General features: G+C 71.5%; 53 protein-coding genes (2 of these 53 running past the window's edge). 28 read left to right on the top strand and 25 right to left on the bottom strand.

Annotated features, from left to right (window positions below; translation table 11 throughout):
• On the bottom strand, positions 1-310 hold the 5' end (the start) of the coding sequence (locus tag ACSP50_RS27550) for an IclR family transcriptional regulator (RefSeq protein ID WP_014692586.1). The gene continues 446 nt to the left of window position 1, outside the view; the window shows 310 of its 756 coding nt (coding positions 1-310); its start codon is at positions 308-310; the stop codon falls past the left edge of the window.
• Between the two features lie 125 nt (positions 311-435).
• On the opposite strand from ACSP50_RS27550, the gene ACSP50_RS27545 reads away from it, so the two are divergent.
• From ACSP50_RS27545 to ACSP50_RS27530, 4 genes are all read left to right on the top strand, one after another.
• Positions 436-1272, top strand: coding sequence for an MIP/aquaporin family protein (locus ACSP50_RS27545; RefSeq protein ID WP_014692585.1), 837 nt, complete (start codon positions 436-438; stop codon positions 1270-1272).
• Positions 1265-2782: a glycerol kinase GlpK gene (gene glpK / locus ACSP50_RS27540; RefSeq protein ID WP_014692584.1), complete on the top strand. Its 1518-nt coding sequence runs from the start codon at positions 1265-1267 to the stop codon at positions 2780-2782. The genes ACSP50_RS27545 and glpK overlap by 8 nt, the downstream gene beginning before the upstream one ends.
• Positions 2782-4473, top strand: coding sequence for a glycerol-3-phosphate dehydrogenase/oxidase (locus ACSP50_RS27535; protein WP_014692583.1), 1692 nt, complete (start codon positions 2782-2784; stop codon positions 4471-4473). The genes glpK and ACSP50_RS27535 overlap by 1 nt, the downstream gene beginning before the upstream one ends.
• A 145-nt stretch (positions 4474-4618) precedes the next feature.
• A complete protein-coding gene (locus ACSP50_RS27530; RefSeq protein ID WP_014692582.1) occupies positions 4619-5260 on the top strand; it encodes a class I SAM-dependent methyltransferase in 642 nt (213 codons plus the stop codon).
• A 54-nt stretch (positions 5261-5314) separates the two neighbouring features.
• Here the strand turns inward: ACSP50_RS27530 and ACSP50_RS27525 are convergent, their stop codons facing one another.
• The 6 genes from ACSP50_RS27525 to ACSP50_RS27490 form a co-directional block, all read right to left on the bottom strand.
• Complete coding sequence (locus ACSP50_RS27525) at positions 5315-5899, bottom strand: TetR/AcrR family transcriptional regulator (RefSeq protein WP_014692581.1); 585 nt, start codon at positions 5897-5899, stop codon at positions 5315-5317.
• Positions 5900-6068: 169 nt separating this feature from the next.
• Complete coding sequence (locus tag ACSP50_RS27520; RefSeq protein ID WP_014692580.1) at positions 6069-6845, bottom strand: SGNH/GDSL hydrolase family protein; 777 nt, start codon at positions 6843-6845, stop codon at positions 6069-6071.
• Positions 6846-6937: 92 nt separating this feature from the next.
• The gene (locus ACSP50_RS27515) at positions 6938-9061 is read right to left on the bottom strand and encodes a carbohydrate-binding module family 20 domain-containing protein (protein ID WP_014692579.1); all 2124 of its coding nucleotides are present in this window, start codon (positions 9059-9061) and stop codon (positions 6938-6940) included.
• Positions 9062-9290: 229 nt separating this feature from the next.
• Positions 9291-9629 (bottom strand): ferredoxin family protein, encoded by a 339-nt coding sequence (locus ACSP50_RS27510; RefSeq protein ID WP_014692578.1) that lies wholly within the window; start codon positions 9627-9629, stop codon positions 9291-9293.
• On the bottom strand, positions 9626-11206 hold the full coding sequence (locus tag ACSP50_RS27505; RefSeq protein ID WP_014692577.1) for an FAD-dependent oxidoreductase: 1581 nt from the start codon (positions 11204-11206) through the stop codon (positions 9626-9628). Before ACSP50_RS27505 ends, ACSP50_RS27510 begins: the two co-directional genes overlap by 4 nt.
• A gap of 2155 nt (positions 11207-13361) precedes the next feature.
• Positions 13362-13919 (bottom strand): copper resistance CopC family protein, encoded by a 558-nt coding sequence (locus tag ACSP50_RS27490; RefSeq protein WP_014692575.1) that lies wholly within the window; start codon positions 13917-13919, stop codon positions 13362-13364.
• Positions 13920-14156: 237 nt separating this feature from the next.
• On the opposite strand from ACSP50_RS27490, the gene ACSP50_RS27485 reads away from it, so the two are divergent.
• Entirely contained in the window at positions 14157-14789 is a 633-nt protein-coding gene (locus tag ACSP50_RS27485; RefSeq protein WP_014692574.1) for a hypothetical protein, read from the top strand.
• Between the two features lie 271 nt (positions 14790-15060).
• Here the strand turns inward: ACSP50_RS27485 and ACSP50_RS27480 are convergent, their stop codons facing one another.
• Together ACSP50_RS27480 and ACSP50_RS27475 are read right to left on the bottom strand one after the other, a co-directional pair.
• On the bottom strand, positions 15061-16122 hold the full coding sequence (locus tag ACSP50_RS27480) for a glycoside hydrolase family 26 protein (RefSeq protein ID WP_014692573.1): 1062 nt from the start codon (positions 16120-16122) through the stop codon (positions 15061-15063).
• Positions 16123-16313: 191 nt separating this feature from the next.
• Positions 16314-16946 carry a DUF4360 domain-containing protein gene (locus tag ACSP50_RS27475; RefSeq protein WP_014692572.1) on the bottom strand — a complete coding sequence of 211 codons (633 nt, stop codon included), beginning with the start codon at positions 16944-16946 and terminating at the stop codon, positions 16314-16316.
• A gap of 212 nt (positions 16947-17158) precedes the next feature.
• Between ACSP50_RS27475 and ACSP50_RS27470 the strand changes: the two genes are divergently transcribed.
• The 5 genes from ACSP50_RS27470 to ACSP50_RS27450 all read left to right on the top strand — a co-directional run bounded on the left by ACSP50_RS27470 (position 17159) and on the right by ACSP50_RS27450 (position 22692).
• On the top strand, positions 17159-17503 hold the full coding sequence (locus ACSP50_RS27470) for a nuclear transport factor 2 family protein (RefSeq protein WP_014692571.1): 345 nt from the start codon (positions 17159-17161) through the stop codon (positions 17501-17503).
• Between the two features lie 83 nt (positions 17504-17586).
• On the top strand, positions 17587-19284 hold the full coding sequence (locus ACSP50_RS27465) for an ABC transporter substrate-binding protein (protein WP_014692570.1): 1698 nt from the start codon (positions 17587-17589) through the stop codon (positions 19282-19284).
• Positions 19281-20165, top strand: a complete 885-nt coding sequence (locus tag ACSP50_RS27460) for an ABC transporter permease (protein WP_014692569.1) — start codon at positions 19281-19283, stop codon at positions 20163-20165. Before ACSP50_RS27465 ends, ACSP50_RS27460 begins: the two co-directional genes overlap by 4 nt.
• Complete coding sequence (locus tag ACSP50_RS27455; RefSeq protein WP_014692568.1) at positions 20162-21151, top strand: ABC transporter permease; 990 nt, start codon at positions 20162-20164, stop codon at positions 21149-21151. Before ACSP50_RS27460 ends, ACSP50_RS27455 begins: the two co-directional genes overlap by 4 nt.
• Positions 21148-22692 carry an ABC transporter ATP-binding protein gene (locus ACSP50_RS27450; RefSeq protein WP_014692567.1) on the top strand — a complete coding sequence of 515 codons (1545 nt, stop codon included), beginning with the start codon at positions 21148-21150 and terminating at the stop codon, positions 22690-22692. The genes ACSP50_RS27455 and ACSP50_RS27450 overlap by 4 nt, the downstream gene beginning before the upstream one ends.
• Here ACSP50_RS27450 and ACSP50_RS27445 read toward each other — a convergent pair.
• Positions 22651-23214 carry an exonuclease gene (locus tag ACSP50_RS27445; protein WP_014692566.1) on the bottom strand — a complete coding sequence of 188 codons (564 nt, stop codon included), beginning with the start codon at positions 23212-23214 and terminating at the stop codon, positions 22651-22653. The two genes, ACSP50_RS27450 and ACSP50_RS27445, sit on opposite strands and share 42 nt — an antisense overlap.
• Before the next feature lie 88 nt (positions 23215-23302).
• On the opposite strand from ACSP50_RS27445, the gene ACSP50_RS27440 reads away from it, so the two are divergent.
• Complete coding sequence (locus ACSP50_RS27440; protein ID WP_014692565.1) at positions 23303-24070, top strand: hypothetical protein; 768 nt, start codon at positions 23303-23305, stop codon at positions 24068-24070.
• Positions 24071-24090: 20 nt separating this feature from the next.
• Positions 24091-25485 (top strand): Fic family protein, encoded by a 1395-nt coding sequence (locus ACSP50_RS42330; protein WP_014692564.1) that lies wholly within the window; start codon positions 24091-24093, stop codon positions 25483-25485.
• Between the two features lie 41 nt (positions 25486-25526).
• Here the strand turns inward: ACSP50_RS42330 and ACSP50_RS27430 are convergent, their stop codons facing one another.
• Entirely contained in the window at positions 25527-26156 is a 630-nt protein-coding gene (locus ACSP50_RS27430) for an HAD family acid phosphatase (RefSeq protein WP_014692563.1), read from the bottom strand.
• Between the two features lie 197 nt (positions 26157-26353).
• On the opposite strand from ACSP50_RS27430, the gene ACSP50_RS27425 reads away from it, so the two are divergent.
• The 3 genes from ACSP50_RS27425 (at position 26354) to ACSP50_RS27415 (ending at position 27912) form a co-directional block, all read left to right on the top strand.
• Complete coding sequence (locus ACSP50_RS27425; protein ID WP_052311729.1) at positions 26354-26719, top strand: hypothetical protein; 366 nt, start codon at positions 26354-26356, stop codon at positions 26717-26719.
• Between the two features lie 99 nt (positions 26720-26818).
• Positions 26819-27397, top strand: a complete 579-nt coding sequence (locus ACSP50_RS27420; protein WP_014692561.1) for an RNA polymerase sigma factor — start codon at positions 26819-26821, stop codon at positions 27395-27397.
• A complete protein-coding gene (locus ACSP50_RS27415; protein ID WP_014692560.1) occupies positions 27394-27912 on the top strand; it encodes a hypothetical protein in 519 nt (172 codons plus the stop codon). The genes ACSP50_RS27420 and ACSP50_RS27415 overlap by 4 nt, the downstream gene beginning before the upstream one ends.
• Before the next feature lie 7 nt (positions 27913-27919).
• Here the strand turns inward: ACSP50_RS27415 and ACSP50_RS27410 are convergent, their stop codons facing one another.
• Positions 27920-29110 carry an EAL domain-containing protein gene (locus ACSP50_RS27410; RefSeq protein WP_014692559.1) on the bottom strand — a complete coding sequence of 397 codons (1191 nt, stop codon included), beginning with the start codon at positions 29108-29110 and terminating at the stop codon, positions 27920-27922.
• Between the two features lie 384 nt (positions 29111-29494).
• Between ACSP50_RS27410 and tuf the strand changes: the two genes are divergently transcribed.
• On the top strand, positions 29495-30685 hold the full coding sequence (gene tuf, locus ACSP50_RS27405) for an elongation factor Tu (protein WP_014692558.1): 1191 nt from the start codon (positions 29495-29497) through the stop codon (positions 30683-30685).
• 35 nt (positions 30686-30720) lie between these two features.
• Here tuf and ACSP50_RS27400 read toward each other — a convergent pair whose 3' ends face one another.
• From ACSP50_RS27400 to ACSP50_RS27390, 3 genes are read right to left on the bottom strand one after another with little or no spacing between them, the layout of a single operon-like run.
• A complete protein-coding gene (locus tag ACSP50_RS27400; protein ID WP_014692557.1) occupies positions 30721-32994 on the bottom strand; it encodes a cation-translocating P-type ATPase in 2274 nt (757 codons plus the stop codon).
• 10 nt (positions 32995-33004) lie between these two features.
• Positions 33005-33856 carry a hypothetical protein gene (locus ACSP50_RS27395; RefSeq protein ID WP_043512288.1) on the bottom strand — a complete coding sequence of 284 codons (852 nt, stop codon included), beginning with the start codon at positions 33854-33856 and terminating at the stop codon, positions 33005-33007.
• Positions 33857-33901: 45 nt separating this feature from the next.
• Positions 33902-34486 carry a TetR family transcriptional regulator gene (locus tag ACSP50_RS27390; protein WP_043512286.1) on the bottom strand — a complete coding sequence of 195 codons (585 nt, stop codon included), beginning with the start codon at positions 34484-34486 and terminating at the stop codon, positions 33902-33904.
• 63 nt (positions 34487-34549) lie between these two features.
• On the opposite strand from ACSP50_RS27390, the gene ACSP50_RS27385 reads away from it, so the two are divergent.
• Both ACSP50_RS27385 and ACSP50_RS27380 read left to right on the top strand, forming a co-directional pair.
• Complete coding sequence (locus tag ACSP50_RS27385; protein ID WP_043515531.1) at positions 34550-35368, top strand: SDR family oxidoreductase; 819 nt, start codon at positions 34550-34552, stop codon at positions 35366-35368.
• Positions 35369-35375: 7 nt separating this feature from the next.
• The gene (locus tag ACSP50_RS27380) at positions 35376-36143 is read left to right on the top strand and encodes an alpha/beta fold hydrolase (protein WP_014692553.1); all 768 of its coding nucleotides are present in this window, start codon (positions 35376-35378) and stop codon (positions 36141-36143) included.
• 74 nt (positions 36144-36217) lie between these two features.
• On the opposite strand, the gene ACSP50_RS27375 is transcribed toward ACSP50_RS27380, so the two are convergent.
• The 7 genes from ACSP50_RS27375 to ACSP50_RS27350 all read right to left on the bottom strand — a co-directional run bounded on the left by ACSP50_RS27375 (position 36218) and on the right by ACSP50_RS27350 (position 41355).
• Positions 36218-36610: a hypothetical protein gene (locus ACSP50_RS27375; RefSeq protein WP_014692552.1), complete on the bottom strand. Its 393-nt coding sequence runs from the start codon at positions 36608-36610 to the stop codon at positions 36218-36220.
• Between the two features lie 60 nt (positions 36611-36670).
• The gene (locus ACSP50_RS44675; RefSeq protein ID WP_014692551.1) at positions 36671-36799 is read right to left on the bottom strand and encodes a hypothetical protein; all 129 of its coding nucleotides are present in this window, start codon (positions 36797-36799) and stop codon (positions 36671-36673) included.
• A gap of 91 nt (positions 36800-36890) precedes the next feature.
• The gene (locus tag ACSP50_RS27370; RefSeq protein ID WP_014692550.1) at positions 36891-37946 is read right to left on the bottom strand and encodes an amidoligase family protein; all 1056 of its coding nucleotides are present in this window, start codon (positions 37944-37946) and stop codon (positions 36891-36893) included.
• Positions 37943-38743, bottom strand: a complete 801-nt coding sequence (locus ACSP50_RS27365) for a hypothetical protein (RefSeq protein WP_014692549.1) — start codon at positions 38741-38743, stop codon at positions 37943-37945. The genes ACSP50_RS27370 and ACSP50_RS27365 overlap by 4 nt, the downstream gene beginning before the upstream one ends.
• A complete protein-coding gene (locus ACSP50_RS27360) occupies positions 38740-39255 on the bottom strand; it encodes a SigE family RNA polymerase sigma factor (protein ID WP_043512284.1) in 516 nt (171 codons plus the stop codon). The genes ACSP50_RS27365 and ACSP50_RS27360 overlap by 4 nt, the downstream gene beginning before the upstream one ends.
• A gap of 144 nt (positions 39256-39399) precedes the next feature.
• Positions 39400-40743 carry a carotenoid oxygenase family protein gene (locus tag ACSP50_RS27355; RefSeq protein WP_014692547.1) on the bottom strand — a complete coding sequence of 448 codons (1344 nt, stop codon included), beginning with the start codon at positions 40741-40743 and terminating at the stop codon, positions 39400-39402.
• A 60-nt stretch (positions 40744-40803) separates the two neighbouring features.
• A complete protein-coding gene (locus ACSP50_RS27350) occupies positions 40804-41355 on the bottom strand; it encodes a hypothetical protein (protein WP_014692546.1) in 552 nt (183 codons plus the stop codon).
• 83 nt (positions 41356-41438) lie between these two features.
• Here ACSP50_RS27350 and ACSP50_RS27345 point away from each other — a divergent pair, with 83 nt between their 5' ends.
• On the top strand, positions 41439-41972 hold the full coding sequence (locus tag ACSP50_RS27345) for a PadR family transcriptional regulator (RefSeq protein WP_014692545.1): 534 nt from the start codon (positions 41439-41441) through the stop codon (positions 41970-41972).
• Positions 41973-42112: 140 nt separating this feature from the next.
• On the opposite strand, the gene ACSP50_RS27340 is transcribed toward ACSP50_RS27345, so the two are convergent.
• Positions 42113-43171 (bottom strand): LacI family DNA-binding transcriptional regulator, encoded by a 1059-nt coding sequence (locus ACSP50_RS27340; RefSeq protein WP_231956726.1) that lies wholly within the window; start codon positions 43169-43171, stop codon positions 42113-42115.
• Between the two features lie 121 nt (positions 43172-43292).
• On the opposite strand from ACSP50_RS27340, the gene ACSP50_RS27335 reads away from it, so the two are divergent.
• The 4 genes from ACSP50_RS27335 to ACSP50_RS27320 are packed head-to-tail and all read left to right on the top strand — an operon-like array spanning position 43293 to position 48443.
• Positions 43293-44159 (top strand): carbohydrate ABC transporter permease, encoded by an 867-nt coding sequence (locus ACSP50_RS27335; protein WP_014692543.1) that lies wholly within the window; start codon positions 43293-43295, stop codon positions 44157-44159.
• The gene (locus ACSP50_RS27330; protein WP_014692542.1) at positions 44159-45067 is read left to right on the top strand and encodes a carbohydrate ABC transporter permease; all 909 of its coding nucleotides are present in this window, start codon (positions 44159-44161) and stop codon (positions 45065-45067) included. The genes ACSP50_RS27335 and ACSP50_RS27330 overlap by 1 nt, the downstream gene beginning before the upstream one ends.
• Positions 45068-45096: 29 nt before the next feature.
• Positions 45097-46443 carry an ABC transporter substrate-binding protein gene (locus tag ACSP50_RS27325; RefSeq protein WP_014692541.1) on the top strand — a complete coding sequence of 449 codons (1347 nt, stop codon included), beginning with the start codon at positions 45097-45099 and terminating at the stop codon, positions 46441-46443.
• On the top strand, positions 46440-48443 hold the full coding sequence (locus ACSP50_RS27320) for a beta-galactosidase (RefSeq protein WP_014692540.1): 2004 nt from the start codon (positions 46440-46442) through the stop codon (positions 48441-48443). The genes ACSP50_RS27325 and ACSP50_RS27320 overlap by 4 nt, the downstream gene beginning before the upstream one ends.
• 232 nt (positions 48444-48675) lie before the next feature.
• On the opposite strand, the gene ACSP50_RS43150 is transcribed toward ACSP50_RS27320, so the two are convergent.
• Positions 48676-49110, bottom strand: a complete 435-nt coding sequence (locus tag ACSP50_RS43150; protein WP_157432802.1) for an AbfB domain-containing protein — start codon at positions 49108-49110, stop codon at positions 48676-48678.
• A gap of 46 nt (positions 49111-49156) precedes the next feature.
• On the opposite strand from ACSP50_RS43150, the gene ACSP50_RS43145 reads away from it, so the two are divergent.
• The 3 genes from ACSP50_RS43145 (at position 49157) to ACSP50_RS27305 (ending at position 51429) form a co-directional block, all read left to right on the top strand.
• Complete coding sequence (locus tag ACSP50_RS43145; RefSeq protein ID WP_157432801.1) at positions 49157-49402, top strand: hypothetical protein; 246 nt, start codon at positions 49157-49159, stop codon at positions 49400-49402.
• A 334-nt stretch (positions 49403-49736) separates the two neighbouring features.
• Positions 49737-50798 carry a hypothetical protein gene (locus ACSP50_RS27310; protein ID WP_014692538.1) on the top strand — a complete coding sequence of 354 codons (1062 nt, stop codon included), beginning with the start codon at positions 49737-49739 and terminating at the stop codon, positions 50796-50798.
• Between the two features lie 22 nt (positions 50799-50820).
• Positions 50821-51429 (top strand): trans-aconitate 2-methyltransferase, encoded by a 609-nt coding sequence (locus ACSP50_RS27305; protein ID WP_014692537.1) that lies wholly within the window; start codon positions 50821-50823, stop codon positions 51427-51429.
• A gap of 55 nt (positions 51430-51484) precedes the next feature.
• Here ACSP50_RS27305 and ACSP50_RS27300 read toward each other — a convergent pair whose 3' ends face one another.
• Positions 51485-52924 (bottom strand): GGDEF domain-containing protein, encoded by a 1440-nt coding sequence (locus tag ACSP50_RS27300; RefSeq protein WP_014692536.1) that lies wholly within the window; start codon positions 52922-52924, stop codon positions 51485-51487.
• Between the two features lie 104 nt (positions 52925-53028).
• On the opposite strand from ACSP50_RS27300, the gene ACSP50_RS27295 reads away from it, so the two are divergent.
• Both ACSP50_RS27295 and ACSP50_RS27290 read left to right on the top strand, forming a co-directional pair.
• On the top strand, positions 53029-54024 hold the full coding sequence (locus ACSP50_RS27295) for a glycoside hydrolase family 6 protein (RefSeq protein WP_014692535.1): 996 nt from the start codon (positions 53029-53031) through the stop codon (positions 54022-54024).
• Positions 54025-54049: 25 nt separating this feature from the next.
• Positions 54050-55866: the 5' portion of a BTAD domain-containing putative transcriptional regulator gene (locus ACSP50_RS27290; RefSeq protein WP_014692534.1), read on the top strand. Its footprint extends 1252 nt past the window's final position; 1817 of the gene's 3069 nt are visible here — the first part of the coding sequence; the start codon lies at positions 54050-54052; its stop codon lies off the right edge, out of view.

Genomic DNA, 55866 nt, shown 5'->3' with positions numbered 1-55866 from the left:
CGATCCGGACCGCCTCCCCGCTGCGCGCCGCGAGCGGATCGGCCCAGTTGATCGATCGGGACCGCAGCTCGTTGATGTCCAGATAGCTGGTGCCCAGGTGCAGCAGGGCCGCGCCGAGCTGGTACTGCCCGGAGGTCCGGTCCTGCTCGACGAAGCCCACCCCCTGCAGCGTCCGCAGGATCCCGTGGGTGGTGCCTTTGGCCAGGTCCAGGGACCGGGCGATCTCGGTGAGCCCGAGCCGGCCCGGCCCGCCGGCGAGCATCCGCAGGATCGCGGCCGCTCGCTCGATGGACTGCACGGGGCCCGGCATGGTTCGCACTCTATGCGGTTGAGCCACGACCCGCCGTAATTGATGTTCGACAATGCCGACCGCTGTTCGTTGCTCCCGGCCACCGGTCTTCCTAGCGTCCAAGGGCATCGGACGAAGGAGGGAGCATGGCCGCACGACTCAAAGTTCCCGGACTGCTCGGTGAGCTTCTCGCGGAGTTCGCCGGCACGTTGATTCTGATCCTGTTCGGCTGCGGGGTGGTGGCCCAGGTGGTGGCCGCCGGCATCGGTGACCACGACAGCATCGCCTGGGCCTGGGGCCTGGGCGTCACCCTCGGCGTGTACGTGGCGGCGCGGATCAGCGGCGCCCATCTCAACCCGGCGGTGACCATCGCGCTCGCCGTCTTCAAGGGCTTCTCCTGGCGCAAGGTGGCCCCGTACGCACTGGCCCAGTTCCTCGGCGCGTTCGTCGCCGCGCTGCTGGTGCGCTGGAACTACACCGAGGTGCTCAACGCCAAGGACCCCGGGCTGACCATCAAGACCCAGGGTGTCTTCTCCACGCTGCCCGGCAACGGCAGCCTGCCGGTCGGGCACTGGGGCGCGTTCCGTGACCAGATCATCGGCACCGCGATCCTGCTGTTCGTCATCCTCGCGCTGACCGACATGGCCAACACCGCGCCCGGTGCGAACCTGGGACCGTTCGTGGTCGGCCTGCTGGTGGTCGCGATCGGGATGGCCTGGGGCACCGACGCCGGATACGCGATCAACCCGGCCCGCGACTTCGGGCCGCGCCTGGCGAGTTTCTTCACCGGGTACTCGACCGCGTTCCGAGATCAGACAGGCTATCTCTACTTCTGGATACCGATCGTCGCCCCGATCATCGGTGGTGTGCTGGGCGCCGGTCTGTACCAGTATCTGATCGGACGATTCCTGCCGACGGACGAGCCCCAGGAGGTGGGCGAGATCCCGACGGCGCGTGAGAGCTTGGAGGCGAACCGTGGCTGACTTCGTCGGGGCCGTGGACCAGGGCACCACCAGCACCCGTTTCATGATCTTCGACCATGGCGGCAACGAGGTGGCCCGCCACCAGCTCGAGCACGAGCAGATCCTGCCGCAGGCCGGCTGGGTCGAGCACAACCCGATCGAGATCTGGGAGCGCACCGTCGCGGTGGTCCGCACCGCGATGCAGAAGGCCAACCTGAGCGCGAGTGACCTGGCCGCGGTCGGGATCACCAACCAGCGGGAGACCGCGGTGATGTGGGACCGGCGGACCGGCCGGCCCTACTACAATGCGATCGTCTGGCAGGACACCCGTACCGACCGGATCGCCTCCGCGCTGGACCGCGACGGCCGCGGCGACGTCATCCGCCGCAAGGCCGGGCTGCCGCCGGCCACCTACTTCTCCGGCGGCAAGATCCAGTGGATCCTGGAGAACGTCGACGGGGTCCGCGAGGCGGCCGAGCGCGGCGACGCGATCTTCGGCAACACCGACAGCTGGCTGCTGTGGAACATGACCGGCGGGGCGGACGGCGGCAACCACGTCACCGACGTGACCAACGCCAGCCGCACCATGCTGATGAACCTGGAGACCCTGCAGTGGGACGACGAGCTGCTGTCGTTCTTCAACATCCCGCGGCAGATGCTGCCGGAGATCCGGCCGTCGTCCGACCCGACCGGGTACGGCGTGGCCCGGGTCGCCGGCCCGCTCGGCGGCGAAGTCCCGATCACCGGCGACCTCGGCGACCAGCAGGCGGCCACCGTCGGGCAGGTGTGTTTCGCGCCCGGCGAGGCCAAGAACACGTACGGCACCGGCAATTTCATGCTGCTGAACACCGGGACGAACCTGGTGCGGTCGGAGCACGGGCTGCTCACCACGGTCTGCTACAAACTGGGTGACGCGGCACCGGTCTACGCACTGGAGGGCTCCATCGCGGTCACCGGATCGGCCGTGCAGTGGCTGCGCGACCAGCTGCACCTGATCACGTCGGCGGACCAGAGCGAGGCGTTGGCCGCGCAGGTCCCGGACAGCGGCGGGGTGTACTTCGTACCCGCGTTCTCCGGTCTGTTCGCTCCCTACTGGCGGTCCGACGCCCGCGGCGCGATCGTCGGGCTGTCCCGGTTCAACACCGACGCGCACATCGCCCGCGCCACCCTCGAGTCGATCTGCTACCAGACCCGGGACGTGGTCGACGCGATGGCCCAGGACTCCGGCGTGACCCTGGACGTGCTCAAGGTCGACGGCGGGATCACCGCCAACAACCTGTGCATGCAGATCCAGGCGGACGTGCTGGGCGTGCCGGTCAGCCGGCCGGTGGTCGCCGAGACCACGGCACTCGGCGCGGCGTACGCGGCCGGGTTGGCGGTCGGCTTCTGGAAGTCCACCGACGAGCTGCGGGAGAACTGGAACGAGTCGCAGCGCTGGCAGCCGACCTGGTCGGCCGAGCGGCGCGACCAGGGTCACGGCCGCTGGAAGAAGGCGGTGCAGCGGACCCTCGACTGGGTGGACGTGGACTGATGACAGTGCTCTCACCTGAGCGTCGGGACGCCGCCCTGGCCGCCCTCGCAGCGGCCGAGGTCGACGTGCTGGTCATCGGTGGGGGAGTGGTCGGGGCGGGTTGCGCCCTCGACGCGGTCACGCGGGGGCTCTCCGTGGGACTCGTCGAGGCGCGCGACTTCGCCTCGGGCACGTCCAGCCGGTCCAGCAAACTGATCCACGGCGGCCTGCGCTATCTGGAGATGCTCGACTTCGGGCTGGTCCACGAGGCGCTGCGGGAACGCGGGCTGATCCTGTCCCGGCTCGCCCCGCACCTGGCCCGCCCGGTCCGGTTCCTGTACCCGCTGCAGCACCGCGGCTGGGAGCGGCTGTACACCGGGGCCGGTGTCGCCCTGTACGACACGATGGCCTGGTCGGGCAGCCTGCCGAACCACCGGCACCTGACCCGGCGCGGTGCGCTGCGGGCCTGCCCGGCGCTGCGCAAGGAGTCGCTGGTCGGGGCGCTGCAGTACTACGACGCGCAGGTCGACGACGCCCGGCACACGATGTTCCTGGCCCGCACCGCGGCGGCGTACGGCGCGCACGTCGCCAACCGGGTCGAGGTCGTCGGATTCCTGCGCGAGGGCGAACGCGTCACCGGGGTGACCGTTCGTGACCTGGAATACGACCGCACCTTCGAGATCCGCGCCCAGCAGGTGATCAACGCGACCGGGGTGTGGACCGACGAGACCCAGTCGCTCGTGGGTGAGCGCGGCCAGTTCCACGTGCGGGCGTCGAAGGGGATCCACCTCGTCGTACCGCGGGACCGGATCCAGTCGACCACCGGGCTCATCCTGCGGACGGCCAGCAGCGTGCTGTTCGTGATCCCGTGGGGGCGGCACTGGATCGTCGGCACCACCGACACCGACTGGGCGCTGGACAAGGCGCACCCGGCGGCGTCCGCGAAGGACATCGACTACCTGCTCACCGAGGTCAACAAGGTGCTGGCCCGGCCGTTGGAACGGGCCGACGTGCAAGGGGTGTACGCCGGATTGCGGCCGCTGCTCTCCGGCGAATCCGAGTCGACGTCGAAGCTGTCCCGGGAACACATGGTGGGCAGCCCGGTGCCGGGGCTGGTCGTGGTGGCCGGCGGAAAATACACGACATACCGTGTCATGGCGAAGGACGCGGTGGATGCCTGCGCCTTCAACCTGAACCGGTCCGTCGCCCGCTGCTGCACCGACCGGATCCCGCTGCTCGGCGCCGAAGGCTATCCGGCACTGTGGAACCGGCGCGGCCTGATCGCCGCCGGATCCGGCTTGCACATCGCCCGTGTCGAACACCTGCTCGGCCGATACGGATCATTGATCCACGACCTGCTCGCGCTGATCGAGGACGACCCGACGCTGGGCCGGCCACTGACCGGTGCGGACGATTACCTGCGAGCCGAAGTCGTCTACGCCGCGGCCGCCGAGGGTGCCCGCCACCTGGTCGACGTCCTCACCCGCCGCACCCGCATCTCGATCGAGACCTTCGACCGGGGCACGTCCTCGGCGGCCGAAGCCGCCGAACTGATGGCCCGCGTGCTCGGCTGGACCCCCGCCCAACGCGACCGCGAGGTGGAGAACTACCGCCTGCGCGTCGAAGCCGAACGCGCCTCCCAGGAACAACAGACCGACGAAACCGCCGACGCCACCCGCCTCGGCGCCCCTGACGTGATCCCCCTTTCCTGAAACCCGATCTCCGCGGTACGGCGTGACGGCCGCCGCTCCGCGTCACATCCGATTTCCGCGGTACGGCGTGACCCGCCGCCCGCCCCGCGTCAGCCCGCGCGCGGCGGGCGGCGGTGCGCGCCCCCGGTCGGTAGATTCCGTCCCCATGGACGCCAGCACCGAGGAACTGCGGGACGCCCACGACGTCCTCTCCGAGTTCTATGCGACGCATCTGGCCGGGGTCCTCGACACCATGCCCGTCGAGCGCGCCATGCTGAACCTGTTCGCCGAACTCACCCTGACCGTCGGCACCGAGGTCGCGGACGTGGGTTGCGGCACCGGCCGCCTCCTGCCCTACCTGGCGGATCGCGGCCTGACCCCGCGCGGGGTGGACCTCTCCCCGAAGATGATCGAGGTGGCCGAGCGCGAGCATCCCGGCTTCCCCTACGCGGTCGCCGACCTGCGCGACCTCCCCTTCGACGACGCGACGCTGGCCGGGGTGGTGTGCTGGTTCTCGCTGATCTTCCTGGCCCCGCCGGCCCGGACGCCGGCCTTCACCGAACTGGCCCGCGTCCTGAAACCCGGCGGCTATCTGGTGACCGCCTTCAAGCACGGCGACGGGACCCGCCGCCGCACCGGCCGCAGCAACAGCCTCGGGGTCGACTTCGACCGCTATTGGCTCTCCCCCGAGGAGATGACGGCGCGTTTCACGCAGGCCGGCCTCTCGCCGGTCTTCCAGGGCCACGTCCCGCCCGAGGAGAACGACCCGCCCTACGGCTACATGCTGGTCCGCAGAATTACCGGCTGACCGGTCGCTCCTCGGCCGGCCGACATCACCGGGCAATGGATCGGGACGTGCGGTCTAGGTGACTTTGATCAAGGCTTGGAGGACGTCGCGGAGCGGGCCGGTGAGATCGGCGGCGGAGGCGGAGGCCAGCGGCTCCAGGTTGGTGGCGCGCAGGAGGGTGGCGCCGATGGCGGTGGAGAGGAGGATCTGGGCTCGCAGGGTGTCGGGGTCGCCGCCCTGCAGGGAAGCGGCCTCGGAGAGCTTTTCGGCGAACATGTGCAGGAAGCGGAGGCGGATCCGGTCGGCTCGCTCCTCGCCGGAGGAGCGCAGGATGAGCAGGAGGGCGTGGCTGGGGCCGGTATTGCTGGACTGGCCGATGATCTGCTCGGCGATGGTTTCCGGGATGCGGGCCGGGTCGACGTCACCGGCGGCGGCGCGCAGCTCGGTGAAGCTGGCGGTGAGGGCGGCCTCGAAGAGGCCCTCCTTCGAGACGAAGTAGCGGCTGATCAGCGCGACGTTGACGCCGGCCTCGTCGGCGATGTGGCGGACGGTGGTTTCCGCGTAGCCGATGGTGGCGAAGCGGCGGCGGGCGGCATCGAGCAGGAGCTGCCGGGTGCGGGCCGCGTCCCGGCGGCGGGGCGGGGTGGAACTGCTGGTCACCTCCGCTAGTGTGACGCAGACCTCCTCGGCGCGATCTTGCGGGGCCGACCCGGCGACGGCCCGGGGCCTGCTCGCCGACGACCCGGAGTCTGCTCGCCGATGGCCCGGCGACGGCCCGGGGCCGACTCGCCGACGACCCGGGGCCGACCCCGAGGCGGCGCGGGAGCGGTCAGCTCATGACTTTGGTGAGGGCCTTGGCGTACGCCTGATGCCCGGCCGCGGTCGGGTGGAAGGACTCGGTCAGGTCGCCGGTGGCCAGGCCGTGGATCCACGGGTGCGCGGTGCAGACCTCGTGCCCGGCGAGGATCGTGCGGCCGTCGACGAAGGTGAAGTTCTTGCGGTGTGCGGTGTGCTGCCGGAGCACCGTGGCCAGGGTGTCCGAGGTGCTGTTCAGCAACTGGCGGCGGGTGGGGTCGAAGACGCACCCGGTGCCGCCGCCGGTGCTGAGCAGGTGGGGGTAGCCGACGACGTACACCCGGGCGTTGGGTGCTTTCTTGCGGATCGCGGTGTAGAGCGTGTCCGCGGCCGTGGGCAGCGCCGACCGGATGATCTTCGTGCTCTGCTGGACCGCGGCGGAGCAGTCGGCATCGCTGCCGAGCAGGCAGGTCTGCAGGGTGGTGGCGAAGCCGGCGTCGTTGCCGCCCGCGGTGACGGTGACCCAGCGGGTGCTCTTCGAGAGGCTGCCGAGCTGGGTGGCCAGGACGGTGGCGGTGGTGGCGCCGCTGCAGGCGCGGAAGGTCAGCTTCGCGGTGGGGTGCGCCTTGGCCCAGAGGTACGGGTAGGCGCCGGTCCTGCTCTGCACGCAGGCCGAACCGGTGTAGTCGCCGGCGCCGATGCCCGCGGCATAGGAGTCGCCGAGCGCGACATAGGACTGCGTCCGGGCGGTGGCCGAGGCCGGTGCGGCGGTCAGGGCGAGCAGGGCGGTGACGATGCTGAGAAACTTCACGAAGCCATCCTCGTACTATCAGGCGATTTTTCCTGATAAACGAGGAAGAGCCCTGGCGCGCGCCGGGGGTGGCGCGGGCCAGGGCCGGAAAACTACTTCCAGGTGTCGCTGATCGTGTACGAGGACGCGGTGCCCGTCGTGTACGAGCGGTTGCTGCCGGACTCCCACGTCACGGTCCCGGACGAGTCCTTCCTGAGGTACTTGTACTGGAAGGTGGTGCGCTGCGGAAGGGCCACCAGCCGGCTCCAGCCGGACGCCCCGGTCGATGTCAGCGGGATCGCGTCGGCCGTGTTCCAGCTGCCCAGCGAGGCGATCGAACCCACCACGTACAGCCCGGTCCCGGTCGCCGACTCGGTGAAGGTGACCGCGGTCGCGCCGGCGTTGGCGACCCCGAAGCTGTTGGTGAAGGTCACCGCCGAGCTGCCGGTGGTCACCGCGCGGTTCGCGTTGCTCTCCCAGGTGACGTTCCCGGCGGCGTCCTTCTTGAGGTACTTGTACTCGAAACTCGACCCGGACGGCACCGCGACCGTCGACGACCAGATCGGGTATCCGCCGGCGGACAGGGCCACCGCCTTCGCGGTGTCCCAGTTGCCGAGCGCGGCGGTGGAGCCCACGACGTACACCGAAGTGCCCGCAGTCGTGGCGGCGTAGACGTTGAACGTGGCCTGGACCGTGCCGGTGGAGCTGGTGGGAGAGGTGGACACCGACGGCGACGTCGACGGCGACGCCGAGGAGCCGGACCTGGCGTTGACGTCGATCGCCACCGCCCCGTTCGCCGGGATGGTCACCGAGGCCCTACCGCCGGAGACGGTGATCGTCGTGCCGGCGATCCGGTCGCGGTACGCGCCGTCGGCCAGCCCGGTGGTGTAGGTCGCGGTCGACGCGCTGCCGGACCGGTTGACGCCGAACCAGCCGAGCGAGCCCCGGCTGAAACCGATCACGTTGCTGGCGGTGTTGGTCCAGTTCGACACGGTGGTCGCCGACCGGGTGGCGTTGTGCCAGGCGACCATGCCCTTGACCCCGGCGCTCTGGGTGGTGCACTGCCAGGCACCGTTGGTGCAGCTGGTCGAGGTCACGTAGCCGTTGGCGTCGGCGGGCGGGGACGCGCCGGTGGCCGAGGTGGAGAAGGCGAAACCGTCGTACACGAACGGCTGGCCGTAGGGGTAGGCCAGCAGGAAGTAGTTGGCCAGCAGATACGTGCTGCCGTCCTGGTAACGCAGGGTCGAGCCGTTGCGCTCCAGGTCGTGGTTGGTCACCATGGCAGCGGTCTGGTCGCTGGTCGCGTCGAGGCTCCACGACGGGATGCCGGACAGGTTGGACAGCGTGCCGTTGGCGAACTGGGTCTTCAGCCCGTAGGCGTAGGAGAAGCCGAGCACGTCGCCGATCCCGGTGTACGCGGACGGGGCGATGGCGCCGCTGCCGCCCGGGATCACCTCCTGGGCGAAGTACGGGCTCCTGCCCTCGGTGGTGTTGTGCAGCAGCGCCTTGATCGCCGACAGGTCGGCGGCGGCCATGTGCTTGGCGGCGTCCACCCGGAAGCCGTCGACCCCCCAGTCGACCAGCTTGTTCAGGTATCCGGCGATCTTCGTGCGGACGCCGGTGTCCTGCGACTTGAGGTCGGAGAGCGACACCAGCTCGCAGTTCTGCACCTCGGCGGCGTTCGAGTAGTCGTCGATCTGGCCGTCGTCGTCGTTGCAGTAGCCGTCGTTCGGGTGGTGGAAGTCGTTGTACGAGTACGGCACGGCCGGGTACGAGTATCCGGTCGCGTTGAACGTCGAGCCGCCGTAGCCGCTGCCCCCCGTGTTGTTCGAGCCGGCCATGTGGTTGATCACCGCATCCACGTAGACGCGTACGCCGGCGTTGTGGCAGGTGGTGACCATGCTGGTGAACTGCGCCTGGGTGCCGAGCCGGCCGGAGACGTCGTACGACACCGGCTGGTACACCTCCCACCACGGGTGGGCGCCGTCGCTGGTCGAGGCGAGGGTGACCGACTCCTGCGGCGGGGCGACCTGGACCGCGCCGTATCCGGCCGGGCCGAGCTGGCTGGTGCAGGCGGCTGCCACGGAGTCGAAGTTCCACTCCCACAGGTTCGCGGTGACGTCGCTGTTGTTGAGCGACACGGCGGCGCTGGCCGTGCCGGCCAGGCTGATCCCGGCCACGCCCGCGCCGGCCAGCGCGAGGCTGGTCACGGCGGCGAGCACCAATCTCTTTGTCATGTGGGGGGCGCTTTCTGCTGGGGACGAGTGGTGAAACCTCTTGCAGGGTGCGGCGCTGGGGCGACCAGCAGCGGGGATGAGGCCGCTAGGGGGAACTCCCCTTGCAAGTTCTTGCAGCTTGTTTCAGGAAGTTACCAAGACATGTCGTCCTTGTGAAGGGATCGAACCTTGTATGTCCAAAAAGAAAAGGCGCCCCCGTTTTCGGGGGCGCCTGAGTGTCTGTCAGTGATCAGGATGGCGGGCCCAGCTCCGGTCCCACTGCCAGACGTGCGCCGGGCTTGCGGCCCCGGCCCCAGCCGATCTCCTTGCGGTAACTGCCGAGCAGCCCCCGCGCGGTCAGGTGCGCCTCGTCGCGCAGCGGCGACCCGGGCTCGGCCGGGGTCCGCAGCGGCGCCACGAACAGCGCGTCGGCCGGGCAGTGCGCCTCACACATGAAGCAGGTCTGGCAGTCGCCGTGCCGGGCGATCACCGGTACACCGTCCGCACCGCGGTCGAACACGTTCGTCGGGCAGACCGCGATGCACACGTCACATGTCACGCAGCGGTCCGCGGAGACCAGCTCGATCACGACGCCACCGCCCGCACGGCGGCCTGCTCGGGCCGTACCCACAGGTCATCGAGACCACCCACGGTCAGGCGGTGGTGCTGGGCCGGGTCGAGGGCCGGGAAGTCCTCGCGCCGCGCCATCCCGCGGCTCTCGGTGCGCGCCAGCGCGCTGGTGTACATCCACCGGGCGTGCGCCACCATCGCGGCGGCCTGCCGGGTGCGGACCGCTTGCGCGCCGCGGGCGCCGGCGCTGCCGCGCAGCGCCGACCAGACGCCGTTCAACTCGTCGAGGGCGGGTCGCAACCGGTCGCCGTGCCGCAGATAATTCTTGTCGTACGGGTGGACCTGCGCGCGCACCACCTCGAGTGCCCCGCTCGCGTCCGCCTGGGGCGGCCCGTCCGCGCCCGCGGACACCAGCCGCCGCCGGTGCGAGCCCGCGCCGAGCCCGGCCGCGAAGCGTGCGGCGCCCCGGCCCGCCCAGGTCCCCGACGACATCGCCCATGCCGAGTTGTGGCTGCCCCCGCCGGTGAACCCGCCGCAGATCAGCTCCCGGGTCGCGGCGTCCCCGGCCGCGTACAGCCCGGGCACCGTGGTGGCGCAGTCGTCGCCGGCGATCCGGATCCCGCCGGTGCCCCGGACCGTGCCCTCCAGCAGCAGCGTCACCGGGAAGCGCTCGGTGAACGGGTCGATGCCGAGCCGGTCGAAGGGGAGGAAGAAGTTCGGCTGCCCGATCCGCATCTGCGCCTGCTGCCCGGCGTCGGCCCGGTCGATGCTGCACAGGACGGTCCCGCCGCGCAGCAGCTCGGCGGCGATCACCGAGCGCCCGCCCTGGCTGCTCGCGCCCGCCAGGTGGCTGCCGTCGGCGCGGTAGAAGGTGGCGAAGTTGTAGTACGCCGTCTTGGTCACCGAGGAGAACGCGGGGGCGATCCCGTACGCGTTGGAGAACTCCATCCCGGACAGCTCGGCCCCGGCCTCGGCGGCGTAGAGCGCGCCGTCCCCGGTGTCCACGTCGCAGCCCAGCGCCCCGCTCAGGAACGCGCACCCGCCGGTCGCCAGCACCACCGCCCCGGCCCGCACCCGGTATGCGGTGTCGTGCTGGCGCCGGTGCCCGCGCACCCCGGCAACCGTGCCGCCCGGGTCGGTGAGCAGCTCCAGCACCGGGCTGTGGTCGAGGATGCGCACCCCGGCCCGGCGAATCCAGGAGCGCATCCGCCGCATGTACTCCGGGCCCTGCACGCCGCGTCGGTACGGCTCGCCGCCGACCTCCGGGAACGGGTAGCGGGCCTCGACCGCCAGCCGGTTCATGTTCTCGAAGGTCTGGTCCAGCACCCGGGCCGCCCAGCGCCGGTCGGCGAGGTGGCCGCCGAGCGCCTCGCGGCTGGCCATCGCCTTCTCGCGCTGGTCCGGGTCGGGCTGCACATACCAGACACCGGTGCCGCCGGACGCGGTCGGCCCGCTGGTCCCGCAGTAACCCTTGTCGAGCAGCAGCACGTCGGCACCGGCCTGAGCCGCGGTGAGAGCGGCCCAGGCGCCGGCCGGTCCACCGCCGGCGACGACGACGTCGGCGGTGAGGTCGAGCGGGGTGGGTTCGGTAGGCATGCGCCCAGCATTGAACCCACTAAGCCTATCTGTCAACTAGGACATTGACGAGTGGGAAAACGGGACCGCCATCCGAGCAGCAGCAGAACCACCGGGTCCCGACCGCCCGCATCGCCACGCCGCCACACCGCCGGCACCGCCCATCGCCGCACCGCTGTACTGCTGCACTGCCGCACCGCCCCACCGCCCCACCGCTGCACCGCTGCACCGCCGGCACCGCCCATCGCCGCACCGCCGCGCCGCTGGCACCGCATCGGATCGCACGCTCGCGTCGTGCGGACACGGTCGGCAATTGTCGTCGCTGTGTCACCGGTGTATGTCGTGCGCACCTCGGGGGCTTCCGCTTTGGTCAAGCAGATATGAAATTATGAAACGCTCTCTGCTAACCCTCCCTTTCGGGTGTGCCGCCGTGTCAAGCCCGTCAATGGACACTGAGAATTCGTGCAGTCGTGGTGATTTACTTTTGAGATCGCTTTTGAAGTCCTTGACCCGAGCCCGGTGACCCGCGTATTTCGGAAACCATCCAATGTCGCCTGAGTGTCACCTCAGCCACTATCGAATCGTAACCAAACTTAATCAATAAGGTCCTGCTCCGAGCGAATCCGCAAGTCGGGCCCTCTGTTGAGAAAGCGAGAACCGCATTTTCCCGCCGAGCCGCACGCCGAAAACCAACCCCACAACACGCCCCTCCCGCACACGATCGCAGAAAAGCCCCACGAGGGCGTGCCACACTCCTCGAAGCCGAAGCCGGAGCCGGAGCCGGAGCCGGAGCCGGAGCCGGAGCCGGAGCCGGAGCCGGAGCCGGAGCCGGAGCCGGAGCCGGAGCCGGAGCCGGAGCCGGAGCCGGAGCCGGAGCCGGAGCCGGAGCCGGAGCCGGAGCCGGAGCCGGAGCCGGAGCCGGAGCCGGAGCCGGAGCCGGAGCCGAAGCCGAAGCCGAAGCCGAAGCCGAAGCCGGCGACCTGCGGGTGTCCATCCGGGCCGGCATCGGTGCTCCCGGAAGTTCGCCAAGCGGCTTCCGCGGGATGCTCGGGACCGGTTGCTCCGGCGGCCGGCGAGTCGGCTGCTTCGAGGCGCCGGGTGTCGGTGCCTTCGAAATGTTGAAGGTCGGCCACGTCGAGATGCTGGACGGCGGCTGCTGCGAGAGGTGGGGCGCTGCGGTCGGCGACACAGTGCTTGCTTGCCGAATGCGGCGGAGCTTTTCGGCATGGCGGCGTTTCAGTCCCCAGGCGCGGCGGCGTTCGTGCTCGCGGCGGAATTCTTCGGCGGCGGGTGAATAATTGCGCCTCTTGGTTCGGTCCCGCAACCGAGATATTTCCGCTCTGCTGAACATCGACAACTGGCCCATGAGTCCATTGTTCAGCACGAGAAGCGGAAACTGTAAGGACTGGATCATGCCAAACTTAAGCAATCCCGGGCGTGTCGCATTGAGGTTGCCGCGAATACGGAATCGTTATCGAACTCTCAGGAACATGGCGGCGGTATCCGGCCGGTGAAGGGGGGGATGGGAGGCCGCGCTGTAGGCGCAGTAATGGTGCGACGGAGGCTGGGGGACGGCTGGCTGGCGACGAGGCGAAAAGGGGCGGTGGGGGGACGCAATGGCTACGAGGTGCGAGCCAGAAGGGAAAGAGGGCTCGGCCGGGCAGTGCGAGGGGGCCGGGCAGTGCGAGGGGGCCGGGCAGTGCGAGGGGGCCGGGCAGTGCGAGGGGGCCGGGCAGTGCGAGCGGGCCGGGCAGCGCGAGCGGGCCGGGCAGCGCGAGCGGGCCGGGCAGCGCGAGCGGGCCGGGTTGCGGCCCGTCCCGTGCAGCGATTCGGTGTGGCTGCGCAGGGCCAGCGGCTGGACCGTTCTGGGGGACGGTGACGAAGGTGCCGCGGCCCGGTGGGCGCCCAGCCGGCCCTCCATGGCGAGTGCGCTGATCGCCCGGCGCCGGCTGGAGCGGGCCGCGCTGTACGCCGTGGCCCGCCTGCGTTCGGCGGGGAGCAGGGCGCTCGGAGAGCAGGTTGAGCAGCTGCGTTTCGACCACGTAGTACTCGGAGACCCGCGTACTCGGAGACCCGCCCGTGTTCGGCAACGCCACCGCGAACAGCTTCGACCGGCACACGGCCGAACCCTGCAGGCCCGGCCGTGTGCCGCTGGAGGTTCGCCGGACGCGCGGGCCTAGGTGGTGCGGCGCCGCCGCAGGAACACGAAGATGCCGGCGCCGAGGAGCACCAGCACCCCGATTCCGGCGGCCAGGCCCAGCCACGGGCCGTTCCCCTTGTCCTGCGAGGGTGCCGCCGGAGCCGCCACGGTCACCGCCGGGACCACGCTGACCGCCGCGATCGGCGCGTCGGAGGCGGCCGCGGAGGGGCTGGCCTGGGCCACGGCCACCGTGAACGTGTACGAACTCTTGATCACGTCACCGTCGTCCGCGGTCAGCTGGTACGCCACGGTGTACTTCCCGTTGCCCAGTGGCGTCCCGAAACTCACCGTAACCGACTTCCCGGTCACCACCGGCTCGGCCACCGCGGCCCCGTCCGGTCCGGTAACGGTCAGTTTGGTGGTCGCCGGGTCGAGTTTCTCCAGGAAGGTCAGCTTCACCTCGGCGGGCGCCGCCGTGACCGTCGCGTTTTTCGCCGGCACCGCCCCCACCAGCGGATTGTGCGCCAACGCCGGCGCCGCCGGCACCAGCACCGCCACGATCGCGGCCAGAACAACCATCAGGCGTTTCGTCATGATGTCAGCGATTCTCTCTCTGCAGGTTGTCGGTTAGTCGCCGCATCCAGCCTCCCGGTTCCCGCCCGTCCCCCTCTCGTGAATCACCGTCACGGTCAAGATCAACTTCGATTGCCGGTACGTGATGGCACCTCTTAGTCGTTTCTTACCCGCACCGCCTGGCCGGTCTTAGACACGTGGGCGACTCTCGTACCAGGCCCCTCAGCCTCCACTGCCAAGCTACGGAGAGTTCCCCCCATGTCCGACGAGAAGCCCACCACCCCGATCCCGGTGACCCCGGCGCACGCCGAACCGGTCGCCGAACCCGTCGCCGAGCCGGTGGCGGAGCCGGTGGCCGCCACCCCGGCCGCTCAGCCGCCCTACGTCTCCACGGTCGCCGGTGGGCAGCCCGCGACCCCGCCCCCGCCCCCGCCGCCCGGCTGGGCCTACGTGCCCGCGGGTGCCCAGCTCCCGCCGCCCCCGCCGGGCTACGCCTACGTCCCGGCCGGCCCGCAGCAGTCGCCGCGCACCCCGTGGCGTGGCCGTCGCGTCCCGCTGCTGACCACCGTTGCCGCCCTGCTCCTGGGCTGCCTGCTCGGCGTCGGCGTCACCGCGGTCGCCGGTTTCGCCTTCGGTCACCACCGGGACGGCGGCGGCCACGGCCAGTTCAACGGCCGGGGCGGCGACGGCCGGGGCGGTTCCGGGCGGGGCGGCGACGGGCGCGGCAACGGCCCCTACGGCAACCGGGGCGGCTTCGAGGGCAACCGCGGCGGTGACTTCGGCCCGGGGCAGCGCGGCAATGGGCGTACGCCCGACAATCAGACCGTGCCGGTCAACCCGCCGTCGGGCGCGCCGCAGTCCGCGACCCCGACGCCGAGCGCGTCCCGCTGACCGCCGGTTGGCGCGGCCGCGGCCGCACCCCGGCAGGGTTCGGCGGCGGACCCGGCCACGCCGGGACCGGAGCCCGGCCGCCTGGCGAAACCACGAAACGCCGCAGACCGCCCGGAAGGATCCGGACGGCCTGCGGCGTCAGAGAAAGGCGTCAGAGAAACGGCGTCAGCGGGAAGACGTCAGAGAAACGGCGTCAGCGAGAAGGCGTCAGCGGAAGACGTCACCGAGGAAGCGCCCGAGAGCAGGCGCCAGAGAGGAGCGTCAGAGAAGGTCAGCGAACCGTGACGTTGAACAGCGGGCTGGCGGCCAGCTTGCGGAACGAGGCGAGCGACGCCGGCGAGCTGTCGATGCTGATGTCACGGTCGCCGTACAGGTCCTTCTTGGTGTCGAAGTAGACGATCGCCTTGATCGCCGGCCGCTTGGCCAGCTCCGGCAGCACGCTGTTGAACACCGCGGACTTGTTCACGACCTTGCCGACCCGGTGGTAGGCGCCCCACTCGGCGACCATCATCGGCTTGCCCGGGTGGTTGCGCACCGCCCAGTCGTAGAAGCCGACGCCGCCCTTGGCCTTACGGTCCAGCAGGTCGGCGAACACGCCGGCGTGGTAGTAGTTCTTCTCCGCGCTGACGTACGAGTCCAGGCCGATCCAGTCGACCACGTCGTTGCCCGGGTAGAGGTCCTTCCACCAGGACTGGGCCATCCACTTCTCGTTGCCCATGTACGCGACGACGCTGACCGCGTTGCTCACGCCGTCGGCGCGCAGCCGCTGGATCACGTGCCGGAACGAGGCGGCGAAGTCCTTGGCGGTCATCCCGGAACCGGCGGTCGGGATCACGTCGTCCTCCGGCTCGTGGTTGAGGACCAGGTAGAACTTCTCCGGGAACTTGGTCTTGATCCGCTGGGCGAACGCGTCGATCCGCTTGTCCTCCTTGCCGGCGGCGACCCCGGCCCAGGTGGTGCCGTACTCGACGCGCCAGTTCATCAGCAGGACCCGCGGGTGCGCCTTGTCCCGGGCCATCGCGATCTCCGCGTCGGTCGGGAACTTCTCGTCACCCTTGTGGTACGTGTGGAAGATCGTCGCGGTGCGGCCGCTCGCCCGCTCCCAGGCGCGGTGCTCCACCTCGCGCGGCTTGCCGGTGAAGCCGCCGGCCGCGGCGCCCCACAGCACGCCGCAGGTCGGGACCAGCTTGGCGCCGGTGACGCACTCCTTGGTGGTGGTCTTGGCGGTGGTCGGCGCGGCCTGGGCCGAGGCCGGCGCGGCCGTCGCGATGCCGAGGCCGGCAGCGAGAGCGGCGAGCGTCAGTACGGTCTTGCGCAGCGTCGAGCGCTTCACAGTGAATCTCCCCCGAGTTGTCCAGCGGTGTTGCCCGCCGGGCATGGGAAGAAGATTCCGGGAACGCGGTTGTCACGACGGTGCCCGTGAAGGTGCCCGCCGGTTGCTGTTCTCCGGGCCGCCGCCGCGGCCCGGAGAATCGCTCAAGGGTCAGTAGTCGGCCGCCTCCGGGTGGTCTTGAGAAATCGCCGTCAGCACTTCTGCCAGGCGACGTGGTAGACGGTGTCCAGGTTGCCGTCGGAGGAGTCCATGCTCAGGAAGCTGGTCGCCTTGCGCGACGACCAGCCGGGGTTGACCCGCAGCTCGACGTTGACGTTCAGGTACCGCTGCTCGCCGCACGGCAGGAAGGAGAACGACCCGACCTCGACCTTGTCGGTCTGCTGCCAGTCGTTGTCCATCCAGCCCTTGAAGTTGTGCGGGATCCGGGTGGAGTGCGACTCGCCCTGGAAGTAGTAGAACGCCGTCTCCGACCCGGTCGCCCCCTCCTCGAGGTGGCCGAATCCGCGGTAGTCGGCCCCGGCCACCGCGTAGGTGTAGCCGGACGGCACGTGCACGTCGAGCGCCAGCTGGCAGTTCTTCCGGTAGTCGGTGGGTTTCGCGTCCGGCCCGGTCTGCGCGGTGAAGTCGCTGTAGGTGACGGTGAACGCGGTGTTGTCCGGGGAGACCTGCACGTTCGCGCTCTTGCCGGAGCAGCCCGACCCGTTCGCCGCCACCACCCCGATGATCATCTTGTCGGTCGGTGGCGGCGCGCCGTGCCACGCGGTGGCCGGGGCCCCGGCCAGGGATGTGGCGAGCAGGACGCCCGCGGTGATCGTGTGCAACATCGATGTCCTCCTGAAATCGGGCAGATACGCCTGAAAATGGAACGTACTTTTCGGCCCGCCCGGAGTCCGGAATTTAGCGTGGCGACCCGCTCCATTTGTCCGATTGGCGCAGGGGGAGCCCGGCCGTCCGGGCAGAAAATGTCCGTTTCCGGGACAGGGGGTTACCGGGGTGGTAATCGACGTGATGTCCGTCTCGGTGCCATCGTCGGGGCATGACAATCAAGGACATCTTCCTGGACGCGTTCGGCCGTTTCGCGGCCGGCGACGTCGACGTGCTGCGTCAGGTGATCCGCGACGACTTCGTCAACCACGACCCGGACACCCCGCGTGACAAGGACGGTTTCATTGACGCCACGATCAACGGCCCGATCGGGTCGTCGACCCTCGACCTCAAGCGGGTGATCGCCGACGACATCTTCGTGGTCGCCCACTACCGGCTGGTCCCGGCCGGCGGCGGGCTCGGCGAGGCGGTGGCGGACGTCTGGCGCTTCGAGGGCGACCTGATCGTCGAGCACTGGGACGTCGCCCAGCCGGTGACCGCTCCCGATCAGGTGTGACGGGGGTGTCGGAATGTGAACGACCTGCGTCGATCGTTGCGCGGATAGTGCACATAGTCTATCGGTAAGATAGGTTCCCGCGCATGCGCAAGATGGTTCCCGTGTCGGCCCTGTCCGTCGCCGTGCTGCTCGCCGGCTGCAACGGCGGAGGTGGTGGTGACCCCACCACCTCCACCGCGGCCTTCGATCCGAAGACCTGTCAGGGCGGCACGCTCACCGTGCTCAACCAGGGTGGGATCAACCACCTGGACCCGGCCCGGCTCTACACCTCCGGCGGCGGCAACCTGCCCTCCCTGCTGTTCCGCACGCTGACCACCCGCAACCGGCAGCCCGGCGAGGCCGGCACCAAGCCCGCCCCCGATCTGGCCACCGACCTGGGCACCCCGTCCGACGGCGCCAAGACCTGGACGTACCACCTGCGCGACGGCGTCCAGTTCGAGGACGGCACGCCGATCACCGCGGCCGACGTGAAGTACGGCATCGAGCGGTCGTTCGCCCCCGAGCTGCCCGGCGGCGCGCCCTACCTGCGTGACTGGCTGCAGGGCGCGGCCGACTACCAGGGGCCGTACAAGCAGCCCGACGGGATCAAGGCGATCGAGACCCCGGACGACAAGACGATCGTCTTCCGGCTGAGCAAGCCCGAGGGCGACTTCCCGTTCCTGGCCACCGCCACCCAGTTCGCCCCGGTGCCCAAGGCCAAGGACACCGGTGCCGAGTACGAGAAGCACCCGGTCTCCTCCGGGCCGTACCAGGTCGAGTCGTACGAGCCGAAGAAGTCCCTGGTCCTGGTCCGCAACCCGCACTGGTCCAGCCAGGTCGACGCGCTGCGCTACGCCTGCCCGGACCGGATCGAGGTGACCTCCGGGCTGGACTCCGCGGTGATCAACCAGCGGATCTCCACCGGGGCCGGCGCCGACGCGAACGCGGTCACCACCGACGCGGTGGTCGGTCCGGAGCAGCTGGCGCAGCTGGGCACCGGGTCGGGGCTGGACAAGCGGGTCACCCGCGGGGAGTTCCCGTCGACCACGTATCTCGCCTTCAACACCAAGAAGGCGCCGTTCGACAACCCCAAGGTGCGCGAGGCGCTGTCGTACGCGGTCAATCGCACCTCGGTGGTCAACGCGCTGGGCGGTTCCGCGGTGGTCGGTCCGTCCACCACCTTCCTGCCCCCGCAGAAGGCGCTCGGCTACCAGCCGTACGACTGGTTCCCGGCCGGCGACACCGGCAACCCGGACAAGGCCAGGCAGGTGCTCGCCGAGGCCGGCCTGAGCAACCTGACCATCGAGCTGGCCCACGAGAACGACGACAGCGAGGGCGTCGGCCCCAAGGTCGCCTCCGCCGTCCAGGAAGCGTTCAAGCAGGCCGGCATCACCGTCAAGCTGACCGCGATCGACACCGCCACCTACCGCGACGTGACCGGCAAGCCGGCCACCCAGCCCGGCCTGTCGCTGCAGACCTGGGGTGCCGACTGGCCGTCCGGCGGCCCGTTCCTGATCCCGATCTTCGACGGCCGGCAGATCATCACCGCGGGCGGCAACTTCAACCTGGCCCAGTACAACGACCCCGCGGTGAACGCCGAGATCGACGCGATCAACGCGCTCACCGACCCGGCCGCCGCGGCCCAGCGCTGGGGCGCCCTGGACGCCAAGCTCGGCAAGCAGGCCCTGGTCCTGCCGCTGACCCACGAGAAGGACGTCTACCTGGTCGGGAAGAACGTCAAGAACGCGTACGCCGACGGGTGGCGCGGGCAGCTGGACATCGCCCGGATCTCGGTCAAGTGATCCGTGCGCTGCTGCGCGACCGCGGCTTCGTCGCGGGTGCGGTGATCGCGGCCGGCATGGTGCTGGTCGCGCTCACCGCACCGCTGCTGGCCGCGCTCGCCGGGCAGGACTACACGACCTACCACGACGCGCTGCTCGACTCGGCGCGCGGCGGCGTGCCGCTCGGCTCGTTCGGCGGGGTCAGCGGTGAGCACTGGCTCGGCGTCGAACCGGGCACCGGCCGTGACCTGTTCGCCCGCCTGGTCTACGGCGCCCAGGTGTCGGTCGGTGTCGCGGTCGGCGCCACCATCCTCGAAGTGCTGCTCGGCGTCGGCGTCGGCATCGCCGCCGGGCTCGGCGGCCGGTGGGCCGACGGTGTGCTGAGCCGGGTGATCGACCTGGTGCTGTCCGTCCCGGCGCTGGTCATGGCGATCTCGCTGCTGGCCATCGTGCCGCAGGACTGGCCCCGGCCGGTGCTGCTGGCCACCGTGATCGCGGTGCTCGGCTGGGGCGGCACCGCCCGGATCAGCCGCGGCGAGACGCTCACCCTGCGCACCCGCGACTTCGTGGCGGCCGCCCAGGTGGCCGGGGCGCCGTGGTGGCGGGTGGCCCGGCGGGAGATCCTGCCCGGGCTGACCGCGCCGGTGCTCACCTACGCCGCCCTGCTGCTGCCCACCAACATGGTGGCCGAGGCCGGGCTGTCCTTCCTGGGGGTCGGGGTCCGCCCGCCGACCCCGTCCTGGGGCCAGATGCTGTCCAGTGCGACCACCTGGTTCCGCGCCGATCCGGCGTACGTCCTACTCCCGGGGTTGCTCTTGTTCCTCACCCTGCTCTCCTTCGTGCTGGTCGCCAACGGCCTGCGACGGGTCTTCGACCCCCGGCAGCGGGAGGTCCTGCGATGATCGGCCACCTCGCGCGCCGGATCGTCGGCGGTGTGCTCGTGCTGCTGGCGCTCTCCGCGCTGGTCTACACGCTGTTCTACCTGGCCCCGTCCGACCCGGCGACGCTGGCCTGCGGCAAGGGCTGCACCCCGGAACGGCTCGCCGACGTGCGCGCCGCGATGGGGCTGGCCGACCCGGTCCTCACCCAGTACCGGCATTTCCTGCAGGGCATCCTGGTGGGCCGGGACTACTCGCTCGGCCCGAGCGTGCGGCACTGCCCGGCACCCTGTCTCGGCTACTCCTTCGAGACCTCGCAGCCGGTCACCGGCCTGCTGCTGGACCGCCTGCCGGTCTCGTTCTCGCTGGCGATCGGCGCCGAGATCCTGTCGCTGATCATCGGGATCGGCGCCGGCCTGCTCTCCGGCGCCCGGCGGTTCCGCTGGCTGGACCGGATCGTCAACGGGCTGATCCTGGCCGGCTACTCGATCCCGGTCTTCCTGGTCGGTCTGCTGCTGCTCCTGCTCTTCTGCGTGCACCTGCAGTGGCTGCCGTTCCCCGGATACGTCCCGATCACCACCGACCCGCTGCTCTGGGCGCAGAACCTGCTGCTCCCGTGGGTGTCGCTCGCGGTGATCCAGACCGCGGCGTACGCCCGGCTGACCCGCTCCGGCCTGCAGGAGAGCCTGGCCGAGGACCACATCCGGACCGCCCGCGCCTACGGCATCCCGGAACGCCGGATCCTCTGGCGCCGGGCCCTGCGCGGGGCACTGCTGCCGCTGGTCACCCTCACCGCGGTCGACGTCGCCGCGATCATGACGAGCGCGGTACTCACCGAGACCATGTTCGGGCTGCCCGGCGTCGGCCAGCTGCTGGTCGGCGCGGTCAACCAGATCGACCTGCCGGTGGTCGTCGGGGTCACGCTGCTCACCGGTGTCATCATCGTGGTCGCCAACACGGCCGCCGACCTGCTCTACGCCGCCGTCGATCCCCGGGTGCAACTGCGATGACACTGCTGACCGTGACCGATCTGAAGGTGTCCTTCGGCGACCGGAAGGCCGTGGACGGCCTCAGTTTCGCCATCCCGGCCGGGGGTTCCCTGGGAATCGTCGGCGAATCCGGATCCGGCAAGAGCACCGCGGCCCTCGCGCTGCTCGGCCTCACCGGCGGCGCCGTCTCCGGCCGCATCGATTTCGGCGGTACGGATCTGGTGGTCGCCGATCCCCGCCCGTTCCGCGGCGCGCGGATCGCGATGGTGTTCCAGGAGCCGCTGACCGCGCTCAACCCGTTCCAGACGGTGGGGTCGCAGATCGCCGAGGTGTACCGGCTGCACACCGGGGCGTCCCGGCGCGAAGCCAGAGCCCGGGCCGTGGAAGTGCTCGGGCAGGTGCACATCCCCGACCCGGCGCGGCGGGCCGGTGCGTACCCGCACGAATTCTCCGGCGGGATGCGGCAGCGCGCGCTGATCGCGATGGCGATCGCCTGCCGTCCGGAACTGATCGTCGCGGACGAGCCGACGACCGCCCTCGACGTGACCGTGCAGGCGCAGATCCTCGACCTGCTCGACGAGGTGCGGGCCACCACCGGGGCGGCCCTGCTGCTGATCAGCCACGACCTCGGGGTGGTGGCCGGCTCCACCGAGCAGGTGGTGGTGATGCGGCACGGGACGGCGGTGGAGACCGGGGCCACGGAAACCGTGCTGCGCACGCCACGGCACGCGTACACCCGGGCGCTGCTCGACGCGGCGCCGCGACCCGGGGGGCGCGTCTACGTACCCGGTGCGCCACTGCTGGAGTTGCGGGACGTCCACAAGCACTTCAAGAAACCGCGACGGCCCGCCATCCGTGCCGTCGACGGCGTCACCGTGACGGTGCATGCCGGCGAGACGCTCGGCGTCGTCGGCGAATCCGGCACCGGCAAGACCACCCTGGCCCGGATGATGGTCGGCCTGGTGCCGCCGACCAGCGGAACCGTCACCTTCGACGGGGTCGACATCGCGCGGCGGCGCGGACGCTCGGTGCAGATGGTGTTCCAGGACCCGCTGTCGTCGCTCAACCCCCGACGGACCGTGGGGGAGAGCATCGCCGACCCGCTGCGGCTGCGGGGCGACCGCGACCCGCGCCGGAGAGTGTGCGAGCTGCTCGAACGCGTCGGGCTGTCGGCATCCGAATACGACCGCTACCCGCACCAGCTTTCCGGGGGCATGCGGCAGCGGGTCGGGATCGCCCGGGCGGTCGCCCCGGCACCCCGGCTGATCGTCTGCGACGAACCGGTGTCGTCGCTCGACGTGACCACCCAGGCGCAGGTGCTCACCCTGCTCGAGGAACTGCGCGCCGAACTCGGGCTGGCCCTGGTGTTCGTCTCGCACGACCTGGCCGTGCTGCGCCGCATCGCCGACCGGATCGCGGTCCTCAAGGACGGGAGGGTGGTCGAGATCGGGCCGACCACGCGGGTGTATGAGCAGCCGGAGCATCCCTACACCGAAGAGCTGCTGGCGGCCGCGCACCGCCTACACGCGGGAGTGGCGGTCGGCGAGCATCGCGCAGAATAGGGCACCCTGCTCGATGGCGTCGTCCAGCGCCACGTGGCTGTGCGGGAAGTCGCCGAACCAGCGGCGCGGCATCGCCCGTTTCACCGTCGCCCGGAAATCCGAGCCGAGCACCGCCATCGCATACGACTTGATGTCCAGCGCGGAATGCGAGAACGGGCTCGTCCCGGTGAACCGGATCAGATACCAGTAGACGAACATGAAGTCGAAGCCGGCCGGATACCCGACGAAGACCGGCCGGCCCGGCAGCGCCTCCAGCCAGCCGCGGTAACGCTCCAGGGCGACAGCCGGATCCTCCGGATCCTGGCGGCACGCCGCCCAGGCGGCCGGCTGGGACGCCCACCACTTCATCGTCGCCGGATGCCCGGCCGCCCCCGGCAGCGTCGCCAGGTTCGCACTGAACGTGCCGACCAGCGAGCCGTCCCGCAGATACGCCGCCGAGCCGAAACTCAGCATCGAATGCGGGCCCGGAATCGGCCCGTCCGTCTCCACGTCCGTGCTGACGTAAACCTCCGCGCGTGCCATGCCGCCAACCTAGAGCCCCGTCTCGCCCCCGGGCCACCGGATTGATGGCGGGGGCTAGGGTGGGCGACCTACAGACGGGAGCGCGATGATGCGAGTGGGACGACTGGCCGTGACCGGCGTGGCCCTGGTGGCCCTCACCGGGCTCACCGCCTGCAACGACAAGGCCGAGGCGCCGGCCGCGCAGCAGGAGTCCGCCCCCGCCGCCGTGGCCGCACCCACCGGCGCCGCCAAGGAGCTCGCCGCGGCGGCGACCAAACTCACCGCCACCAGTGGCAAGGTCCACATGACGATGGCCGGCGGCCTGTCCGGCAACGGCTCCTTCGACACCGCCGAGAAGGTCGTCGACATGAGGATGACGATGCCCGGCCTCGGCGACGTCAGCGTCCGCCAGATCGGCACCGACATGTGGATGAGGTTCGGCGGTGCCGCCGCCAAGACCTTCGCCGGCGGCAAATGGATGCACATCGACGCCGGCAGGATGCCCGCGAGCAGCTCGCTGAGCATGGCGAAGAACGACCCCCGCAACTCGGCGAAGATGCTGGCCGCCAGCACGGACGTGGCGAAGACCGGCCCGCACGCCTACACCGGCACGATCGACATCAGCAAGACGACGACGCTGACCACCGACATGCTCAAGGCCCTGGAGGGCAGGAACACGAAGGTGCCGTTCACCGCCGAGGTCGACGGCGGCGGCTACCTCAGCCGGATGAGCCTCGACATGGATGCGGTCACCCCCGGCGCCGGCAAGATCGTCGCGGAGTATTCCGGGATCGGCACTCCGGTCAGCGTCGCCGCCCCGGCCCCGGCCGAGACGGTCGAAATGCCCGACACGGCCCTCAAGGCCATGGGCGGCTGATCCCGCACCTGGCAGCGTCGATGAGGTTCACCGAGCTCACCTGGGCCGACGTCGACCCCGACCGGCACCCCTTCGACCCGGACACCGTGCTCGACGTGGTGCGCGCGGTGGCCCCGGCGGGCGGCGTGCCCGCCCCCTATCGACATGAGCGCGGCGTGTTCGACGCTGCCGCCGACCGGGCGCGCTGGGACTGGCAGCGGGCGATGGGCGCCGCGCTCGTCGACCACTACGGTCCGTGGGCCCTCGGCTGGAACGCCGAGATCGCCGGCCGCGCCGCCGACGGTGCGCTGGTGCTGCGCTGGAGCGGCGCCCGGGACTCGATCACGACGCCGGAGGAGACGCTGGCCGCCGTCGCCGGCTCGCTGCTGGACTGGCGGACCTTCCTCGAAGAGGTGGCCGAGTTCCTCCCGCGCCACCTGCCCCTGCCGGCCGAGCCCCGAGCGGCCGCCGCCGCCTGGGAAGCCGCCATCACCTCGCTGGTCGCGATGGTGGCCGCCCGGTCCGGCGCCGACGAACACTGGTATCCGGTCTGCGCACAGACCCTCAGGTGGTTCCTCGCCGTCGCCGGGGTGCCGGCCGCCGAGCACGACGCGCTCATCGACGTCGCGATCGGCGGCCGGTACTTCAGCTTCGTCTTCCCGCTGGGCGCGGAGGTGGCCGACGTCGCGGAATCAGTGGCGGCGGCGGTCACCGGCACCACACCGGCCCCGGACGACCTGTGGCCCGAGACGTGGCCGCAGGACTGGCCGAACTGGCGCGGCCGGCACCTGCCCGCCGCCAGCCACGTGCCGCGGGTCCCGGCGCCGGTGGTCGTCGACGCACTCGCCGTCTGGCGGCGGGTCCGGCAGCAGGCCCGCTGGGAACGCGCCGACCGGGTCACCGGGCCGGCGCGCGCCGCCCGCGACGGCATCGCCGAGCACTTCGCCAAACGGGGATCCGGCGCCGCCCACCTCCTCGCCGCCCTGGAGCTGGTACGTGCCGACGCGGCGGGGGGCGGCCCCCTGACCTTCGCGCGCCTGGAGACCTGGCAGCGCGAGGTGCTCGGCGTCGCCGCCGCCCGGTTCCGCGCGGTGTCCGCCTGGGCGAGAGCCGGAGCCGAACACTACCCGTACCGCGACGACCTGCCGGACTCCTTCGCGGCCTGCCTCGCGGAGGCCACCGACCCGGCCGTGCCCCTACCGGCCCGGGCCGCCCGGGTCTACCTCGACATCGTGCACTTCCACCCGTTCGCCGACGGCAACGCCCGCTCGGCGGCGCTCGCGGTGTACTTCGTCCTCGCCCGCGAGGGCGTGGTGCTGTCCCGCGCGGCACCGCTGCTGATGACCCGCTGGCCGGCCTCCGTTCCCGGCAACGCCGAGGGGCTGGCGGCCGTCATCGCCCTGCTCATCAGACAGACCGGTCGGCTTCAGAGGTGACCGGTCGACCGGGCCGTGGTGAGCCGGCGTGCCGCTTCGCCTCAGGAGAGCTGGCCGTTGTAGTCGGGCAGCTTGAAGGTGCGGTCGGCATGGCCGCCCTGCAGGTCGCTGACGTTGTTGCCGACGTTGGCCACGATGCGGTAGCCGCGGTTCTCGATCGCGATCCGGGCGTTCGTCTTGAGCGTCGCATCCGGGTCGAAGTCGAACCATGGGCGCAGGTAGATGTCGGTGACCGGGTATCCGGCGGTCCGCAGGTTCTGCCGGGTCTGCCAGGCCAGGAGCTGGGGGCGGGCGGTGACGAAGAAGACGGCGGCGCCCGCGGCTTCGGCCTGCCGGGCGAGGGCGAGGACCGGTGCGGTCGCCGGCGAGATCAGGCCCGGGTGGTAGGTGGTCTCCAGCGCGGTGTTGTCGATGTCGAGCACGATCGCGGCCCGGATCGCCGGGTCGGGCAGGCGGGTGTCGAGGTACTCCTGGGCGGTGCCGGTCACGGCGGTGACGTCGGAGATCCAGGTGCCGTACGGCGGCAGGGCCTGCGCGGCGGCGGCGGACGCCGGCGTGCCGGAGGCCGCGGCCGGGGTGGCCGGGGCGGCCTGGGCGGCGGCGGGCAGGGCGAGAGCGAGGGACGCGCAGGCGAGTAGCGACGCCAGTCCGGGGCCGGGGTTTCGTCTCATGGGGATCAACCTAGAGCGTTCGCTGCATTGAACACCATAGATGACTTTCGGTCGGTCGAAAGATGCCGGCGAACGCCGGTAACAACTTCGGCTCGGCCGAACATCTGCTGGGTGTAGGCCGAGCGAAAGAGAGATCCATGAACCCCGAGCCGAACTCAGCGCGTCCGAAGCACCCCCACTCGCGCCACCGGCGGCGCATGTTCGCCGTCGTAGCCGGAATCGCCGTGGCGGTCGGTGTGGGCGGCGGCGTCGCGATGGCCAGCGGTGTGCCGTTTGCGAAGAGCGACACCAGCGGTGGCATGTGTGCCCGGACCCTGTCCGCGCAGGCGGATCTGTCCGAGCCCACGGGTGGCTTCGACCCGAAGCATCCGTCCAGGGCCTGCGCGCAGGGCTGGCATCAGATGTGGGGCGACGGGACGCCGGTGCCGGCCCGCTTCGTGGCCTGCTACCACCCCGGTGCGAACGCCGGTGGCTCGGTGATCTACCCGGCCGACCGGTTCGCCGACGCCGCTGCCGCCTGTGCCTCGATCGGCAGCACAGCGATCCCGGGCGTCAAGGCCTGACCGGACCGCGCACGTGCCACCCCCGGCGCAGGTCGGCCCGGGGGTGGCCCGGCCACCGTGACGAGCTTGACGCGACAGCGAGAGAAGGCGAGGCGACGGATGCCCGTACTCCAGGACCGGCCGGGGCACGATCGGCAGTCGGCCGAACGGCGGCTCGAGGAATTGTTCCGGCTTCACGCCGACGCGGTCCTCACCTTTCTGCGGCACCGCACCGACCACGAAACGGCGCAGGACGTCCTCACCGAGACGTTCACCATCGCCTGGCGCAAGCTCGGCGAGATACCCGAGGATCCGCGCGGTTGGCTGTACGGCGTCGCCCGCCGCGTCCTGGCCAACCACGTCCGGTCGCAGGGGCGCACGGCCGCGGTGGTCGAGCGGATGCGCCATGAGTCCCGGTTGTCGGGCCCGGACGAGTCCGGCATCGAGGATGCCCTGCACCGCCACGACGTGCTGGCCGCGTTGGCCGTCCTGCCGGAAGCCGACCGTGAGGTGCTGCTGCTGGCCGGCTGGTACGACCTGACCGGTGCTCAGGCCGCCCGGGCCCTCGACTGCACCAGGGCGGCGTACGCCCTGCGACTCCATCGGGCCCGCCGGCGACTGCGCGGTGTCCTCAGCGGATCGGCGACCGCCCGCGGCACCACCTCAGCCGCACGTCCGGCACGGGAGGCGAACGTATGAACGACGAACTGCGCGAGGTGCGGCGGACCCGGCCCGCACCCGTCGAGGGCTGGGCGGACTCCGCCGAAGGCCGCGAGCTCTTCGACACCGTCCTGACGCACACCCGGGCCGAGCCCGTGCCCCGGACATCCCGGCGCCACCGCCGCCGGGCGTTGACCATCGGCGCCGCCCTGCTGCTGGCGGTGGGTGCCGGTGGCGGTGTCGCGGTGGCCACCGGGGTGCCGTTCTCCCCGGGTGACACCAGCGGTGGCATGTGTGCCCGGACCCTGTCCGCGCAGGCTGATCTGTCCCCGCCGAAGGGCGCCTTCGACCCCGGTGACCCGGCCAAGGCGTGCGCGGACAGCTGGCATCAGATGTGGGGCGACGGCACGCCGAAGCCGGCCCGCTTCGTGGCCTGCCGCCACCCCGGCAAGGATGCCGGTGGCTCCGTCGTCTACCCGGCCGGCCGGTTCGCCGACGCCACCTCCGCCTGCGCCTCGATCGGCGCCGAACCGATCCCGGCCGCGAACCGCTGAGCCCTTCTCAGGAGGGGCAGGCGGCCGGGGCGAGGTCGTACGCGTCGCGGAGGTCCTCGGCCGGGACGGCCTTGTCGAACAGCCAGCCCTGGCCGAGGTCCGCGCCCAGCCCGGCCAGGGCGGCGGCGTCGGCCGCGGTCTCGATCCCCTCGGCCACGACCGTCGCGCCGACCGCGCCGGCCAGGTCGGCCAGGGCGCGGACGACCACCGAGAGCACGTGGTCGCCGGCGACGCCGCTGACGATGCTGCGGTCCAGCTTGATGACGTCGGGAGCGGTGGCGACGATGTGCCGCAGCGACGAGAAGCCGGCGCCGACGTCGTCGATGGCCAGGCGCATGCCGCGGGCGCGCAGCGGGGCCAGCACCGCCCGCAGCCGTGCGTAGTCGTCGACCGGGTCGTGCTCGGAGAGCTCCAGGACGATCCGGTCGAGCGGCAACCGGCTCAGGAAGGCCACGCCGTCGTCGGTGAAGAGCGTGGCCGGCGAGATGTTCATCGCGACATATCCGGCAACGTCGGGTAGGTGATCCGCGGCCCGCCGCAGCGCCGCGAGTTCGAGGTTCTCCCGCTCGCCGATCAGGGCGGCGTCGGCGAAGACCTCGTCCGGCGGCTGCTGCCACTCCCGGGGGAACCGGCTGAGCGCCTCGGCTCCGCTCCGGCGCCCGGTGGCCAGGTCGACGATCGGCTGCAGGAGCACCACCGGGCCGCCGCGGGCCAGCACCGGGCGCAGCCGGCGCTCTATCGCGGCGTTGCGCTGCCGTTTCCGGACGTCCGGTTCGATGATCATCGCCGCGGCGTGGGCCAGTACCCGCATGAGCACCCGGTCGCGGTCGTCCAGCAGCGGGTCGGGAGTCAGGCCGGCGCCGCAGAACGTGCCGTACACGGTGCCGTCGCTGAGTTCCACCGGGACCGAGATGTAGCTGCGGATGCCCACCTTGAGTGCGGGCGTCCCGGCGGCCGCCGGGATCGCGGCGAGGTCCGGGATCACCGGAGGCAGCGTGCCGTCCTCGATCGCCTGGCAGAGCGAGGTGGCCCGGACCTGGGTCATGCCGTCGTGCAGCGGCAGGTCCGACTCGACGACCTCGAGGTGCTGCACCGGCCCCTCCATGCGGCTCAGGAACGCCACACTCATCCCGAGCGCTTCCCGCGCGGTCCGCAGGAGGTCCGCGACCTGGTGGGCGGTTTCGGAGCGTTCCGGCATCGTTGTCCCTCCCGGGGCTGCGCTTGGGTCCGACAACCTGTTCGACACCGGACGCCGGCGGCTGAGCGAATCCATCGACCTCGGTGCTCGCCGATGAAGGGGGGCTACGCCGCCACGGCATCGAGTCGCCCGGAAAACCGGTGGAGGGAGCCGGCCGGTGGGCGCTACCGTGCTGTCCATGGTCACGCCCGGTCTGCAGCTGCCCCTCGCGGTGGCTCCCGTGTGCGTGTTTCCCGGCGCTGATACGCGAGTCTGACCCTTCCCCACCGGCAGCAGAACCCCGGGGAAGGGTGGCTGTTCCCTGCCCGGGTTCTGACGTGCCCCGCCTGGCGACGGGTCGCGTGTCACCGCAATGCCTTGCATCCAGTGAGGACTGAGACAACCATGGCGAAGAGCCATTTCGTACGCAACAAGCCGCACGTGAACATCGGCACGATGGGGCACGTCGACCACGGCAAGACGACCCTGACCGCCGCGATCACCAAGGTTCTCGCCGACCGCGACCCGGTGGCCAACCGGTACGTCGCGTTCGAGGGGATCGACCGGGCGCCGGAGGAGGCGGCCCGCGGCATCACCATCACCATCGCGCACGTCGAGTATGAGACCCCCACCCGGCACTACGCGCACGTCGACATGCCGGGCCACGCCGACTACGTGAAGAACATGATCACCGGTGCGGCGCAGGTGGACGGGGCGATCCTGGTCGTCTCGGCGCAGGACGGGTCGATGCCGCAGACCCGCGAGCACGTGCTGCTCGCCCAGCGGGTCGGGGTGCCGCACCTGGTGGTCGCGCTGAACAAGAGTGACATGGCCGACGACCCGGAGCTGCTCGACCTGGTCGAGCTGGAGGTCCGCGAGCTGCTGTCCGCCTACGGCTTCCCCGGGGACGAGGTGCCGGTGGTCCGGGTCAGCGCGCTCAAGGCCCTCGAGGGCGACCCGCGCTGGGTGGCGTCGATCTCCGAACTGCTCGACGCGGTCGACGCGTACGTGCCGGTCCCGGCGCGCGAGACCGGCGAGCCGTTCCTGATGCCGATCGAGAACGTGCTGTCCATCTCCGGTCGCGGCACGGTCGTCACCGGCAAGGTGGAGCGCGGCGAGCTGCGTGTCGGTGAGCCGGTCGAGGTCGTCGGCCTCGGCCCGACGCTTTCCAGCGTCGCCACCGGGCTGGAGACCTTCGGCAAGGTGCTGGAGTCGGCTCAGGCCGGTGACAACGCCGCCGTGCTGCTGCGCGGGGTGAAACGCGACCAGGTCCAGCGGGGCCGGGTGGTGGCCGCGCCCGGCACGGTCCAGCCGCACCGGGTCTTCCAGGCCCGGATGTACGTGGTGACCGCCGCCGAGGGCGGGCGGCACACGCCGTTCGCCGCCGACTATCGCCCGCAGTTCTACTTCCACACCACGGACGTGTCGGGTGGTCTCGACCTGGGAGGCCGCGACCTGGTCAGGCCCGGCGACACCCTGGACGCGGTCACCGTGACGCTGGGCAAGCCGGTCGCCCTGGAGCCCGGCCTGGGCTTCGCGGTCCGCGAGGGCAACCGCACGGTCGCGGCCGGCACGGTCACCGCGGTCCTCGACTGATCCATCCGGAGGTGGCCCGGTCGGGCCGGGCCACCTCACAGGTGCCGGCGGGCGGCTCTGAAGGTGCGCAGACGCAGGCTGTTGGCGACGACGAAGACGGAGGAGAGGGCCATGGCGGCGCCGGCGATCATCGGGTTCAGGAGGCCGGCCGCCGCCAGGGGGAGGGCGGCCAGGTTGTAGGCGAAGGCCCAGAACAGGTTGCCGCGAATGGTGCGCACGGTGCGGCGGGAGAGGCGGATGGCGTCGACCGCCACCGTGAGGTCGCCGCGGACCAGGGTCAGGTCGGAGGCTTCGATCGCCACGTCGGTGCCGGTGCCCATGGCCAGGCCGAGGTCCGAGCGGGCCAGGGCGGCGGCGTCGTTGACGCCGTCGCCGGCCATGGCTACCACCCTGCCGGATTTCTGCAGGCTCTCGATGACGGCGACCTTGTCGGCGGGGAGGACTTCGGCGATCACCTCGTCGATGCCGACCGCGGTGGCGACGGCCCGGGCGACCCGCTGGTTGTCGCCGGTGAGCAGGATCGGGGTGAGGCCGAGGCGGCGCAGGCCGGTGATCGCCTCCCGGCTGGTGGGTTTGACCGTGTCGGCGACGGCCAGCACGCCGCGGGCGGCCCCGTCCCAGCCGGCGACGACCGCGGTGCGGCCGGCGGCCTCCTCCTCGGCGGCGGCGGTCACGACCTCGGCGGGGATGGTGAGGCCGTCGCGCTCCAGCAGCGCGAGGCGACCGACGGTGACCTGATGGCCGGCCACTTCACCGCGTACGCCGAATCCAGCGAAGCTGGTGAAATCGCGGACCGCGAGAGAACCGGCGGCCGCAGGGGAAGCGGCCGACGGAGAAGCGGCGGCCGAGGGGGAGACGGCCGACGAAGAAGCGGCGGCCGAGGGGCAGGCGGCGGCGATCGCCCTGGCGATCGGGTGTTCGGCGGCGGATTCGACGGCGGCCGCGAGGCGCAGCAGCTCGTCCGGGTCCTGACCCGGCGCCGGACGGGTCGCGGCGAGCGACATCTGACCGGTGGTCACCGTGCCGGTCTTGTCCAGGACGATGGTGTCGACCCGGCGGGTCGACTCCAGTGCCTCGGGCCCCTTGATCAGGATGCCGAGCTGGGCGCCGCGACCGGTGCCGACCAGCAGGGCGGTGGGCGTGGCCAGGCCCAGCGCGCACGGGCAGGCGATGATCAGGACGGCGACCGCGGCGGTGAAGGCGGCGGTCCAGCCGGCGCCGGCGCCGAACCACCAGCCCAGGGTGGCGACCGCCAGAGCGATGACCACCGGGACGAACACGCCGGAGATGCGGTCGGCGAGGCGCTGGACGTTCGCCTTGCCGGCCTGGGCCTGCTCGACCAGGCGGGCCATCCGGGCGAGCTGGGTGTCGGCGCCGACCCGGGTGGCGCGGATGATCAGGCGGCCGCCGGCGTTGACGGTGCCGCCGACGACCGTGCCGCCGGGTCCGATCTCGACCGGGACACCCTCGCCGGTGATCATCGATGCGTCGACCGCGGAGGAGCCGTCCTCGACGACGCCGTCGGTGGCGATCTTCTCGCCGGGACGGGCGACGAAGCGGTCGCCGGGGGCGAGCTGGGCGATCGGGATGCGGACCTCGTGGGCGTCGCGGAGCACCGACACGTCCTTGGCGCCGAGTTCCAGCAGGGCCCGCAGGGCGGCGCCGGCCCGGCGTTTGGCGCGGGCCTCGAAATAGCGGCCGGCCAGCAGGAACGTGGTGACGCCGGCGGCCGCCTCCAGATAGATGTTGCCGGCGCCGTCACCGCGGGCGATGGCGAACGCGAACGGGTGCCGCATCCCGGTCTCGCCGGCGGTGCCGACGAACAGCGCCCACAGCGACCAGCCGAACGCGGCCAGCGTGCCGAACGACACCAGCGTGTCCATGGTGGCGGCGCCGTGGCGCAGATTGATCGCGGCGACCCGGTGGAAGGGCCAGCCACCGTAGGTGACGACCGGCGCGGCCAGGGTCAGCGACAGCCACTGCCAGTGGTCGAACTGCCAGGCGGGGACCATGGCCAGGACGACGACCGGGACGCTGAGCACGACGGAGAGCAGGAGCCGGTCCCGGAGCGGATCGGACACGTCCGGTGTCTCCGGCGCGGTGACCATCGGCAGGCGCGCGGTGTAGCCGGCCTTCTCCACCACGGCGACCAGATCGTCGGCGGACACCGCGCCCGACACCGTGGCCACCGCCTTCTCGGTGGCGTAGTTGACGGTGGCGGACACCCCGTCCACCCGGTTCAGCTTCTTCTCGATCCGGGAGGCGCAGGACGCGCAGGTCATCCCGCCGATTTCCAACTCGATGAGCATCGCGCCCTCCTCAGTCGTGCCGGTGTCCGCCGGTGGTGGCGTCGGCGGTGAACTCGGCCAGGTGCACCGTGCCGCCGTGCCGGAATTCCAGGAAGAGCCGGTAGACCCCGCCGGACGGGACCGTCGCGTCGACGGTGACGTCCGAGCCGGCGGTGCTGCCGTCCTGGGGATGCATGTGCAGATAGGCCAGATCACCCTGACGCAGCGCGACCACGTGCCCGAACGTCCCGAGATACGGCTCCAGCGTGACCGGCTGACCGTCTCTGCTCACCGACATGGTGACCCAGGCGGGAGCGCCGGCCTGCGGGTCACCGGCCCGGGTCACCGTGTAGCCGTCGGTCTCGACCGCCCAGCCGGACGCCGGCAGTGGCCGGGGCCGGTAGTCGCCGGCGGCCGGGATGTCGGTACCGAGCACGAGGTTCCGCGCGACCGCCAGGGGGGTGAAGTCGGTGAACACCCGATACTGCCCCGGCTCCGGCACGGTCAGCGTGGTCGACCAGGTGCCGTCGGCGGCGCGTACCGGATGCAGATGTTGATAGTCGGCGAGGTCGCGCCGGACCACGATGAGGTGCAGATCGCCGGCGAACCGGGTGACCGCCCGTCCGTCCGGGCCGAGGATCCGGAAGGCGAACGGCTGCGCCTCGCCGGCCGCGAAAGAGCTGGTCAGCGGGCTCAGCGTATACCCCTGCTGGGTAACCTGCAGGCCGGCCGGAAGCGTGGTCTCATGTCCGGAATGTGCCCCGGCGGTGTGCGCCGGCGCGGGCCGCGGGGCGGTCCCGAGGAGCTTGCCGGCGCCGGCGGCGGCGCCGAAGATCAGGATCAATCCCAGCACGTACGCGGTGAACCGCACCGAACTCCTCATGCCTCCACCATACACATACCCCCGGGGGGTACCAAGCGGATTGGCTCAGGGGCGCAGGGCGGTCGCCGCCGAGTCGAACAGCACCTCCAGGGGCACCGCCCCGTTCGCTCGCGTCCACGCCTCGCCGGCCACGTCGAGGCAGGTGATCACGCAGGCCACGAGGGCCTCGGCGCGGACGTCCAGGGGATCGTCGGGATCGGCCCCGAGCCGCCGCCGCAGCTCCGGGACCAGCGACTCCTGCCACCGCAGGTGTTTCTCGATGTGCCGGGCGCGCAGTGACGGCGTCTCATACATCATCCGGGAGATCTTCAGCATGGTCGCCGCGTCGTACGTCTCCTCCTTGATGGCGTGGAACGTGTTCCGCAGCGCCGTCCACGGCTCCTCGTCCTCGGGTCGCTCGGCCAGCGCCCGCGCGGCCAACTCGCCCTGCGCGGCCAGATCGCCGAGCAGGATGTCTTCCTTGGTGCCGAAATATCGGAAGAAGGAGCGCCGCGAGATGCCGGCCGCCGCCGCGATGTCGTCGATCGTGGTGGCCTCGAAGCCGCGGCTCAGGAACAGGTCCATCGCCGTGCGCGCGATCTCGTCGTAGACCGCCTGGCGGGTGCGGTTCCACAGGGTCGGCTCAGGCATGCCCCAGTCTAACATGCGATGACAGGTTGGCACTGAGTGTCAGTCAGGCATACGATGCACGGCATGAGCGTCGTCGACTACCGCAAGCAGACCGTCCTGATCACCGGAGCCAGCGCCGGCCTGGGCGCCGAGTTCGCCCGCCGGCTCGCCGCCCGCGGCGCCGGCCTGGTGCTGGTCGCCCGCCGCGCCGACCGCCTGGCCGCGCTGGTCGCCGAGCTGTCCGCGCCCGGGATCACCGTCACCCCGATCGCCATGGACCTGGCCGTCCCGGGTGCCGGCGAGCGGCTCAGCGCCGCCGTCGAGGCCGCCGGGGTCACCGTCACCAGCCTGATCAACAACGCCGGCTTCGGCACCAACCAGGCCTTCCACGAGGAGGACCCGGCCCGGGTCACCGACGAGATCACCCTCAACGTGACCAGCCTGGTCGGCATCACCCGGGCGTTCATCGACCGGCTGCGCGCCGGCGACGGCTTCCTGATCAACGTGGCGAGCATCGCGGCGTACCAGCCGAATCCGCGCATGGCCGTCTACGGCGCCACCAAGGCGTTCGTGCTCAGCTTCACCGAGGCGCTCTGGTTCGAGTCGCGGCACACCCGGCTGCGGGTGCTGGCCGTCTCGCCGGGCGCGACCGAGACCGAGTTCTTCGAGGTCGCCGGGCAGGGCGCCGACGGCGGTACCCGGCGGATGCGGGCCGACCAGGTGGTCGACAGCGCACTGCGGGCGCTGGACCGGCGCACCTCGCGGCCGAGCGTGGTCACCGGCGCGCTGAACCGGGTGCTGACCGGGGCGACGCGCCTGGTGAGTCGCCGGTTGCTAGCCACCGTCGTGGGCACCTTGTTGGAGCGATCCGCGGATGCGAGAATCAGCACTCGTAGTGCATGATCTTCGGATGGCGACGTTCCGGTCCGATGACGGTGTGGAGATCTACTACGAGGTGCGGGAGGGCGGCGACGGCGAGCGCCCGCCGGTGCTGCTGCACCACGGCTTCATCGCCGACGGGCGGACCAACTGGGAGCTGCCCGGCATCGTCGCCGCCCTGACCGGCGCCGGGCGGCGGGTGGTCACGATCGACGCGCGCGGCCACGGCCGCTCCGGCAAACCGCACGATCCGGGTCGGTACGGCGAATCCCGCATGGCCGAGGACGTCCGAGCCCTGCTGGACCTGCTCGGCGCCACCGAGGTGGACCTGGCCGGCTATTCGATGGGCGCCATCGTCGCCCTGCTGACCGCCACCCGGGACACCCGGGTGCGCCGCCTCGTGATCGGCGGCGTCGGAGCGGCCGTCGTCGAGCTGGGCGGCCTGGACACCCGGGTGGTCGGCGGCGAGTCGCTGATCCGGGCGCTGCGCACCGACGACCCGTCGACCATCGGCGACCCGGCCGCCGCGGGCTTCCGCGCCTTCGTCGAGGCGGTCGGCGGCGACCGCCTCGCCCTGGCCGCCCACGCCGCCGCGGTGCACGCCGCCCCGATCCCGCTGGCCACCATCACCGCGCCGACCCTGGTCCTGGCCGGTGGGTCGGATCCGCTCGCGGTCCGCCCCGAGGTGCTCACCGCGGCGATCCCGGGAGCGGTGCTGCGCACCGTCCCCGGCGACCACCTGTCCGCGCTGCGCGACCCGGCCTTCACCCCGGCGCTGCTGGAGTTCCTGAACGCATAGGCGACCGGGGGGAGTGCCCGGGCATCGATCGACTGAAGCGGAGCTCGGCGGGCCGGCCCACCGCTCACTGCCCGTCAGACGCGGCGGTGCCACCACACCGCGCCGGCCGGGGTGGTCGCATCGTGGTGGGTGCGGCGGCGGAGGACCTCGTCCAGCAGGTCCACCGCCGCGCGCAGGTCCCGGCCGGGTCGCCCGCCGAGGGCGGTCATCGCCCGCTCCAGGACCATCCGGTCCTGGGATCGATCGCAGCAGGGGCAATCGTCGTCGAGGTCGAAGAGGCGGGCGCGCGGGCCGTGCACGGTGCGCCGCCAGCCCCGCAGGGCGGTGGCGACGGCACCCGGCCAGAGGCGGGTGCGCTCCAGCTCGCGGATCGCCCGGATGGTCGGCGACGGCAGCCCGTCGATCGCCACCGTCTCGTCACGGCGCGGTTGTGCGGCGCGTACGGCCGCGGGGGAGTTACGCCCCATCGCCCATCATGATCGTCATGGCGCCGATGCTCGCACGCCGGTCGGTCCCGGGCCAGCGGTTCACGCCCCGATGAACCGGTAGTCGTGGGTGATCCGGCCGTCCGGAGCGGGCAGCAGGACCTCCAGGCCGGTGGCGGCGACCGAACCGTCCGCGCGGGCCACCGCACCCGGACGCCTCGCCCCGCGCATCGCGGCGCGTCCTCGATCGGCTGCCGGCGGAGTCCCCGCTGATCCGGGAGATGACCACCCTGGTGCCGGGACCGCGGCGGCACCGAGCCGTTCAGTCGCCGGGGCGGCCGGCCAGGGCCTCGGCGGCCAGCTCCAGGAGGCCGTCCACGCTGTCGCCGCGGGGGATCGGCTCCGGGTCCAGGCAGCGGTCCAGCAGCAACTCCAACACCGCCGCCTGGTCCAGGATCGGGCGGGCGCTGATCGCGCCGGGCAGAATCCGGATCTCCACGGTGTTGCGCAGCGGTGTGTCGGTGAGCAGCTGGGTCAGGTTGACGTCGAAGAACTTGGTCAGCTCGCCCTCGGCGGCCGCGGCCCGCAGCTGTGCCGTCGTCGGGACGCCCTCGACCGCTCGGACCAGCGGCTCGGGCAGCGGGGCGAGACGCCGGCAGGCCGGGTTGGTGCGCAGCACCGCGCGCAGCGGCTCCCGCCAGTAGGTGAACAGCCGCACGAGGTTGGACAGGGCGTGCGGCATCCGGAACGGCGCCCCGTCCACGTGCAGGTGCACGGCCGCTTCGTAGGGCACGGTGAAGCCCAGCTCCCGCGCCGGCCCGAGCAGCTCCTCCAGCGCCGTCTCGAAGCCGCCGGTCAGCGGCGGGGTGACGATCTCGCAGGGGCGTTCGCGTTCCCCGCCGAGCGGCGCGGCCAGCGCGATCGTGGCGTCGGCGGCGTCGTCGAGCCGGTAGTAGTCGCCGAGCTGCTGCACCTTGCGACCCCACAGCTCGGCCGCCGGCGCCAGCGCCTGGTCGATGGTGCCGGCCGGGTCGCTGTGCCGGGCCAGCAGGCGCAGCAGCCGGGAGTCGTCGGTCAGCACCCGGAACCAGCCGGCCTGCGGCGGGGCCGCCGGGTTGAGCCCGGCGACCAGGGTGATGTCGTCGACCAGGGTGCAGAGCAGGTCGCCGTCCGGGCGGCGCACCTCGAAACCCGGGGTCAGGTGCAGGAACCGCCCCAGCCCGGGGACCAGGGACGGCTCGCTGTCGGAGTGCCACACCGGCCGGACACTGCCCCCACAGCGTCCGGCCAGATCCGTGGCGAGGGTGCGCCGGCTGACCCCGGCGGGGGCCATCAGCTCGATTTCGAAGCCGGTGCGCCGGCGCAACCCCGGTGTCACGGCTTGATCGGCAGGGTCTGTCCGGCGAGCAGCTTCTTGCCGCCGAGGACCTTGGCGTCGTACGCCGTCTTCAGGTGCCACAGCTTGGCCAGCCTGGTGGCGTCGGCGATGGTGTAGTGGGCGTCGAAGAAGGCGCTGACCCGCTTCTCCTCGATCTGTTCGGCCGACGGGTGTGGCTTGATCGGCAGGGTCTCGCCGCGCAGCAGCTTCTCGCCGCCGGCGACCTTCGCGTCGTACGGCGTCTTGAGGTGCCACAGCTTGGCCAGCGTCGCCGCGTCGTCGACGCTGTAGCCGGCGTCGAAGAACTTGGCGACCGACGCCGGGGTCTCCTGAACCGGCTGCGGCCTGATCGGCAGGGTCTCCCCGGCCAGCAGGCGGCGACCGGCCTCGGTCTTGACCCCGAGGTAGTCGTCGGGCGACATCTTCCACAGCTTCGCCAGCGCTTCGACGTCGTCCCCGGTGTAGCCGGCGTCCCAGTACGCCTGCAGGTCCTTGTCCTGCTGGTCGGCGCTGGAGGCGGACGGCGCCGGCGAAGCCGGGGCCCCGGCCACGAAGGGGGCCGTGGCCGAGGTCCCGGTGCCCGACTGCGGGTCGCCGGGCAGGATGGCCGGCAGGTTCACCACGGCGGCGATCAGGCCGGCGCCCAGTGCCACCCCGCCGACGGCGGTCGCACCCCGGCGACGGTATTTGTGTTTACGGGACAGTTCGACGACGCGGGCGTACACGTCGCCGGCGTCAGGGGTCTGGGACTCGGTGCGCGCGAAGGCCTCGCGCAGCCGGTCACCGTGGTCGGTCACGACTTCTCCTCGGCAAATGAAAGTTCTCGCTCCGACTCCAGCCGGAGCGTTCGCAGTGCCTTCGAGGCCTGGCTGCGCACCGTCGCCGGTGAGCAGTTGAGCAGATCTGCGATGGTGTCGTCGTCCATTTGCTCGTAGTAGCGGAGTACGAGCACGGCACGTTGCTTGCGTCCGAGCGTGGCCAAGCGGTTCCAGAGGGCGTCCGACTCGGCGATCCGGTCGGCGTGGTCGTGGACCCCGCCGCGGGCGTCGTCGATCTCGACCAGGCGCTCTCCGGCGAGATGCAGGTTGCGCACCGCCCAGGAGCGTCGCCAGGACAGGTACTCGTTGAGCACCATGCGCCGGACGTACGCCTCCGGGGAGTCCGCGTTCTGGATCCGCCGCCACTTGACGTGGGCTCGGGCCAGCACCTCCTGCACCACGTCCTGGGCGAGATGACGGTCGCCGGTGAGGACGACCGCATAGCGCAGCAGACTGGGCAGGCGGGCCATCGCGAATTGCTCGAAGGTCACACCGCTATCGACGTGTCCCGAACCCCCGTTGTGCACCGTCGGCCCCAACTTTCTTCCCGAAGAAGGCCCACTGGACAGTCGACCCGACCGGATGATGCCAAGCGGTCGCTACCCGGCTTCGTGAACCGGGTCCGGCGGCACCCGCTATTCTGCGCGGTCGTGGTCGGGCAGCCAGTTGCCGTGGAAGCCGAACGGCACCCGGTGCGGCAGGTGGATCCGGGCCAGCGGCGGGGCGGCGAGGTCGGTGGCGTCGATGATGATCAGATCGCTGGCGTCGCGCCCCGGGTCGTAGGCGAACGTCAGCAGCCAGCCGTCGGCCGATCCGGCGGGGGCGCCGCCGGCCGGCACGAAGACCGCCTCCCCGGGTACCTGCCCGGTCGGCAGGCGGTGCCGGGTGGTCGAGCCGGTGTGCAGGTCGTAGCGGATGACGGCGCTGACGTCGGCGAGCCGGCGGGGAACGTTGTCGGTCACGGCGAAGCCGTAACGGGCCGGCTGCCCGGTGCGCCGATCGTCGATGCGGGGGAACTCGACCGCTTCGTCGTCCAGCCGTTCCTCGGCGACCCGGCCGGTGCGCTGGTCGATGGTCCAGCGCCAGAGGTCCGGTGCGGCGGCGGGCTGCCCCGGGCGGTACGCGTGCTCGTGGCGGACGACGTGCATGACGATCCGGTCGCCGTCGTCGTGGGCGTTCAGGGTGTGGAAGACGTATCCGGGATCGATGGTGTACCAGCGGACCTCCCCCTGCGGGGCGTCGCGCCGCAGCACGCCCAGGCGCGCCTGGTAGGTGTCGTCCCACCGGTACGGCATGCCGCCGGTCCGCGCCCCGTCCAGGCTGAACAGCACCGGCAGGTCCATGAAGATCACGTGGGCCGCGGTGAGGCTGAAGTCGTGCATCATCGTGTGCGCGGGGACGTCGATCGGGCGGCTGAGCGACAGCCGGCCGTCCGCGCCGGCGCGGTGGTAGGTGAGGTAGGGCGGCTCGAGTCCGCCGTAGCCGAAGAAGTGCATCTCCCCGGTGGTGGGACAGACCTTGGGGTGGGCGGTCATCGGGGTGTGCAGGCGGCCGCCGAAGTCGTAGGGGCCGACGGTCTCCAGGTCGGTGGTGATCTCGTACGGAAGCGCGGACTCGACCAGCGCCAGCAGTCGTCCGCCGTGGCGCACGACGTTGGTGTTCGCCGGGCCGGCGGTGAGGTCGCGGGTGCCGTCCGGGCCGTAGGCGCGGGCGTCGTCGGTCAGCACCCGGGTCCGCACCCAGCGGTTGCGGTACCAGGTGGCCCGGCCGTGATCGAGGCGGACGCCGTGCACCATGCCGTCGCCGAGAAACCAGTGCGCCGAGGTCCCGTGGTGGGGGTTGGGCCCGTTGCGCAGATACCACCCGGTCAGTTCGGCCGGGACGGCGCCGGTGACCGGCAGGTCGAGCGTGGTGGTCTCCCCGGTGACGGGCGCGAAGTTGCCGGCGAGGTGGGCGGGAGTCGGTGCGGTGGTCGTCATGATGGCGGCCCTTTCCGGGTCGGGGGTCTTTCGGCGTCGGGGGTCTGTCGGTGACGGGGATCAGGAGCGTGCATAACGGGCACGGACGATGGCGGGGTAGCGGCGCGTGAAAGCGATCGGGATGACGTAGAGCAGGAAGACGGCGATGGTCGCGGCGGTGCCCGCGTGGACCGCCTGCAGCGTGGCCAGCAGCACGGCGGCCACCGTGAAGGTCGCCGCCCAGACCGCCGTGATCACCAGGTTGGTGCGGTGGAAGACGGGGTTGTCCCACACCTCCCGGGGCGCCGATGCCTTCGCGATGCCGAGGGTGAACGGCCGCCGCGCGACCAGCGAGCCCCAGGCGGTCAGCGCGATCCAGGCCAGCGACAGCGGGCCGGTCCACGACGCGATCGGGGAGTGCGGCTGGAGCAGGGCCACGACCGCGGCGCAGGCGAAGAACGCGGCGTTGCTGTACTCCAGGACGAGCCGGTCGGCGCGGGCGCCGGCGCGGCGTGCCCGGATGATCAGCAGGACGGTGGCCAGCAGGCCGGCGAGAGCGCCGATCGTCCAGTCGGTGGCCGCGGTGACCGCGCCGAAAACGATCCAGGGGGCGAAACCGCTCAGGAACTCCATGACATCCTCCATATTCCACTTGTGACATGTGAAGTATGGAATGACACCATGCACATGTCAACTGTGGAAGGTAGGATGACGTCATGAGCCTGCGCTTCGCGCTGCTGGGGTTGTTGGCCGACCGGCCCTCCAGCGGATACGACCTCTTGACGGAATTCCGCACGTCACTGGCGCACGTCTGGCCGGCCACCCAGAGCCAGGTGTACCGCGAGCTGAACACGCTCACCGAGGCCGGGATGCTCACCGTCGGTGAGGAGGGCCCGCGCGGTCGCCGAGAGTATCGGATCACTGCCGCCGGGCGGGACGCTCTCGACGCCTGGCTGACGACGCCCGACAGCGCCCCGTCGTATCGGAGCGCCCTGCTGTTGCGCGTCTTCTTCCTGTCCCTGGCCGGTCCGGAGCGCGCCGCCGGGTTCTTCCGGGACCAGGCGGACCTGGCCGGGCAGCGGCTCTCCGGTTACCACGACCTCGTCGAGTCGCGCACCTGGGACGCCGGCACCCTGGAACGCTACGGTCGCATCGCCCTGGAGTACGGCATCCGCCTCGCCGCCATGCAGCGCGACTGGGCGATCTGGGCCGCCGGACAGCTGCCCGATGACGGTTCGCCGGGCAACTGACCGACGGCGGTCGGCGACGGCGGCGCAGGACGGAGCGGGCGATCAGCAGCGCGACCGACGGCGGTCGGCGACGGCGGCGCAGGACGGAGCGGCGATCGGCAGCGCGACCGACGGTCACCCGAGCGACCGCCGCGGACGGGTCAGGGGCGGTGGGGTGCCGCGGTGCTGCCGCGGACGACCAGATGCGTGGGGACGAGGTCGGTGCCCGGCGCGGCCGGCCCGGCCGCGATCTGGTCGAGCAGCGCCTGCACGCAGCGCCGGCCCACCTCAGCGAAGTCCTGGTGGACGGTGGTCAGCGGCGGCAGGTACGACGAGGCGTCGGCGATGTCGTCGAAGCCGACGACGCTGACGTCCCGCGGCACCCGGCGGCCGCGTTCGTGCAGGGCCCGCAGCACGCCGAGGGCCATCTGGTCGTTGGCCACGAAGACCGCCGTGCAATCGGCGGGCAGGTCGAGCCCGGCCCGGTGGCCGCTCTCCGCCGACCAGTCGCCGCGGCCGATCGGCGGGACGGGGCGGCCGGCCTCCTCGAGGACGGTGCGCCAGGCGGTGGCGCGGCGTTCGGCGGAGTACGACCCGGCCGGGCCGGCGATGTGCCAGACGGTGTGGTGGCCGAGGTCGAGCAGGTGCCGGACGGCCTGGCGGGCGCCGTCGGCCTGGTCGGTGTCGACCACCGGATAACGCTCGCCCGCGTCCGAGTCGACGACCACCACGTGGACGCCCGGGGGGAGGGCGACGGTGGCCGCGTCGAGCAGGTGTACCTCGATGATGACGATGACGCCGTCGACGGCGAGTTCGCCCATCCTGGTGAAGGCGCCGAGCACGTTGTCCTGGGTGGGCACGCCGACCGGGATCAGGGTGATCGCGTACCCCGCGGCGGCGGCCTGGGTGGCGATCGCCTCGACGGTGCGGCTGTTGCCGGTGGAGGACAGTCCGAACAGGATCACCCCGAGCGTGTTGAACCGGCCGTAGCGCAGCGAGCGGGCCGCGCTGTTCGGCCGGTAGCCGAGTTCGCGCATCGCGGCGAGGACCTGTTCCCGGGTGGCTTCGACGACGCCGACCTGGCCGTTGGCGACCCGGGAGACGGTCTGGGAAGACACGCCGGCGAGCTTGGCCACGTCGGCCATCGACACCCGTTGTTTGCGGCGGCCGCCGGGCACGTCGGATCCACCGCGGAGACGCTGCGCTTCGATGGTTCTCACTCCTTGACCGACCCGGTGACCCGTGTCACTATACGGCACACATGTTTGCGTAAACATTTCCACTCGCGGTCGAACATGTTTACGTAAACATCCCTCACGGAACCCATCGGAAGGAGGCTCGGTGACACGGCGATCCTGGATCGGCTGGCAGTTCGTCGCCCCGTTCCTCGCGGTGTTCGCGCTGGTCTTCCTCGCGCCGATCGCCTACTCGGCCTACCTGAGCCTGTACCGGACCAGGCTGATCGGTGGCACCACGTTCGTCGGCGCGGAGAACTACACCAAGGCGTTGCACGACCCGCAATTCTGGTCGGCGGTCGGCCGGGTGTCGTTGTTCCTGGTCGTCCAGGTGCCGATCATGCTGATCCTGGCCCTGCTGATCGCCCTCGCGATCGACAGCGGCCGGCTCTACGGAGCGGCCTTCTTCCGGATCACGATCTTCCTGCCGTACGCGGTGCCCGCCGTCGTGGCCACCCTGATGTGGGGCTTCATGTACGGCAGCCAGTTCGGCCTGATCCGCAACCTGAACGACCTGCTCGGGGTCACGCTGCCCGACCCACTCGCCCCGGACTACGTGCTGGCCTCCATCGGCAACATCGTCACCTGGGAGTTCGTCGGCTACAACATGATCATCCTGTACTCGGCGCTGCGGGTCGTGGACCCGTCGCTGTACGAGGCGGCGGCGATCGACGGGGCCGGCCAGTTCCGGATCGTCCGGGCCATCAAGCTGCCGGCGCTGCGCGGTCCGCTGCTGATCAGCACGATGTTCTCGATCATCGGGACGTTCCAGCTGTTCACCGAGCCGGTGGTGCTGCGGACCATCGCCCCGAACGCGATCCTCACCTACTTCACCCCCAACTACTACGCCTGGCAGCTGTCCTTCGGCGGCCAGCAGTACAACTACTCGGCCACGGTCGCGGTGGTGATGGGCCTGCTCACCATGGTCGTCGCCTATCTCGTGCAGGCCCGCGCCGTACGAAAGGCAGGCTGATGGTCGCCGCACCCACCATCCGTCCGGCGGCGCGCCGGCGACCGCAACCCGCAGCGGCCCCGCCCCGGCGGTCCGGCAGCCGGACGCTGACCGTGCTCACCACGCTGATGCTGCTCTACACCATGCTGCCGCTGGCCTGGCTGGTGGTCAGCGCGACCAAGACCCAGCAGGGGCTGCTCGGCTCGTTCGGCCTGTGGTTCGACCACGACTTCGCGCTGTTCGACAACATCGGCCGGGTCTTCACCTACCAGGACGGCATCTACCTGCGGTGGCTCGGCAACACGGTGTTCTACGTGGTGGCCGGGGCGGGCGGCGCCACGCTGCTGTCCGCGCTCGCCGGGTACGGCCTGGCGAAGTTCGCGTTCCCCGGCCGCCGGGCGGTCTTCGCGCTGATCCTGGGCGCCGTGGCGGTGCCGCCGACCGCGCTGGCCGTGCCCACCTTCCTGCTGTTCGCCAAGATGGGCATCACCGACACGGTCTGGGCGGTGATCATCCCGTCCCTGATGATCCCGTTCAGCCTCTATCTGATGTGGGTGTTCGCCACCGAGGCGGTGCCCGACGAGGTCCTGGAGTCGGCCCGGGTGGACGGCGCCGGCGAGTTCCGGATCTTCTTCTCGCTGGCCGTGCCGCTGCTCTCCCCGGGCCTGGTCACCGCCCTGCTGTTCAACGTCGTGGTGACCTGGAACAACCTGTTCCTCCCGCTGATCATGCTGAAGGACCGCAATCTCTACCCGATCACGCTGGGCATCTACAGCTGGAACCAGCAGTCGCTCACGGTCGGTGGCGACGTCGTCTTCAACCTGGTGATCACCGGCTCGCTGCTCGCGATCGTCCCGCTCATCGCCGCGTTCCTGCTGCTGCAGCGCTACTGGCAGTCCGGTCTGGCCGCCGGCAGCGTCAAGCAGTGACCCCTCCCCCGACAAGTGAAAGGGATCAGATGAGAATCACCCGCCGGCACGCGCTTTTCGGCGCCGCCATGTCGATAACGCTCCTGGCCGCCGGTTGCGGCTCCGCCGGCAAGTCCGACGACGGCACCACCAAGGCGGCCGCCACCACGGTCTCCGACGCCGACGTCGAGGCGGCCCTGCAGGCCGGTGGCAACCTGACGGTCTGGGCCTGGGACCCTACCGTGCAGAAGGTCGCTGAGCAGTTCCAGGTGAAGTACCCCAAGGTCAAGGTGACTCTGCGTAACGCGGGCACCGGCAACGACCAGTACACCGCGCTGCAGAACGCGATCAAGGCCGGCACCGGCGTGCCCGATCTTGCCCAGATCGAGTACTACGCGCTGCCGCAGTTCTCGCTCTCCCAGGGCGTCACCGACCTGAACCAGTTCGGCGCCGGGTCGCTGGACGGCACCTTTGCGCCGGGCACCTGGAACTCGGTGCACGCCGGGGAGAAGATCTACGGCCTGCCGCTGGACTCCGGGCCGATGGCGCTGTTCTACAACAAGGAGGTCTTCGACAGGTACGGCATCGAGGTGCCGAAGACCTGGGACGAGTACGCCGCGGCGGCCGCGAAACTGCACGCCGCCAACCCGAAGTCGTACATCACCAGCGACACCGGCGACGCCGGCTTCACCACCAGCATGATCTGGCAGGCCGGCGGACGACCGTACCGGGTCGACGGCACCACCGTGGGGATCACCTTCGCGGACGCCGGCACCCAGAAGTGGACCTCGCTGTGGCAGGGCCTGATCGACAGGAAGCTGCTGGCGCCGATCCCCGGCTGGAGCGACGCCTGGTACAAGGGCCTCGGTGACGGCACCATCGCCACCCTGGTCACCGGCGCCTGGATGCCGGGCAACCTGGAGACCGGCGTGAAGGCGGCGAACGGCAAGTGGCGGGTGGCGCCGATGCCGCAGTGGGCGGCCGGCGACAAGGTGACGGCGGAGAACGGCGGCAGTTCCCTGGCGATCACCGAGGCCAGCCAGGCCAAGACCCTGGCGTACGGCTTCCTGAAGTTCGCTGCGGTTCAGGACGGCGCGCAGATCCGCACCGACGCGGGTGCCTTCCCGGCCACCACCGCCCAGCTCAACGCGGACGCGTTCAAGAACAAGCAGTTCCCGTACTTCGGCGGGCAGAAGGCCAACGAGATCCTCTCCGAGTCGGCGGCCGAGGTTGCCACCGGCTGGTCGTACCTGCCGTTCCAGGTGTACGCGAACACGGTCTACAACGATTCGGTCGGCAAGGCGTACACCGGCGGCGCCAAGCTGCAGGACGGTCTGAAGGCCTGGCAGGACGCCTCCACCAGGTACGGCCGGGAACAGGGCTTCACGATTCCATGAGCGATTCCCCGAGCGACTCCCCGAAGATGCGGAACACGACGCCCCGGCGCTGGCTGCGCCGCGCCGGGGCGCCCCGGCTGGAGTACGGCGCCGACTACAACCCCGAGCAGTGGCCGCGCGAGGTCTGGGCCGAGGACGTCCGGGCGATGCGCGCGGCCGGTGTCACCGTCGTCTCGCTGGCGATCTTCTCGTGGGCGCGGATCCAGCCGCGGCCCGAGGTTTACGACTTCGCCTGGCTGGATGAGGTCGTCGACCTGCTGTACGCCGGTGGCATCGCGGTCGACCTGGCGACCGCTACCGCGTCCCCGCCGCCGTGGCTGACCGCCCGGCATCCGGAGATCCTGCCCGTCGACAAGCACGGCAACACCGTGTGGCCCGGCGGGCGCCAGCACTGGCGGCCCACCTCGCCGGTCTTCCGGGCGCACGCGTTGCGCCTGGTCCGGGCACTGGCCACCCGGTACGGCAAGCATCCGGCGGTGGTCGCCTGGCACGTCAACAACGAGCTGGGCTGCCACAACGTCTACGACTACTCACAGGACGCGGCGCTGGCGTTCCGGTCCTGGCTGCGCGAGAGGTATCGGACGCTGGACGGGCTCAACGCGGCGTGGGGCACCGACTTCTGGTCGCAGCGCTACTCCGACTGGGACCAGATCATCCCGCCGCGGCAGGCCGCCACCCATCCGAATCCGACGCAGAACCTGGACTTCAAACGCTTCTCCTCGGACGCGCTCAAGGACCACCTGATCGCCGAGCGCGACCTGTTGCGCGAGCTCAGCCCGGACGTGCCGGTCACCACGAACTTCATGGTGATGGGCGAGACCAGCGCGATGAACTATGCCGACTGGGCGTCCGAGGTGGACTTCGTGTCCAACGACCACTACGTCGTGCCGCATCCGCAGGCCCGCGACGAGCTGTCCTTCTCGGCCAACCTGACCGGGAACATCGCGGGTGGCCGGCCGTGGTTCCTGATGGAGCACTCGACCAGCGCGGTGAACTGGCAGCCGGTGAACCTGGCGAAGAAGCCGGGCGAGCTGGCCCGGGACTCGCTGACCCACGTGGCGCACGGCGCCGACGCGGTGTGCTTCTTCCAGTGGCGGCAGTCGCGCGCCGGTGCCGAGAAATACCACTCGGCGATGCTGCCGCACGCCGGTCAGGACAGTGAGCTGTTCCGGTCGGTGGCGGCGCTGGGGGAGCGGCTGGCGGCACTCGAGTCGGTCGCGGGGACCAATCGGGTGCCGGCCGACGTGGCGATCCTGATCGACTGGGACTCGTGGTGGGTGGCCGAGCACGACTCGCACCCGACCGACCGGCTGCGGTACCGCCAGGAGGCGCTGGACTGGTACACGGCCCTTCTGGACCTGGGGGTCAGGGCCGACGTCGTACCGGCAAGCAGCGATTTCTCCGGCTTCACCGTGGTGATCGCTCCGGTGCTGCACGTGGTGCCGGCGGCGCTCGCCGCGCGATTGAACTCCTTCGTCACCCAGGGCGGACATCTGGTCTGTACGTATTTTTCCGGCATAGTGGATGAGAACGATCAGGTGTGGCTCGGTGGATACCCCGGCGCGCTGCGTGACCTGCTCGGCATCCGGATCGAGGAGTTCGGCCCGCTGCTCGACGGGGAGACCGCCGAGCTGGACAACGGCACGGTCGGCACGCTGTGGACCGACCGGGTCGACGTCACCGATCCACACGTGGCGGTCCTGGCCCGGTACAAGACCGGTGACCAGGCGGAACGTGCCGCGATCACCCGGCGTGCGGTGGGCGCCGGCTCCGCGGCCTACGTCTCCACCCGGCTCGGCCCGGATGGTCTGGCCGCGGTGCTGCCCGGTCTGCTCCAGGCCGCCGGAGTGACCAGCGAACTCGCTCCTGAGCTGCGCGGACGTGTCGAGCTGGCGCGCCGGGCCAGGCACCGATTCCTGATCAACCGGACCGCCGAACCGATCGACCTGGGCGCGGACGGCATGCTGGCCGGCCGCGACGTGAAAATCATTCAGGATTGATCTTCCGAGTCGCTCGCGCCGGTCGCCGCCCACACCCCCTTGAGGCGGCGCCCGGCGCGAGTTCCGTGTGCCGCCTCGGGGGCCTTGACGCGGCACACCGTTCCGGTTCGATCCGTCACGCGCGGCGGACGGTCGATCCGTCACGCGCGGCGGACGGTCGACCCGCCGCCCGCGGCGGACGGTCGATCCGTCACGCGCGGCGGACGGTCGACCCGCCGCCCGCGGCGGACGGTCAATCCGCCGCCCGCGGCACGAGCGCCAGCGCCGCCTCCGGGGCGGACTCGTCGAGCGTGAGCCGGTCGCCGGAGGCGACCACGAACCGTTTCGGATAATTGCTGGATCGCAACGCCAGGGCGGCGCCCGAGCGAATCGTCACGGGACAGAAAGTGGCGTCCGCGGCGAAGAGTCCGGAACCGTCGCGCCGTTGCAGTTTCAGCACGAAGTTCTGGTGCCGAAGGAAATAGCCAGGATAGTTAACAGATTCAAGCGAAACGCATCTGGAATCATTCAAGCCTTTACGCACGGTAAAGCTGGAGTCGGCGCGGTCGAGGACGGAACTGCCCGGCCCGATCGGATCGAGCCGGCCGAGGAAGTTCCGGTGCCGGACCCGGAAGCCGGTGCGGTCGGCGACCGTCAGCGCCTCGGTCCCGCCGACGCTCAGGGTCACCGCTGCGGGGGCCCGCCTCGTCGGCCCACCTTTGGGAGCGCTCCCGGTGGCGGTGGGCCGTGAACTGGTGTTAGACGCCACCGGGACGGTCTCGACCGGCGACGGCGGCCGGGGCGGCAGCGAGAACGGGACCACGGTGCCGGCCGGGTCCGGCGCGGCCACGAACGCCGGGTGGGACGCCGGGTCACCGAGGCTGACCGCGGCCACCACGCCGACGGTCGCGGCCCCGGCGGCGGCCAGCGCGGCACGCCGCCGCCACGGCATGGAGCGACGGTTCCAGCCGGCGAAATAGGGGATCGGGGGTGGGGGGAAATCGGTCGGGGCGGTCGGCCGGATCAGCGGCTTGCGGGACCGCGCGTCGGGAGAATACGGCGGCACCCAGCCGCCGACCCGCAACCCCGACCGGGAGTCGTCTTCCGGCATGCAATTCGCTTCCTGAGGGGATCGAGCAAAGGGAATCTTTGTCGGGTTGCAGGGGGATTTCAAGAGTCTTGCGAGCATTTTCCTTGCAACGCGTACAAATCTCTGAACCCGGGGCCGAACCGAACCTGTCGCGCGTGCGTATACCTCGGCGGACCACCCGGCGTGGACATGGGGTGCCGGTTGGCCGCACTGAGGAGACCTGCGTGGAAAGTCCCGTTACGCCGGAACCATCCGGGCTGCCGCCGACGCTGCCCCGCATCTCGGATTACTGGCCCGACGCGCCGCACCGGCTCGGGCCGCCGGCCGACGTCTACGAGCTGCCCGGGGTCGAGGCGACACGGACGGGAACGCCGGCCGGCGGGCTTGCGGGAGACCCCGCCCCACCGGACGGCACGCGCTGGATCGGCGCACCACCGGAACCGCGTACCGGCCGGGACTGGAAACCCGTCGTCTTCCTCGTGGCGGTGGTGATCCTGGTCAGCGGCGGGGTGCTCGCCGCGCTGGCCGCCGTGCGGTCCAGCGGCGAGGACGCCGGCAGCCTGCCCGCCCCGCCGCTGCCGGTGCCGACCGTCGGCGGGACCCCGCCGGCCACCCCACCGGTGTCGCTCGGCACCTCGCCGCCGGCCACCTCCTCGGCACCACCACCGGCCGCCACCACCGCCGTGCCCCCGGCGCCCGCCGGCCCGGCGCTGCCGGACACCGCCACCTTCGAGCTGGCCGACGGCGTCGCGCAGCTGCGCGTCTCGATCGGCGACGTGCCCAGGGGCCTGGTCAAGGTCAGCGTCGGGAAGAACAGCAGGATCGCCGCGCGGACCACGGTCAGCGGCGGCACGGTGCGGGTCGACGTCAGGCCGAACGGCCGCAGGACGGGCACCGCCCGGCTCGAAGTGCTGCTCAACTCGTCGGTGACCTGGTCGTTGCGGATGCGCGGCGGGGTCAGCGAGGCCGGGATCGACCTGTCCCGCGGCAGGATCCGCTCGGTGGACCTGATCGGCGGCGCGGCCACCGTCGACCTGTCCGTTCCTGATCAGCGCGCGGCGATCCCGATCACCGAGCGTGGCGGGATCCGAACCTGGCGGATCGTCACCGAAAGCAGGGTCGCGGCGCGGGTGTTCCTGCGCCGGGGAGCCGGGGTGGTCACCCTCTACGGCGACACCGACGCCGGCGTCGACCGGGGCGTGACCCTGCGGTCCGGGCAGGGTGACGGCGGCATCCGGGTCGATTCGGAGGGCGGCATCGGCGCCCTGACCGTCCAGGCCCGCTGACCGCTGGGGCAGAATCGCGGACGTGACACGTACTCAGGGTGACGCCCTGCCGCCGGAGGCGTCCTACTCACTCGACCACTTCATCGGCCTGTACGAGGCGAAAGGCGACCCCTGGGACAACGCCACCAAATGGAGCGACCAGCGTAAATACGCGGTCGCCATGGCCAGCCTGCCGCAGCCGCGATACCGCCGCTGCTACGAGCCGGGCTGCGCGGTCGGCGTGCTCAGCGTGATGCTCGCCGCCCGTTGCGACGAGGTGGTCGCGGTGGACTGTGTGGACGAGGCGGTGGTCCAGGCCCGGGCGCTGACCGCCGGACTGCCGAACGTCCGGGTCGAGCGGGCGCTGCTGCCGGCCGAGCTGCCGGGCGGGACGTTCGATCTGATCGTCGTCGGGGACCTGCTCTACTACCTGTCCGCGGCGGATCTGCAGACGATGCTCGACGGGATGGTGGAGCGGCTGGAGGAGGGCGGGGACCTGGTGTCGGCGCATTTCCGGGATCGGCTCAACCCGGGAAACTATGACGGGTTCAACGTGCATGAGGCGATCGCCGCCCGGCCGGGGTTGGCGCGGGTGATCCACCACGAGGACGAGTGGTTCGTCCTGGACGTCTTCCGGAAGGTCGCGGGTTAGCGTTTCCCGGCGCCCGGCGCCCGGCGCCCGGCGCCCGGCGCCCGGCGCCGGGCCGTCAGCCGGCCAGGACCAGGCTCAGCGCGCCCACCCGCTTGGACTTCTTGGCCTCGTACATCGCCTCGTCCGCCCGCCGGATCAGCGCCTCGGCCCGATCCCCGGTACGTCCGGCGGCGGCCCCCACGCTCATCCCCAGGTAGACCTCTTCCCCCGCCACGACGAACGGCAGGGCGGTCATCGCCGCGATCCGCTCGCTCACCCCCGGCACCGCCGTCTCGCCCCGGCAGATCAACACGAATTCGTCCCCGCCGAACCGGCTGACCAGGTCTCCTTCCCGTACGCAGGCGCGCAGCCGGTCGGCCACCAGGGTGAGCAGCTCGTCGCCGGCAGCGTGCCCGAGCCGGTCGTTGACCGGTTTGAAGCCATCCAGGTCGCCGAAGAGGACGGCGAGGGGTTCGGCGGACATGGTGGCTGTGCTGAGGTGGTCGAGGCAGGCGGCGCGGTTCGGCAGGCCGGTCAGCGCGTCACGGGTGGCCAGGTGGTGCAGGGCCTTCTCGGCGGCGCGACGCTGGGCGGCGAGACGGGCGATCCGGATCATGACGAGAGGGGTGAGGGCGGCCGAGGAGAGGGCGATCAGGATGCCGTCGGTGGGCAGGCCGAGGATCGCGCGGCCGCCGCCGACCATCGGGGTGAGGGCCAGCATGACGCCGAGAAAGGTGAGCCGGCCGCGGCTGATCTCGTCGGCGGGGCGGTGGCCGGGGGTCACCCAGGTGGTGATCGACGGGTGCAGCGCGGCCCAGCCGAGTACGGCGTAGGCGGCCAGGTACACCATGTTGGTCCAGTCGGCCCGCACGCCGTCCGGGCCGACGGCGAGGGCCGAGACCACGTCGGCGACCAGTACCAGGGCGACGCTCGCGGTGATCAGCCAGACGGACGCCGAGCGACGGCCGGCCATCGAGACGCGCAGCATCGCGCCCAGTGTCCCGGAGATCATCGTCAGCCCGAGGAACATCGACAGCTGACGTGGCGTCGACTGGTGCTGGGCGGACATGGCGGGCAGCAGCACCGCATCCCAGAGCACCCCGCCGAGCGCGACCGCGGTGATCACCGAGTCGATCACCCCGCCGATGTCGCCGGCGCCGCGCAGTCTGACCACGGCGATCGCCGAGGTCAGCAGGCACAGCCCGCCGCCGGTGTAGAACAGTTCGGCCAGGCTGCCGTCGCCGGTGGCCCGGCCGCCGACCTCGACCAGCACGATCCAGATCAGATTCCCGATGTTGTACGACGTGAGCGCCGCCAGCATCAACCACCACGGCAGCCGCGCGCCGGCCGGGGCGCGACGCAGGGCGTAGCCGACCGCGGGCAGTGCCGCCCCGAGGGTGACCGCCAGGTACGGCCACTGGCGGTCGTCGAACGGCCACGCCAGATAGGTCGCCACCAGCAGCGTGGTGACCGCGACGTAGCAGCGGAGCAGCATGTGGGTCAGATCGGCGGTCACCGGGGCCGGTTGAGGCTTTCCTCCGACCGGGTGCTCTTCGAGTAACCCGGACAAAAATAGCGTTACGGTACGTTCTGTCACGTCCGTTCGGTGAATAAGGGGTCATGCGCGTTCGTTCCACGGTCCTGACCGGCCTGACCTGTCTGAGCCTCGCCGCCTGCACCGCGGGCGCCGGCCCGGGCCCGGCGCCCGCGCCGGTCGTCTCCACCGAGCCGGCGGAGCAGTTCTATGTGGACCCGTCCGGTGCCGCCGAGGCCCAGGTGCGGTCGTGGAACGCGCAGGGCCGGGCGGCCGACGCCACCGCGGTGCGCCGGATCGCCGATCAGCCGGCCGCGGTCTGGTTCGCCGACGCCGACCCCGGGTTCGCCGGCCGGGCCCGTGACCTGGTCACCGCCGCCGCGGCGGCCGGGCGGACACCGGTGCTGGTCGCCTACTACGTGCCGCAGCGCGACTGTGGTGGTCACTCCGGCGGTGGGGCTCCGGACGCCGCGGCCTACCGGGACTGGATCGGTCAGCTGGCCGGCGCGGTGCACGACTCGCCGGCCCTGGTGGTGCTGGAGCCGGACGCGGTCACCCACATCCTGCAGGGCTGTCTGTCGCCGGAGGCGGCCGGTGAGCGGTTCGCGCTGCTCGGCGAGGCGATCCACGCGTTCCGGGCGGATCCGGGGGTGCGCGTCTATCTGGACGCCGGCAACCCGGGCTGGGTCAAGGACGTCGACCGGGTCGTCGACGCGTTGCGCAGCGCGGGCATCGCCGACGCCGACGGCTTCAGCCTGAACGTGGCCAACTTCGAAACCACCCAGGCCAACCTCGATTACGGTACGTCGATCTCGGACCGTCTGGGTGGCACTCACTTCGTGATCGACACGAGTCGCAACGGAAACGGTCCGGCCACCACCGCCACGTCCGGGGACGGCCACTGGTGCAATCCGCCGGGCCGGGCGCTGGGTCCGGCCCCGACCACCCGGACCGGCCACGATCGGGTCGACGCGTACCTCTGGGTGAAACGCCCCGGCGAGTCGGACGGCGCCTGCGGCGACGGCGCCCCACCGGCCGGTCAGTGGTGGCCGGAGTACGCGCTGTCCCTGGCCACCAACTGATTGATCACCGTGGCAGACTCGGCGGATGCAGATCGGGGTGCTCGGGCCTCTCCTGGTGCGCACGCGGGACGGCGCGCCGATCGATGTGCCCGGCGCCCGCCTGCGCGCGCTGCTGGCGATCCTCGCGCTGGAGGCCGGTCGCACCGTGCCGAAAGCCACCCTGGTCGACGGGATCTGGGGTGACACCTCGCCCGCGGACGCCACCAACGCCCTGCACCGCCTGGTGTCCCGCCTGCGCAAGCTGCTGCCCGGCGGCCTGATCGAGGCCCATCAGGACGGTTACCGGCTGGCCACCGACCCCGACTCGGTCGACGCGGTCCGGTTCGAACGGCTGCTGGCCGCCGGCCGCCCGGGGGAGGCCCTGGCCCTGTGGCGCGGCCCCGCCATGCAGGACGTCGGCCTCACCGGCAGTCCCGCCTTCGACGCGGCGGTCACCCGGCTGCAGGAGCAGCGGCTGGCCGCACTGGAGACCCGCGACGCCGGCCCGGAGTCGATCCCCGAACTGACCACCCTGGTGGCCGCCCACCCGGTGCGCGAGCGGCTGGTCGCCGCGCTGATGCGCGCCCTGGTGGCCGGTGGCCGGACCGGCGAGGCACTGCAGGTCTTCCAGCGCACCCGAGAGACGCTGGCCGACACGCTCGGCGTGGACCCGTCCCCGGAGTTGTCCGCGCTGCACGTGGCCCTGCTGCGCGGCGAGGCGGCCGGCCCGCGGGCCGCCGACCGCGGCAACCTGCGGGCCGAGCTGACCAGCTATGTCGGCAAGGACGTCGAGGTGGCCACGGTCCGTGGGCTGATCGGGCGGCACCGGCTGACCACGCTGGTCGGCCCGGGCGGCACCGGCAAGACCCGGATGGCCACCGAGACCGCGCGGTCCATGCTGGACACGCTGCCGGACGGCGCCTGGGTGGTCGAGCTGGCCGGGATCGGCGCGGACGGCGACGTCGCCCAGGCCACCCTGGCCGCGCTCAGGCTCCGCGACGCCCTGCTCGGTGAGGCGCCGGACGCGTCCCCGGTCGACCGGGTGGTGGCCGCCCTGCGCGAGCGGGACGTGCTGCTGATCCTGGACAACTGTGAGCACGTGATCGAGTCCGCGGCCACCTTCGCCCACCGGGTCCTCGGCGAGTGCCGGCGGCTGCGGATCCTGGCCACCAGCCGGGAGCCGCTCGGCATCATCGGCGAGGCGCTCTGGCCGGTCGCGCCGCTGGCGCTGCCGGACGAGGACGCCGCGCCGGAGCACATCGCGGCGTCGCCCGCGGTCCGGCTGCTGCGGGACCGGGCCGCCGCGGTCCGCTCCGACCTGGTCGCCGACCCTCGCGCGCCGGCCACGATGGCCCGGGTCTGCCGGGCGCTGGACGGGATGCCGCTGGCCATCGAGCTGGCCGCGGCCCGGCTGCGCACCATGTCGCTGGAGCAGCTGGCGAACCGGCTCGACGACCGGTTCCGCCTGCTGACCGGCGGCAGCCGGACCGCGCTGCCGCGCCACCGGACACTGCGCGCGGTGATCGACTGGAGCTGGGAGCTGCTCGCCGAGCCGGAGCGGGTGGTGCTGCGCCGCCTGTCGGTGTTCGCCGGCGGGGCCACCCTGGAGGCGGCCGAGCGGGTCTGCGGCGCCGGTGACGAGACCCTCGACCTGATCACCGCGCTGACCGAGAAGTCGCTGGTGGTGGCCGTCGGCGAGGGAGCGCCGCGGTACCGGATGCTGGGGACCGTCCGGGAGTACGCCGAGCAGCGGCTGGCCGAGGCCGGCGAGACCGACGCGGTGCGGCGGGCGCATCTGGCCTGGTTCACCGAGTTCGCCGAGCGGGCCGAGCCGCATCTGCGCCGCGCCGAGCAGTTGGAGTG

Origin of the sequence: Actinoplanes sp. SE50/110, from assembly GCF_900119315.1 — a bacterium.
In the GTDB taxonomy this organism is placed as follows: Bacteria; Actinomycetota; Actinomycetes; order Mycobacteriales; family Micromonosporaceae; genus Actinoplanes.
The sequence above is the reverse complement of the archived record's forward strand: the minus strand, read 5'-3'. Positions and strand labels throughout refer to the sequence as shown.

What these genes read in the sequence shown, in the direction of transcription:
- ACSP50_RS27465 (WP_014692570.1), top strand. Translation starts at nt 17,587, where the DNA reads ATGCGCAAGATGGTTCCCGTGTCGGCCCTGTCCGTCGCCGTGCTGCTC.
- ACSP50_RS27375 (WP_014692552.1), bottom strand. Translation starts at nt 36,610, where the DNA reads ATGGGGCGTAACTCCCCCGCGGCCGTACGCGCCGCACAACCGCGCCGT.
- ACSP50_RS27425 (WP_052311729.1), top strand. Translation starts at nt 26,354, where the DNA reads ATGTTCGCCGTCGTAGCCGGAATCGCCGTGGCGGTCGGTGTGGGCGGC.
- ACSP50_RS27385 (WP_043515531.1), top strand. Translation starts at nt 34,550, where the DNA reads ATGAGCGTCGTCGACTACCGCAAGCAGACCGTCCTGATCACCGGAGCC.
- ACSP50_RS27400 (WP_014692557.1), bottom strand. Translation starts at nt 32,994, where the DNA reads ATGCTCATCGAGTTGGAAATCGGCGGGATGACCTGCGCGTCCTGCGCC.
- ACSP50_RS27545 (WP_014692585.1), top strand. Translation starts at nt 436, where the DNA reads ATGGCCGCACGACTCAAAGTTCCCGGACTGCTCGGTGAGCTTCTCGCG.
- ACSP50_RS27330 (WP_014692542.1), top strand. Translation starts at nt 44,159, where the DNA reads ATGGTCGCCGCACCCACCATCCGTCCGGCGGCGCGCCGGCGACCGCAA.
- ACSP50_RS27455 (WP_014692568.1), top strand. Translation starts at nt 20,162, where the DNA reads ATGATCGGCCACCTCGCGCGCCGGATCGTCGGCGGTGTGCTCGTGCTG.
- ACSP50_RS42330 (WP_014692564.1), top strand. Translation starts at nt 24,091, where the DNA reads ATGAGGTTCACCGAGCTCACCTGGGCCGACGTCGACCCCGACCGGCAC.
- ACSP50_RS27515 (WP_014692579.1), bottom strand. Translation starts at nt 9,061, where the DNA reads ATGACAAAGAGATTGGTGCTCGCCGCCGTGACCAGCCTCGCGCTGGCC.
- tuf (WP_014692558.1), top strand. Translation starts at nt 29,495, where the DNA reads ATGGCGAAGAGCCATTTCGTACGCAACAAGCCGCACGTGAACATCGGC.
- ACSP50_RS27485 (WP_014692574.1), top strand. Translation starts at nt 14,157, where the DNA reads ATGTCCGACGAGAAGCCCACCACCCCGATCCCGGTGACCCCGGCGCAC.
- ACSP50_RS27295 (WP_014692535.1), top strand. Translation starts at nt 53,029, where the DNA reads ATGCGCGTTCGTTCCACGGTCCTGACCGGCCTGACCTGTCTGAGCCTC.
- ACSP50_RS27445 (WP_014692566.1), bottom strand. Translation starts at nt 23,214, where the DNA reads ATGGCACGCGCGGAGGTTTACGTCAGCACGGACGTGGAGACGGACGGG.
- ACSP50_RS27325 (WP_014692541.1), top strand. Translation starts at nt 45,097, where the DNA reads ATGAGAATCACCCGCCGGCACGCGCTTTTCGGCGCCGCCATGTCGATA.
- ACSP50_RS27475 (WP_014692572.1), bottom strand. Translation starts at nt 16,946, where the DNA reads ATGTTGCACACGATCACCGCGGGCGTCCTGCTCGCCACATCCCTGGCC.
- ACSP50_RS27390 (WP_043512286.1), bottom strand. Translation starts at nt 34,486, where the DNA reads ATGCCTGAGCCGACCCTGTGGAACCGCACCCGCCAGGCGGTCTACGAC.
- ACSP50_RS44675 (WP_014692551.1), bottom strand. Translation starts at nt 36,799, where the DNA reads ATGCGCGGGGCGAGGCGTCCGGGTGCGGTGGCCCGCGCGGACGGTTCG.
- ACSP50_RS27530 (WP_014692582.1), top strand. Translation starts at nt 4,619, where the DNA reads ATGGACGCCAGCACCGAGGAACTGCGGGACGCCCACGACGTCCTCTCC.
- ACSP50_RS27415 (WP_014692560.1), top strand. Translation starts at nt 27,394, where the DNA reads ATGAACGACGAACTGCGCGAGGTGCGGCGGACCCGGCCCGCACCCGTC.
- ACSP50_RS27395 (WP_043512288.1), bottom strand. Translation starts at nt 33,856, where the DNA reads ATGAGGAGTTCGGTGCGGTTCACCGCGTACGTGCTGGGATTGATCCTG.
- ACSP50_RS27470 (WP_014692571.1), top strand. Translation starts at nt 17,159, where the DNA reads ATGACAATCAAGGACATCTTCCTGGACGCGTTCGGCCGTTTCGCGGCC.
- ACSP50_RS27535 (WP_014692583.1), top strand. Translation starts at nt 2,782, where the DNA reads ATGACAGTGCTCTCACCTGAGCGTCGGGACGCCGCCCTGGCCGCCCTC.
- ACSP50_RS27440 (WP_014692565.1), top strand. Translation starts at nt 23,303, where the DNA reads ATGCGAGTGGGACGACTGGCCGTGACCGGCGTGGCCCTGGTGGCCCTC.
- ACSP50_RS27355 (WP_014692547.1), bottom strand. Translation starts at nt 40,743, where the DNA reads ATGACGACCACCGCACCGACTCCCGCCCACCTCGCCGGCAACTTCGCG.
- ACSP50_RS27380 (WP_014692553.1), top strand. Translation starts at nt 35,376, where the DNA reads ATGGCGACGTTCCGGTCCGATGACGGTGTGGAGATCTACTACGAGGTG.
- ACSP50_RS27345 (WP_014692545.1), top strand. Translation starts at nt 41,439, where the DNA reads ATGAGCCTGCGCTTCGCGCTGCTGGGGTTGTTGGCCGACCGGCCCTCC.
- ACSP50_RS27490 (WP_014692575.1), bottom strand. Translation starts at nt 13,919, where the DNA reads ATGACGAAACGCCTGATGGTTGTTCTGGCCGCGATCGTGGCGGTGCTG.
- ACSP50_RS27420 (WP_014692561.1), top strand. Translation starts at nt 26,819, where the DNA reads ATGCCCGTACTCCAGGACCGGCCGGGGCACGATCGGCAGTCGGCCGAA.
- ACSP50_RS27410 (WP_014692559.1), bottom strand. Translation starts at nt 29,110, where the DNA reads ATGCCGGAACGCTCCGAAACCGCCCACCAGGTCGCGGACCTCCTGCGG.
- ACSP50_RS27505 (WP_014692577.1), bottom strand. Translation starts at nt 11,206, where the DNA reads ATGCCTACCGAACCCACCCCGCTCGACCTCACCGCCGACGTCGTCGTC.
- ACSP50_RS27430 (WP_014692563.1), bottom strand. Translation starts at nt 26,156, where the DNA reads ATGAGACGAAACCCCGGCCCCGGACTGGCGTCGCTACTCGCCTGCGCG.
- ACSP50_RS27450 (WP_014692567.1), top strand. Translation starts at nt 21,148, where the DNA reads ATGACACTGCTGACCGTGACCGATCTGAAGGTGTCCTTCGGCGACCGG.
- ACSP50_RS27350 (WP_014692546.1), bottom strand. Translation starts at nt 41,355, where the DNA reads ATGGAGTTCCTGAGCGGTTTCGCCCCCTGGATCGTTTTCGGCGCGGTC.
- ACSP50_RS27320 (WP_014692540.1), top strand. Translation starts at nt 46,440, where the DNA reads ATGAGCGATTCCCCGAGCGACTCCCCGAAGATGCGGAACACGACGCCC.